The sequence below is a fragment of the Methanomicrobiales archaeon genome (genome assembly GCA_030019205.1).
Classification (GTDB): domain Archaea; phylum Halobacteriota; class Methanomicrobia; order Methanomicrobiales; family JACTUA01; genus JASEFH01.
In genome coordinates this window covers 1-57,671 of sequence record JASEFH010000012.1, presented here as the reverse complement: position 1 = coordinate 57,671, position 57,671 = coordinate 1, and the positions used below count along the sequence as shown (strand labels likewise).

Here is a 57,671-nt window from a genome sequence, read left to right as displayed (position 1 = left end):
CTTGATCATCACGTTCTCCTCGTCGACCGTGATCTTCCCATCCACATCCTCTGCGACCGTCTTGACCGCATCCACGACGATGCTGTTGAGTTTCTCCTTTACGGCCTCGATCGCCTTGCCGGTCATGGCGGTGCTGGCAAGCTTGAGGAGCGTCTCCCGGTCGTCCGGCTCAACGGCGATTGCCAGGTCCTGGAGAACCTCCATCGCCCTGTCCATCCCCATGCGGTATCCCTGGGCGATGATCGTGGGGTGAATTCCCTGGTAGAGCATCCTCTCCGCCTCTTCCATCAGGACACCCACCAGGATGCACGCGGTCGTGGTGCCGTCACCGACCTCGTCGTCCTGGGTCTCCGCGACCTCGACGACCATCTTGGCCCCCGGGTGCTGGACAGAGAGCTCATGCAGGATGGTCGCTCCGTCGTTCGTGACCACGACATCCCCGGTGGAACTGACAAGCATCTTGTCCATGCCCCGCGGACCGAGCGTCGAGCGGACGGCAGCCGAGATGGCCCGCGCTGCCATGATATTGGACCGCTGCGCCTCGTGCCCGCGAGTGCGCTCCACGTTCTCCTTCAAAATAATTACGGGTTGACCAGCAAGCATACAGAATTCCTCCTGGTATCTTACAAATGGAATTATACTTCTATATAAACAAATCTATTGGTGATCGGGATCGGAACCCTAGTCCAACCGGGATATCCTGAACAGCGTGAAGACAGGCACTCCTTCAATCTCGCGGATGCCGCGCTTGTCGAACAGCACCCAGATGGCGACGGGGATGGCGCCATGCCTGCGGAGATACCCCACGACCTCTGCGAGGGTCTTCCCCGAGGTGATCACGTCATCGACGACGATGCACCGCTCGCCGGTGACGGATGCGAAGTTGCCGCTGATCGAGCCGACTGGATTCTCGCTTGCGCTGTGTTTGGCAGGATAGTACACGCCGAGACGGGCATCCGCATGCAGCGCGATGACCGTCGCCAGCGGCACGCCGGACAGGGCGATCCCCACGATCACATCCGCCTCCGACCCTTCCCCCTCTGCCCCGCGGCGTTCCGCATCGGTTGCGGCATTCGCGTACCGCTCCATCAGCATGCAGGCGGCCATGCTCAGCAGGGAGGCATCGGACGCCACGGCGGTCCAGTCGATGTGGACGTCCTTGGGCACCTCGCCCCCTTTCTGCTGCGTGAGCAGCCAGGTCACCGTCTCCATGGAGAGCGAGAGCTCATCGGCGATCTGGCTCGGGCTGTGACCTTCCAGATGGAGAAGCCGCGATTTCTCGATCAGCTCGTCGAGCGTTGACATGAACTGAGGTATCCAGCATGCTATTTAACCTTTCTTTTCAGAACCGAGCCGCATATCGGGCATACTCCCTCTTCCCGGAAGTAGCGCCCGCACCCCGTGCAGCGGAACCTCCATCGCAGGTGCCGGGCTGCCCGCTGCTGGATCGGGCGCACGGCGACACCCAGGGTGCGGGCGACGTTCTGCACGGCGAAGTCGTCCGTGCAGAGCACGCCGCCGGTCTCGAGGGCGAGGGCCAGGATATCGCGATCGGGCGGGGAGAGGACTCCCGCATCCCCGCTGCGGACGGCGGCATCCGCAACGGCTGCCAGGGCAGCGGGGGAGGGATCCCGCACCTGGAGCCCCTCGGCGAGCATCCGCTCGAGGCGAAGCCTCGAACCGATATCCCGGATCTCCCCGACAACGGAGGGCGCGGTGACGCGTGCCTCGCCGGAAGGGGGCAGATCCCGGAAGAAGGCCGACGCGTCCAGCACCACGGTCATGCGCTGAACGCCACCCCCTCCTCGCGGCGGATCTCGATCGGAAGCCCGAACTGCTCCAGCAGCCAGACCATGGTCTCGGCGTGCCGGGACAGATCCGATGCCGTGTATGCGCCCCCAAACTCCGCGAGATAGATGAGCAGCTGATCGGACAGGTGCAGGTCCACCGATCCTCCCCCCTCCCTGCTCCCGAGCAGGCTCCGGGCTGCCATCCTTCCCACCTCCTCTGCCGGGAGGCCGCGCCTCCCGAGGGCGCAGGCGCCGTGCCAGCCGGACCAGACCGTGCAGGAGCTGCCCGTACTCGGGCCGCTCCCCCTCTCCAGCCGGATCTCGATCCCTTCCCCCAGAACCGGGCGGAGAACCTGCTCCGCAGCCCGGGCCTGGCGTTCCGTCACATGGTCCGGCAGGTTCGAAGAGCAGGAGACGATCCCCCTTGACGGGGGGACGGATCGCGGTTCCATGCGGAGGGGAGATAGGATCGAAGGCGCCACGGAGACACGCACTTCTCCCCCGCCTCGCGGATAGTACCCCCGCCTCCGGACGGCGACCTCGATCCTCGCCCCGAAGGTGCGCAGCGCACGGCAGAAGACATGCTCGAAATAATCCACCGTCGGGCTTCGATCCACCTCCGTCCCGCCGGTCAGGGTGATGCACCCCCCGACCTTCAGGGCAGGGGGGACGTATGCCTGGAGCACCAGCGGGATCGCCCCTGCCGTGCCGATATCGACGACGATATCCCGCGGCTCCAGCCTCCCCGGAGAGAACGTGATCTCCCGGCTGCCCGGAGAGACGCCCCTGCATTCTGCGGAGCAGATCCGGGCGACGGCCCGAACCGCCGCGATGTGCTGCGGGGCCAGGCCGGGTCGGGGGCGGTTCTCCCGGATCCGGGTGATCCGCACGGGAGTGGCGGTCACTGCCGAGAGGGCGACGGCAGAGCGCAGGAGCTGCCCGCCTCCCTCCAGATACGATCCGTCGATCGTCAGCATCCCCGAATTCCGGCGGCGATGCAGGAGGCTGCGCTGAAGAGGCTGCTGCCGCACTCGATGGTGTCGCTCGCCGCCACCGACTCGATCCCCACGCTCTTCAGGCGCCCGTAGGCGCCGCCGGCGAAGACACCGTGCACGCAGACGGCGTGAACCGCCCGGGCGCCCTTCTCCAGCAGCTTCGTCGCGGCGGTTGCCAGCGTTCCCCCGGTGGAGATGATATCGTCCACGATGACCACGGTGCGGGAGGCGACATCGATGGTGACCGGCTGCATGCGCACCTCGTCGCCGGAGATGCGGACCTTCTGCAGGTAGTCGGAGTCCCAGCCGCCGACCGCCGCCACATCGGCGGCGAAGGCGGCGGCACCCCTGTCCGGGGCGAGAATGAGGGGGTTGTCTGTGTCCATGCCCCGGATGTAAGCGCCGATGTCGGGGGCCAGGGAGAGGTTTCTGGCCGTCGTGCCGAAGTAGGCGAGTATCGCCTCCTTGTGGAGGTTGACCGTGAACACCCGCCGCACGCCGGGGGAGAGCGCCCGCGCGATGGCCCGTGCGCTCACCGGCTCGCCGCGCTGGAACCGCCGGTCCTGGCGGGCGTAGCCCATGTAGGGGATCACCAGGTCGATCTCCGACCCCTCGCAGGCGTCGATGAGCAGGAGAAGCTGCACCAGGGCGTCGCTGTCCGCCACGCTGCCCACCACGACGGTCTCGTCGCCGAGCTCCCCCACCTGGAGGTACTGCTCCCCGTCCGGGAACCGCGAGAACCGGGCATCCACTATCTCCACCCGCAGCTGCTCCGCAATCCTGCCCGCAAGGACCTGAGAGGCCTCTATTCCGACCACCTTCATGCGATCACCAGTATGCTGAAAGTACTTAAACCCGCAAGAATAAATATATAAGTACCTTGGGGGAAAAGAGGTTAATTCTACAATGGAACTGACAAATATCCAGATTAATCATGACAACGACCTGTTCGGGGGGCTCGAACTCGACACCTCCTCCGAGATCGAGGTGCCTCCCAAGCTGATCGACCAGGTGATCGGCCAGGAGCACGCGGTGGAGGTGATCAAGAAGGCGGCGACCCAGAGACGGCATGTGATGATGATCGGGAGCCCGGGAACCGGCAAGTCCATGCTGGCCAAGGCGATGGCCGAGCTGCTGCCCAAGGAGGAGCTGCAGGACATCCTGGTCTATCCCAACTACGAGGACAACAACAACCCGATCATCCGCACGGTCGCCGCGGGGAGGGGCAAGCAGATCGTGGCGGCGCACAAGGCAGAGGCGCGCCGCCGCCTGCAGATGCGCAACACGCTCCTCATGCTCCTCCTGATGGGCATTATCGGTTACGCGTTCATCACGTACCAGTGGCTGATGGGCATCATCGCCGCTGCATTCGTGTTCATGGCCCTGCGCTACACGACGCCGAGGGAGGAGCAGATGGTCCCGAAGCTGCTGGTCTCCAACGACGCCACCGTATCGGCGCCGTTCATCGACGCCACGGGATCGCATGCGGGGGCGCTCCTCGGCGACGTGCGGCACGATCCCTTCCAGAGCGGGGGTCTGGAGACCCCGTCGCACGACCGCGTGGAGGCCGGGGCGATCCACCGCGCTCACGGGGGGGTGCTCTTCATCGACGAGATCAACACCCTGACACCGCACTCCCAGCAGAACCTCCTGACGGCGCTGCAGGAAGGGGAGTTTCCCATCACGGGCCAGTCCGAGCGGTCCAGCGGGGCCATGGTGCGGACCGAGGCGGTGCCCTGCAGGTTCGTCATGGTCGCCGCCGGCAACATCGACGCGATGCAGGGGATGCACCCGGCGCTCCGCTCCCGTATCCGGGGGTACGGCTACGAGGTCTACATGAAGGAGACCATGGAGGACACGCCGGAGAACCGCCGCAAGTTCATCCGCTTCATCGCGCAGGAGGTGAAGAAGGACGGGCGGATCCCGCACTTCGACAGGAGCGCCATCGAGGAGATGCTGCGGGAGGCGCACCGCCGCTCCAACCGCAAGGGGCACCTCACCCTCAAGCTGCGGGACATGGGCGGGCTCATCCGCGTCGCGGGCGATCTGGCCCGCCAGCAGGGCGCCCAGGTGACGACCGCCGCCCACGTGATCGCGGCCAAGGCGATGGCCCGCTCCATCGAGGAGCAGATCTCCGACGATTACATCAAGCGGAGCCGCGACTACGAGCTCACGGTGATCGACGGCACCCGGGTCGGGCGCGTGAACGGTCTCGCCGTCATGGGAACGGACAGCGGCTCCGTGCTCCCGATCATGGCGGAGGTGACACCGATCCAGGGCGCCAGCGGCAGCGTGATCGCCACGGGCATGCTGAAGGAGATCGCCCAGGAGTCCATCAAGAACGTGAGCGCAATCATCAAGAAGTTCACCGGGAAGGACATCAAGAACATGGACATCCACATCCAGTTTATCGGGACGTACGGAGGGATCGAGGGCGATTCCGCTTCCATCAGCGTCGCGACGGCGGTCATCAGCGCGATCGAGTCGATCCCCGTCCGCCAGGACCTGGCGATGACAGGGTCCCTCTCGGTCCGCGGGGACGTGCTTCCGGTGGGCGGTGTCACCTACAAGATCGAGGCGGCGGCGAAGGCGGGCATCAAGAAGGTGCTGATCCCGAGCGCCAACGTGGACGATGTGCTGATCGAGGACCGCTACCGGGAGATGGTCGAGATCGTGCCGGTGTCCAGCATCCAGGATGTCCTCACGCACGCCCTCGTGCCCGAGAACACGGAGGGGTTCCTCTCCAAACTCCGCAAGCTGGCGGCCCAGCCGACGTCGCGGATCCTGGAGAGCCCCATCACACGCCCGACGGTTTAATGTCCATGCAGGGCTTCCGCTACCACGACATCCGCCACGTGAAGGGGGAGACGACACAGATCGATGTCGACAACGGCGTGATCGAGTCCGCCGGCACCTCCTTTTTCGATAGGGCCGTTCTCCGCGTCCTGGGGCCCCGGGGCTGGGGCGCGGTGACGATCGACAACTTCTCCGGGCTCTCGGCGTCCGAACTCGACCGGATCCTCGCGGATGCCGGCGACCTGGCTGCAATCACAGAAGAGGCAGTCGATCTCGCCGAGGTTTCACGGACACCCATTCCGGTCCCTGCCGGCGGAGAGGACCCGGCGGACGTGGATCTCGCGGAGAAGACCGCACTCCTCCTCTCCATCGAGCGGGCGGCGCGGCTTCCGGGCATCGTGAACACACGCGGCAACTACATCGAGCGGAGGGAGGAGGTCGCCTACCGCGACAGCGCCGGCAACGAGGGGTCCTACACGCTGACGCGGAACGGCTTCTCCATCCTTGCCGTGGCCGGGGCGCGCGGGATCGTCCAGATGGCCCGCGATCGGCGGCACACGATCGGCGGGTTCAGCCTGCGGCACCAGGAGGAGATCGGGCGGAAGACCGCGGAGATCGCCGTCGCGCTCCTGGACGCGAAGCCCGCCCGCGGGGGGCGCATGCGGGCCGTCCTGGATCCGGAGCTGGCCGGCGTATTCGCCCACGAGGCGGTCGGGCATGCCAGCGAGGGCGATCTCGTGCGGGAGGGCAACTCCGTCCTCCGGGGGCGGATCGGCGAACGGATCGGGAGTGCCGGCCTGACCATCGTGGACGATCCCGGCCTCCCCGAGTTCGGGTTCGAGCCGTTCGATGCGGAGGGCGTCTCGGTGCGGCGGACAGAGATGATCCGGGACGGCGTGCTCTCCTCCTACCTCCACAGCCGCGAGACGCTCGCGGCGGTGGGGAACGGGATCCCCGGCCACGCCCGGGCGGAGGCGGGGGACATCCCCCTGGTGCGGATGTCGAACACCTTCATCGAGAACGGCGACCTTTCCCTGGACGAGCTCCTGGAGCGGTGCGGGCAGGGGGTGCTGCTGAAGGGCTCCCGGGGCGGGCAGGTGGATCCCGGCAGGGGCGTCTTCCAGTTCAACGCGGAGTACGGCTACCTGATCGAGAACGGCGAGATCTCCCGCATGGTGCGGGATGTCTCCCTCTCGGGCGAGATCCTCTCAACGCTGCACAGCATCGCCGGCATCGGCAACGATCGCGCGATGCATCCGGGTTACTGCGGCAAGGGCGGACAGACCGTACCGGTGAGCGACGGCAGCCCGCACATACTTCTCGCGGATGCGGTGGTGGGTGGCAGTGGACTGGATTGACGAGATCCTCGATGAGGGGCGGCGGCACGCCGACGAGGTGGAGGTCTACTACACGGAAGGGGAATCCGTGACCGCAGAACTGAAGCGGGACGTCCTCGGGGTGGCCACGAAGTCCAGGGATCGGGGTCTCGGGATCCGCACCATTCGGGATGGGCGGATCGGGGCCTCCAGCACAAACGACCTCCGCCGCTGGCGGGAGTGCCTGGACGCCGCCCTGGCGGCCGGGCGGCTGGCGAGCCCCCAGGAGTGGCACGGGCTCCCAGGCCCGCTGCGGATCGAGCGCGAGGCGCCCACCTTCGACCCCTCCCTGATTCCGGATCCGATGGTCGCGAAGGGGCTGGTGGACGGGATGCTCCGGGGAGCGTCCCTTCATCCGGTGGAGGTGACGGGGGGTTCTGCAGGAATATCCCGCACCACGGTCACGCTCGCCAACAGCCGGGGGATCCGCTACCGGAACACCTGGACGCACCTGCGGATCTCCCTGGAGACCATCCGGGAGCAGTCCACGGGATCCGAGTTCGACAACTCCGCCTTCATGGACGTGGACGCGGAGAAGGTCGGCGAGAGGGCGGCATTCCTGGCAGCGGCGTCCGTCGGCGGGGTGGAGGTGGAGAGCGGCGACTACGATCTGATCCTCTCGCCGGTCGCCGCCGCCCAGCTGATCGGCATGGTTCTCGTACCGGCGCTGTCGGGCCGGAACGTGCACGCCGGGCGGTCCCGGCTGGCAGGCAGGATCGGGGAGCGCGTCCTGGACGAGGGGATCTCCGTCTGCGACGACCCGTTCGCCCGCGGTCTCGGGAGCACCTCCTGGGACGCCGAGGGAGTGCCGGCGCGAAGGCTGGAGTTCATCGCGGACGGCGTCCTGCAGGGGTTCGCCTACGACCTGAAGACCGCCTACCGCTACGGGAAGCAGAGCACGGCGAGCGCGGTCCGCGGAGGGTATGGCGGAGCGCCCTCCATCGGCGTGCACAACCTGATCGTGGACGGCGAACGGTCGGATATCGGCGACGACCGGGCGATCTACGTCCACGACGTGGTCGGCGCCCACACGGCGAACACCCTCTCGGGCGACTTCTCCGTCGAGCTCTCCAACCCCTTCTGGATGGAGGGCGGCGAGTACGGAGAGCCGATCAAAAAGGCGATGTTCGCCGGCAATGTCTTCGAGATGCTCTCCTCGATCGGGGGGCTGGGGAGGGAATCCCGCGTGGTCGGCCCCATGATCCTGCCCGCCATGCGGCTGCACAAGCAGCGGATCATTGGCTGACAGAGGCACTGGTCGGGCCGCACGTGCCCCAATCGGGCTTCTCCTGTCAGGGATCCCGGGGCTGGCCCGGTGTTGCCCTGCCAGGTCCGATCAGATCCGGATCTCGACATCCGCCCTGTAGTTCCTGACGTCCGGAGGGGCTGCGATGAACTCCTCCAGCTCCGAACTCGCGGTCTGGAAGATCCCCCGGCGAGAGGCATTGAGCGCCTCCTCGTCCTCCCAGAGCGTGATGATCACGGCGGCGTCGGGATCGTCCAGAGCAAATAAGTCCAGACTCCCGCGGTACCCCTTCAAAGCACGGGCGTCATCTGCAATCTTCCTGTCCAGCAGATCGAAGGCCTCTTCCCGCCTGCCCTTCTTGAACCTCCATGCAGACATCCTTGCGACAACCATTTCGATCGGAGGCAGGGGGAGGGATGAGAGTTAATAAAGTTTCCGCAGATCGGCTTGAAAATCTCGCGATCCCCCCAGGGGTTCGGTGCGAGCAGGCGCGAATCCGGCACGAGCATCGGGATCGCTCCTCCTCCGGGGTCGGTCGAAGAGAATCTGCATCCAGGAGCGATATCGGTCAGCAGGGCAGGGATACAGTGTCCCCGTTCGCCGTATTGCGATAGGCGGCATGAGAAGGGGGGGGATCGTTTGCTGCTGCTGTCCAACCTGAGTCCATGTTCAGGGAAGTGTCCGGGAAGCCCAGACCGAGATCGAACCGGCCCTCCGGACCCGAGATCGGATAACCCCAGATTACCGGGAAAAGGGGCCGTCTCACCGCAGGATACCTGAAAATTTAACCTTCTGCAGTGGCAGCAGGGCGATGTGCGTTTTGATAAAGTATATCTCGATCCCCTCCGATAATCGAATTGGATCGTGCCCGCACCCCTGATGAGAGGTTCGGGAATGGCTGCTCCAGCGATCCGGGGGCAGGACGTATGGCAATAATCGAAGGTATTTTAACGCTTCTTGTCGCGATCGCCATCGCAGTCGTGCTGTACTGGCTCTTCAAACGCGGAGTCGCGCTGATCGTCAACGCGATCGTCGGGATCGTGATCCTGTTCCTGATCAATCTCCTCGACCTGATGCGCATCTTCGGACAGCCGGATATCCCCATCAACTGGCTCACGGTGCTCATCAGCGCGATAGGCGGGCTTGTGGGAGTGCTGATCATCGTGCTCCTGCACATCGTCGGAATATCGCTCGCGGTGTAGTTGCGCAGCGGAACCGGCACGATAGGGTTAAATAACAGCGGAGCCCCCAACCTATTGGGGTGATCGAATGTGCAGTGTCGGCGGACCCATGGACGTTGAGTACAACGAGCGCGTGAAGGGCAGGGATTACCGCTGCAGGGAGTGCGGCGAGCGGTTCAAAGGGGTCGGAAGAAGGCCCGTATGCCCCAGCTGTCAGTCGGACAACGTCGAAGCGGAATGAAGCATCCGCTAGCGGATGATCTCCTCCTCGTCGAAGGAGAATCCTCTTTTCTTCTGATTGGACGGGCGGGGAGCGGGTTTCCCCTCTACATCGAGAGCTGCGAGCGCGAATACTGCGAAGCCGTGCATCCGGACGATCTGGTCGTGGTCTCCGCACCCGAGGGGGGGGCCATCGAGCCGGCGGCGATGCTCTTAACACTCATACGCCGCTACCATCTCCCCCTCGTCATCCTCCCGAAAGAGCATCCCGGGTCCTCCCGGCTGAAACTCGTCGTGGCGGTCGGACCCGAGATCCAGCTCTCCTGCGGCATCCGGCGGGGCACGCACCCCGAGCAGCACCTTCTCTGCTCATCGGATGAGCTCTCGGGCATCCGTCTGGGGGGGGAGGAGGGAGCAGTCGTGCTGGAGAACACGCCTCCCCATATCCGGATCCGCCGCCTGGACGGCGGCGGGCTCCGCACCGCATGAGGATCTGCCGCGGAGCGCCCCCGCTGACGGGAGAGGCCGCAGGTCCCGCGGACAGATTATATTCGATAGATTTTATAATAAACTCTCTATTGCAATTTTTTTATGGAAGGGGAACAGGGTGAACGGGATTTTCCCCATCGTCTTGACCTTAAATAAAATAAAAACAAATATATGGATACTTTTCTCCAGATATTGGTATGCTGTGAGAGGAGGGTTGGATGAAAATTGAGGTTTTAAAGAGCATAAAACAGTCTGAGGAAGAGTATAACACGCTCATTCAGGAAGCGAAGGCCGAAAGGGAGCAGAAACTTTCCGCTGCCAGACTGGAGGCCGAGCATCTGATCGCCAAAGCGCATGCCGAAGCCGAGGAGTACCGGAAGAGGCGGCTCTCCGATGCTCGAGAAGAAGCGGCGAGGAGACGGGCGGAAGCGATCAAGGAGGGGGACGCGCGGGCCGGGTCCCTTCGCAGCAAAGGCATGAAAAACCTCGACAGGGCGGTCGCACTGCTGACGGCGCGTTTCGAGGAGCAGTTCCATGCTAAAGCCTAGGAAGATGAGCCGGCTGCTCATCGTCGCCTCGAAGGAGCAGATGGCTCCCATCATCCGCGAGGTCTACTCCCACCGCATCTTCCACATCAAGGATCACGTGGAGGAGAAGGGCGGAGAGTTCGCGGAGCTCTCCATCGGGAAGCCCCTTCCGGGCGCGAGCGAGGCGTCGGAACGGCTGGTGAAGATCCGCTCCATCGAGAGCATCGTCGGTGTGAACCCGGAGGATCTGCAGCCGAAAAGACGCCACTCCGTGCAGGAGCTCCGGGCGGCAATCGACCGCGATCTCGCACGGATCGCCGACGAGGTCGAGGGGCTTCTCCAGGAGCGCTCGGGGCTCGAGGCGGAGCTGCGGGATCGCGAGCAGCAGATGAAGGAGCTCGAACCTTTTGCAGCCGTACCGATTCCCCTCGAACTCTACCGCGGCTATGCGACGCTCGCCGTCTTCACCGGCAGGGTTCCCCGGGACGTGAACATCGACGTCCCCCACGAGAAGTACTTCTCGGCGCGGAAAGAGGGCAACTTCATCGCGCTGTTCGTACCGAAGGAGCACCAGAGTGCTGCAGAGCAGGCGCTCCTGGCCGCCGGCTTCGCGCCGCTGCCCGTCCCGAAGGGCGAGGGCATGCCGGAGCGCCTCCTGGACGCTCACCGGCAGGAGATCTCCCGGATCACCGCCGGGATCGCTCGGGTCGAGGAGCGCCTCCAGCGGATCAGGACGGAGCAGATGGAGTTCCTGGCAGCATCGGAGGAGATCCTCACAGCGGATGTGGAGCAGGCGTCCGCCCCGCTGCGGTTCGCCACGACAGACCAGGCGTTCATCGCGGAGGGATGGGTTCCCACCGAGGAGGTCCCGCGCCTGAAGTCCGGCATATCCCTGGCGACGGACGGGAGGGTCTACATATCCGATCATCCTGTCGGAATGCACGATCCCGCACCGGTGGAGTATGACAATTCCCGGTTTGCGCAGCCGGCGCAGGCTCTGATCGATCTCTACTCCCGCCCGCGCTACAACGAACTCGACCCGACGCTGCTCGTCGCCATCATCTTCCCGATCTTCTTCGGGCTGATCCTGGGTGACGTCGGCTACGGGGCGATCCTGCTTGTGGTTGCGCTCGCGCTGCGCAGGTTCCTGACATCCCCGGAGGGCAGGCGATTGATCACCGTACTCCTGTACGCCAGTATCACCAGCATCATCTTCGGGGTACTCTTCTCCGAGTTCTTCGGCTTCGCGATACCAGGGCTGGAACCGATACTTCCCTCGAGGCATCTCTCGATCGGCGCCGAGGCGCATGGCGCGGGCCCGGATCTGACGGGTCTTCTCATGCTGGTGATATGGATAGGCATTCTCCAGATCACGCTCGGACGGTCCCTGAACACGTACATCCAGTATCACCACCACGGGACTCGGGGTCTCACCGGACAGGTCGGGTGGATCGCCGTGATGTGGGGCATTCTCGTCATTCTCTGGTCGCTGTTCCCCCTGCCGATGATGCCGGACCTGACCGCGTCTCCGCCCGTGGTCATGGGCCTTTCCCTTCCCGGCATCGTCGGCGCCGTGCTTCTCGTGCTGGGTGTCGTCGGGATCGCGATGGAATCCGCGCTCGAGATCGTAGAGCTGCCCACGATCATCAGCCATACGCTCTCCTATGCACGTCTGGCTGCCGTCGGGCTGTCTTCGGTTGCGATCGCGATGGTCGTGAACCTCATCGCGATCGGGATGATCATCGAGCCGCAGCTCGAAAATCTCTCAGCTGCAGGAATCGTGTTCATCATTCTCGGGGTTGTCGTCCTCGTCATCGGGCACCTGGGGAATACCGCCCTCGGGCTCATCGGAGGGGGACTGCAGTCCCTCAGATTGCAGTATGTCGAATTCTTCACCAAGTTCTACCGCGGTGGAGGCATCAAATACAACCCGTTTGGATTACTAAGACGATTTACGGAGGATTGAAACATGGCAGTAGAAGGCATGACAGTTGAAATGATTGAGGCATCGCAGGCAGGAATGGTTGCGCTCGGAGCAGGGCTCGCCGTAGGGCTCACGGGACTCGCCACCGCCATTGCAGAGTACAGCATCGGTTCCGCAGCTGTCGGGGCAACCGCCGAGAACAAGGACCTGTTCGGTCTCGTGCTCATCCTGACCGTCATTCCAGAGACCATCGTCATCTTCGGGCTCGTGGTTGCACTGCTGATGCTGTTCTGAGACGGAGCGAGCGATGGGACTAGAAGCTGTCGTCAGCGACATCCGACAGAAAGGCAGGCAGGAAGCTGAGGCGATTCGAAGCAGGACCCAGCGGGATGTCAGCGATATCCTTCAGGCAGCCCAGGCGCAGGTGGAGGCAATCAAACTCGAGACCGAACGCGAGGTCAGGGAGCAGACGGCCCGCATCGTCGATCTGGAGGTCTCTTCCGCCAATCTCGTGGTCAAACGCCAGATCCTGAACACGCAGAAGGAGCTGCTGGACCAGGTGTACCGGCAGGCGCTCAGCGCTGTCGGAAACCTCCCCGAATCCTTCCACCGCGAAGCGCTGAAGAAGCTGCTCGCGCAGGTCGTGCGGGAGATCCCGCAGGGTGTGGTCCGCGTGAACAGCCGGGATCGCTCCACGGCACAGCAGCTGCTGGCCGGGGATCCGGCTCTCGCCGGCTACCGCCTGGGAGATCCCGTGGATATCGAAGGGGGCATCATCGTGGAGAGCGCAGGCGGGGATATCAAGGTGGATCTCAGCTATCGAACGTTCCTCGACCGGATCTGGGAATCCGGGTTGAAGGAAGCCTCGGACATCCTGTTCGGCTAGAGGGGGGATCATGGCCGCACTCTTAGGTTCGGCTCCGTACATCTACGTAACCACCCGGTTGCGCGTGCGGAAGACGAAACTGATCCCCCGCGAGGAGTATCTCCGCATGCTCCAGATGAGTCTCCCCGAGATCACCCGCGTGATCCAGGAGACGGAGTACAAGCGGGAGATTGACGAACTCAGCTGGGCGTTCTCCGGCCTGGATCTCGTAGAGGAGGCGCTCTCCTGGAACCTGGCCAAGGAGTACCAGAAGGTGCTGGAGATCCTGCCGGCATCCCTGCGCCAGATGACGGAGAGTTATCTGCGGCGCTGGGATATCCAGAACGTCCTCACCATCCTGCGGGGAAAGGATCAGGGGCTGCCCGTGGGCAAGATCAAAGAGGTGCTGATTCCGGCCGGGGAACTGGACCGCCCGTTCCTGGACCGCCTGCTGACGCTCGACGCCTCCGAGGTCGTCGTCGATGCTCTCAAGGGGTGGAGGCTGTACCCCGTGCTCGCACGGGAGTACCCGCGGGCGGTCGAGTCCGGATCCTACGCGCGCCTGGAGAACGAACTCTACAAGCAGTTCTACCAGGATATGCTGGTCGATGCCCGGAGCGGGATCAAGGGAGGCGGCAAGTTCCTGGACTATATCCGGCTCGAGATCGACATCCGCAACATCCAGAACCTCTTCCGCCTCCGCGTTCAGCAGGAGAAAGGGGATATCCGCGAGATCATGGTGCCGGGAGGGTCCTTTTCCATCGAGGAGCTGCAGCAGCTCAACCAGATCGAGGCGCCCGATGAGTTTATGGATGCCCTGAGGAAACGGGTAAGCAGCAGATCTCTCTTGAGTGTCCTGGAAGAATACCTGAAGAGCGGCGCTACTCCCACCGGCAGCCTGCACGAGGTCGAGCTGGCCCTGACGCGCGTGCAGCTGCACCAGATGGAGCTGATGTCCAAACTGCATCCGTTCTCCATATGGCCGATCCTGGCGTACCTCGAGCTGAAACGCTACGAGATCGTCAACCTGCGTGCGCTGGCCCGCGGAAAAGAGGCAGGGCTCTCCAGCGACAGAATCCGGAGCTACCTGGTGATCTGAATGGAGATGGCAGTCATTGGCAGCAGCGAGTTCATCGTGGGGTTCCGGCTCGCCGGGATCCGCAAGATCTACGCTGCAGACGACGAGGAGAGACTGAAAGAACATATCGCCAGGGTTCTGGAGGACGATGAGGTCGGCATCCTCGTAATGGACAGCAGAGATATGGACAGGATCCCCCCGCGGCTCCGGACGACGCTCGAGAACTCGGTGAAACCTACCGTGATCGCGATCGGAGGCGAGGAGAGCGGCATGTCCATGCGAGAACGAATAAAGAGATCAGTGGGTGTTGATCTGTGGAAGTAGTGAGTCTGGTAAAACCCAAAAAAACCGAAGGCGGTGTTCTCAAGCGGATCTCGGGACCCGTGGTCACCGCCGTGAACCTAGATGCCCACATGTACGACCTGGTGAAGGTCGGCAACGAGGAGCTGATGGGCGAGGTCATCAAGATTCAGGGCGAGAACGTCATCATCCAGGTGTACGAGGATACCGCGGGGATCAAACCCGGCGAGCCCGTCTCCAACACCGGCCTTCCGCTGGCGGTGGAGCTCGGACCGGGGCTGCTGACCAGCATCTACGACGGGATCCAGCGGCCTCTCTCGGTGCTCGTGGACAAGATGGGCAACTTCATCGAGCGGGGGGTCTCCGCCCCGGGCCTGGACCGCTCGAGGAAGTGGGAGTTCAAGCCGACGGTGAAAGCCGGCGACCGGGTCGAGCCGGGGAGCGTCATCGGGGAGGTGCAGGAGACGCACAACATCGTCCACCGCATCATGGTGCCGCCCAACGTCAGGGGCGGCACCGTCGCGTCCATCCGGGCGGGATCCTTCACGGTGGAGGAGGTCGTCTGCACCCTGGACAGCGGCGCCGCTCTCACCATGATGCAGAAGTGGCCGGTCCGCGTGCCGCGCCCGGTGAAGGAGAAGCTGAACCCCGACATCCCGCTCATCACGGGCCAGCGGATCCTGGACGGACTGTTTCCCATCGCCAAAGGTGGAACGGCAGCCATCCCGGGCCCGTTCGGCAGCGGGAAGACGGTGACGCAGCAGCAGCTCGCCAAGTGGAGCGACGCGGAGATCGTGGTCTACATCGGCTGCGGCGAGCGGGGGAACGAGATGACCGAGGTGCTGACCGAGTTCCCGCACCTGCAGGACCCGAAGAGCGGTCGCCCCCTGATGGAGCGGACGACGCTGATCGCGAACACCTCCAACATGCCGGTGGCGGCCCGCGAGGCCTCTGTGTATACGGGGATCACGATCGCGGAGTACTTCCGCGACATGGGCTACGATGTCTCGCTGATGGCGGACTCCACCTCCCGCTGGGCAGAGGCGATGCGGGAGATCTCGTCCCGGCTGGAGGAGATGCCGGGCGAGGAGGGGTATCCGGCCTACCTGGCGGCACGCCTCTCGGAGTTCTACGAGCGTGCCGGGCGGGTGCGGGCGCTCAACGGCGCCCACGGATCCGTCTCGGTCATCGGGGCCGTATCGCCGCCGGGCGGGGACTTCTCGGAGCCGGTCACCCAGAACACCCTGCGCATCGTGAAGGTCTTCTGGGCGCTCGATGCCAAGCTCTCCCAGCGCCGTCACTTTCCGGCGATCAACTGGCTGAACTCCTATTCGCTCTACCTCGACTCGCTCCACGACTGGTATGACCAGCACGTCTCGCCGGAGTGGAACGGCATCCGCGCATGGGCGATGGAGGTGCTGCAGAAGGAGGCGGAACTCCAGGAGATCGTGCAGCTCGTCGGTTCGGACGCGCTCCCCGAGGAGCAGCAGATAACAATCGAGGTGGCGCGGCTGATCCGCGAGGTCTTCCTGCAGCAGAACGCCTACGATGCCGTGGACACGTTCTGCGACATGGGAAAGCAGTACGACATGATGAAGGCGATCCGGGCCTACGCCGATCTCGCGTACGCGGCGCAGGCGGCTGGCGTGCTGCCGCAGCAGATCCTGACGGTGCCGAGCAAGAGCGAGCTGCCGCAGATCAAGTTCATCAAGGACTACAAGCCGGTGCTCGCCCGCCTGATGCAGCAGATGGAGCAGGAGTTCCTGGCGCTGCGGGGAGGATGAGAGCATGAAGGAGTACAGAACCATAACGCAGATTGCCGGCCCGCTCCTCTTCGTGGAGAAGACCGAACCCATCGGATACGGCGAAATGGTGAACATCGTCCTCTCCGACGGGACCGTGAAGAGAGGGCAGGTGCTGGACACCAGCGACGAGATCGTGGTGGTGCAGGTCTTCGAGTCCACTGCGGGGATCGGGAGGGACAGCGGCATCCGCTTCACCGGCGAGACGATCAAGATGCCGGTCGGGCGGGAGATGCTCGGGCGCATCCTCTCCGGCGGCGGCAAGCCCATCGACGGCGGCCCGGAGATCGTCCCCGAAAAGAGGCTCGATATCACGGGCGCCGCCATCAACCCGTATGCGAGGGCGTCGCCGGCGGAGTTCATCCAGACGGGCATCTCCACGATCGACGGCATGAACACGCTCGTCCGCGGGCAGAAGCTGCCCATCTTCAGCGGCGCGGGGCTCCCCCACAACGACATCGCCCTGCAGATTGCACGGCAGTCGAAGGTGCTGGGGTCGAAGGAGCCCTTCGCCGTGGTCTTCGCGGCGATGGGGATCACCAAGGAGGAGGCCAACCACTTCATGGCCGACTTCGAGCGCACGGGCGCGCTGGAGCGTGCGGTGGTCTTCCTGAACCTGGCCGACGACCCGGCGGTCGAGCGGATCATCACGCCCCGTCTCGCCCTGACGACAGCCGAGTACCTCGCGTTCACGCTCGGGATGCACGTGCTCGTCATCCTGACCGACATGACCAACTATTGCGAGGCGCTGCGGCAGATCGGTGCGGCCCGCGAGGAGGTGCCCGGGCGCCGCGGCTATCCGGGCTACATGTACACGGACCTCGCCAGCATCTACGAGCGGGCCGGGATCATCCACGGCGTGAAGGGCTCGATCACGCAGTTCCCGATCCTCACCATGCCGGGCGACGACATCACCCATCCCATCCCGGACCTGACGGGCTACATCACCGAAGGTCAGATCGTGATCTCCCGCGAGCTCCACCGCAAGGGCATCTATCCGCCCATCAACGTGCTGCCCTCGCTCTCGCGGCTGATGAATCTGGGGATCGGCGTCGGGCACACCCGCGAGGACCACAAGAAGGTCTCCGACCAGATCTACGCGGCCTATGCGGAGGGCAACGACCTGCGGGGGCTGGTCGCCATCGTCGGCAAGGACGCCCTCTCCGAGCGCGACCGCATGTTCCTGGAGTTCGCCGACCTCTTCGAGGACCGCTTCGTCCGCCAGGGCCCGAACGAGGACCGATCGATCACCGAGACGCTGGACCTCGGCTGGGACCTGCTCTCCACGCTGCCGGTGGACCAGCTGGTGCGGATCGACCGCCCGCTCATCGAGAAGTACCACCCCACGTTCCGGAAGAAGACCGAGGCTGCAGCACCGGCGGCGGCGACGAGGTAAGTCGGCATGGCGCTCCGTGATGTCAAGCCCACGCGGTCTGAACTGATCAACCTGAAGAAGAGGATCGCGCTCTCCCAGAGAGGCTACAACATCCTCAAGAAGAAGCGCGACGGGCTGATCCTCGAGTTCTTCAAGGTGCTCGAGGAGGCGAAGAGGAGCCGGGGGGACCTGCAGGCCGCCTACAACCGCGCCAGCGAGATGATCGCGCTCGCCAACACCGTGGAAGGCACGATCGGGATCAAGTCCGCCGCCTTCTCTGTAAAAGAGGTCCCGGAGATCGATCTCCGCTCCAAGAACATCATGGGCGTCGTCGTGCCCGAGATCTCCGCCTCCAAGGTGCGGAAAGGCATCCTGGACCGGGGATACGGGTTGATCGGGACGTCCTCGGTGCTCGACGAGGCTGCCACCGCCTACGAGGAGCTGGTGGAGGCGGTCATCAGGAGCGCGGAAGTCGAGACCACCATGAAGCGGCTCCTGGACGATATCGAGAGCACCAAACGGCGCGTGAATGCGCTGGAGTTCAAGGTGATCCCGGAGCTCTCCGCCGCCCGGGACTTCATCAAGATGCGCCTCGACGAGATGGAGCGGGAGGAACTCTTCCGTTTGAAAAAGATTAAGGCGAGAACCTCCGAATAGGTGGTTGGATGACCACCATCGGAACTCTCTCGGATGTGGACGGGCGGGGGAAGACCGTTCTCCTCCGCCTCGATCTCAACTCCCCCATCGATCCTGCCACCAGCCAGATTCTGGACGATAAAAGGTTCCGCGAGCACCTGCCCACCATCCAGCACCTCGAAGGCAGCCGGCTCGTCATCCTGGCCCACCAGAGCCGCCCCGGAAAGAAGGACTTCACCACGCTCGAGGCGCACGCGGAGAAGCTCGAGAAGCTCCTCCACCGCCCCGTCGCCTACGTCGACGACATCATCGGGCGGCAGGCCCGCGAGGCCGTCCGGGGTATGCGGAGCGGGGACGTGCTCATGCTGGAGAACGTGCGGTTCAATGCCGAGGAGAACCTGACGGTAAAGCCCGAAGAAGCGGCCAAGACGCACCTGGTGCGGAGGCTCTCCGCCATGGCGGACATCTTCGTGAACGATGCCTTCGGCACGGCGCACCGCTCGCAGCCCACGATGGTGGGGCTGCCGCTCGCCATGCGGTCGGTCGCCGGTCTCCTGATGGAGAAGGAGGTGCTCACGCTCTCCCGCGTCTTCTCGGGGGCTCCCCGCCCGGTCTGCTTCGTCCTGGGGGGGACCAAGGTGGACGACTCCGTGGCGGTCGCGGAGCACGTCCTGAAGTCGGGCATCGCCGACCAGATCCTGGTCATCGGGGTGGTCGGGAACGTCTTCCTGCTGGCGAAGGGCGCAAACATCGGGAAGCCCTCCACCCAGCTGATCGAGCAGCTGAAGTACATGGGGGAGGTGGAGAAGGCGCGGCAGCTCCTCGAACAGTATGCCGGCCAGATCGTGGTTCCGGAGTACGTCGCCGTGCGGGACGGCAGCGGCAGCCGCGTGGAGTACCCTATCGGGCAAGTTCCGGAGGACGCTCCGGTGCTGGACATCGGGACGGATGCCATCCTCGCCATGGGGGACTGCCTCCGCCGTTCGGGAACGGTCGTCTTCAACGGGCCCGCAGGAGTGTTCGAAGAGGCGGCGTTCGCCATCGGCACCCACGAGCTCCTGAAGGTGGCGGGAAAAGCGGCCTTCTCGGTCGTCGGGGGCGGGCATACCGCCGCGGTCATCGAGCGGATGGGGATCGAGCGGGAGTTCACCCATATCTCTACAGGCGGAGGAGCCTGCATCGAGTTCCTGACGGGCAGGAAACTGCCGGCCGTGGGTGCTCTGGAGCGCTCGAAGCAGCTCTTTCTCTGAACCTGTACTGCGATCGGGGCCGATGGCCAGGTCGTAGATCTTTTAGCAGCAGACACTCGAGATCCATCACATTCGCGCGGAGGGATCAGGAGGAGGGGGATCTCCCGCTTCCATACGATAGCGCTCACCACGGAGTGCCGACGGGAAACCTTCCCGGGATGGATTTCCGCATAACTTGCTCCCCCTGTGCAACCTGACTTTCCGCAAATCAGGCATACAGGGGGGAAAGGCCATTTTTTGCCGTTTTGCGATATCGATGTCAGAACATCCTCCCCTGCACGGTGAATTTTCCTGACTCCAGGGTTATGCCGTACGCGCATGATTCTTTCGGGATCTCATAATACCATTGGCCCTTTCTTAAAATGGGTCGTCTCAATGTCTTTCATGTGCCTGTCGGGGCGGAAGTCGGGGGTACAAGCCCTATCGCAACTATGGGAGGGGGTGCACAATCCCACCGGGATTCCAGAATGCGGAGATCAATCCCGAACGGGATGCAATGGAGGCGGGTCCTATCGCACCTTTCGGGGAGGAGCAGCGCACCTTCCCCCCGTACCCCTCCCCGCCCGCAGGATACCGCAGGGAGAACGACGAACGCAATCCCGTTGCCGTGCACCTCCCGGTGCGACAGCCCCTGCTCGGGAAAGAGTGGATCCCCGCTCCCGTGAAAGGGATCCTGTACAGATCCTGCCCGAGGGGCGCTCTCATCCCCTCTCAGCCCGCACCCCGGGATTGGCGGCATGACGCGCGGGGTTGGGGGTCTACCTGATCCGCCCGAACTCCTGGCTCACTTCAGCGGCGGATCGGTACTCCCTGTCCACGAAACGATCGAGGGCCTCGATCGCCGCATCGGTCGCACCCCGCTGGCGTGCATAGTCCATGATCTCCCGCTTGCTCCGGGGATAGTCGATCCCGCCGAGATGCCTCTGCAGTGCCGACGCGCTCGGGCTCGCAAAGGTCCTGTCCGACATGGCGGACTTCTTCGCCGGATCCCTGCTCTCTCCATGCCTTCTTTTTGCCATTGTGTCCACCGCTCGATGCCTGCACCCGGCGCGGGAGGAGGCGCCCCCCATTCCGCGGAGACTGCATATAGGTTTCGGAGGACCGGACGGAACGCCACCTCGGGGGAAACCCGCAGGGGCTGCCGGCGGACGGGCGGTGCGGGTCGGCTGCCGGCGAGCTCATTTATCCCCTCCCCCGCCATGCACGCTCATGGCAGCATTCTTCGTCCCCGGGATATCGCCGCTGGAGGCGATCCTGCGAGCGGCCCCGATCTGCCTGGTCCTGCTCTTCCTGTTCCGCGCGATCGGGCGGCACGAGTTCGCGGATCTCTCGCCCTTCCAGCTGATCCTTCCGCTGGTCATCTCCGAGAGCGTCTCGGACGCCCTCTCTGCAGGAGACACCTCGCTGGCGACGGCACTGATCTCCGCCCCGCTCTTCGAGCCGCCCCGCACCGGGTGCATCGTCCGGAGGCGCCCGCCAGGATTGCTTCGGCCACAACTTTGACAAAGGGGCGAAAGTATTATCATGCCTGAGATCCATGGGGGGAGATGCCTCAGAGTGACGAAGAACCGCAACAAGTTCTGCATGTTGCAGTGAGTAACCAGGTCGCACCGGTGAAAAGACCTGGAAACGATTGAGACACTGCAACCATGGACCGAACAGAACAACGACGGTTTTTACTGCTCTGGGGCCCCTTTTCGTGAAGGTTGCCTTAATTGTCTTCCCTATGGAAGATGCCGGGCGGATTCTCCGGCACCGAAGACGGATCCGGATCGCCATTTCCGTGTATGGTCGGGTATCCGGCGCCGGATGGATTATCCGCGATGCGGTTGGAAACGCCGATGGTCAGGCCCTCCCTGATCGGATGCCGGCCCCGCGTCGACATCGGCGATCCCGCCGCATGCCCCCGGGGATGCCGGGAATGCGCTCGAGCGTTCCGCCCGTTCCGCGTGCGGTGCGCCGGGGCGGCTCATGGCGAAAGTTTTATCGTGTATTAAAACTATATTAAAGCGCCCTCAAATTGAGCGATTTCAGGTTCGATCATGCCCGCCGATCTCTCGAATCTCATTGCATCGCTGAAGAGGAGTGCACTGGAACGGTGCCGCGAGAGGGTGATCGCCGCTTCCGAAGGGGTTGAAAAACGAGCGCCGCCCCCCGAATACCCTGGTTATTCCAATCCTCCCCCCAGAGTGGGATCCACTCTCAAGCGCCACTACGGATTGGCGTGAGGCATCGAACGGAGACGGATCATGGCAGCCGAACGGTCTCTACTACAGAAGATCCGGGAGAAGGAGCTCGAGATCAGCGTCCAGGTGGATGCCGCCCGCGAGGAGTCGGAACGCAGGATCGCCGAGGCGCGGAGCGAAGCTGCCGCAATCATCCAGCAGGCCGAGCAGGAGGGGGAACGGGAAGCCAGGGCGTACTACCAGAGAGAGCTCGAGAAGATCCGTGAGCAGATCGAGCGGATGAGGACGGAAGGACTGCGGGAAGCGGAGTCCATCCGCACGAAGGGAGAAGGGAGGTTGCAGAAGGCGGTCGAGAGAATCGTGCATGCCGTTGCTCCGGAGTAGGTTGCCATGCTGCAGAAGATGAAGAAGATCCAGGTGTTCGGCAACAAAAAGGATCTCCAGAGCGTGGTCGATGTACTCTACCAGACGGGCACGGTCCACCTGGAGGACGTCTCCCGGCGCATCCTCCCCGGAAGCACGCTCTTGCGGAGAATGGAGGTCGAGCGGGGAGGCGAACTCTCGAGCGCGATGGTGAAACTGAACGGTATCCACGCCGCTCTTCCGAAGGCGGAAGTGGATCCACGCGTATACGATTCCCTGTATCAATCGTTCCAGAAGGGGAGCCCGGATCAGGTGCTCCGGCGCGCGAACGAGATCATCGATGAACTGGGTCCGAAGACGAAAGACCTGATCTCCCGAAAGAGCGATCTCGAGTTCACCCTCTCGTCGCTCGCCCGCTACGAGCAGATCATCCGCAAGATCCAGCCGCTCGAGGACCAGCTGCCGATCCTGGAGGGGTTCGAGGTCACGGTCATCCTGATCCAGAGCGAGTTCCGGGACATCCTGGAGATCGTGCGGAATGCGATGGTGGAACTCACCCGGAACCAGTTCGAGCTCATATCCGCGGATATCGATGAGAAGACCATCGCCGCCGTCACCGTCTTCAACAAAAAATACTCCGAGCATGTGCACTCGTTCCTCTTCTCCCAGAACGTGAACGAGGTCCGTCTCCCGCAGGAGTACCTGGGGCGGCCCTTCCACGAGATCCTGGCGATGATCGAGGAGAAGAAGAAGTCGTCCCTCGAGCAGATACGGAGAATCGATAGCGACCTGGCGAACCTGGGCGATGCCTGGTACCCGGAGATCTCCGTGCTGAAGAGGATCCTGGACGATCGGGTGAACGAGTCCAGCGTGTACGGGAAGTTCGGGCAGACCGACTTCACGTTCCTGATCGAAGGCTGGATCCCGGTGAAGGCCCTGAAGCGGACAAAGAGCGCCCTGCATGAGATGTTCGGGGAGAGAGTGGTGGTCCACGAACTCATGCTCACTCCCGAACAGGAGGACGAAGCCCCCACGTTCTACGACAACCCCCGCATCGTGAAACCCTTCGAGTTCCTCATGGGGCTCGTCAGCCCGCCACGGTACAGGGAGATCGATCCGACTCCGATCCTGGCCCTTTTCTTCCCCTTCTTCTTCGGGCTGATGGTGGGCGACGTCGCGTACGGGCTGATCATTCTCGGGATCGCTCTCCTGGTGAAGTGGAAGTACAGGGGAGAGGCCTGGATCCAGAACCTGGGCAGCATCCTGATCATCTCTTCCATCTCCGCGATCTTCTTCGGATTCCTCTACGGCGAGTTCTTCGGGAACCTGGGGGAGGAGATGGGCTGGCTGCATCCGATCGAGATCATGGGCGTCACCTTAAACCGCATCGAGGCGATGGTTCCGCTGCTCGTATTCTCCATCGCGATCGGCGTCTTCCATGTATTCCTCGGCCTGACTCTCGGGATCATCAATGCCTACCGCAAACGCGTCGGGTGCACCAAGCACATCTGCGAAAAACTCGGCATGATGGTCGTCATCCTCGGCCTGCTGATCGTGATCGCAGGCGCCGCCGGGATCCTTTCGGAAAATCTGCTGTATCCCGGCATCGGACTCATGATCGTGGCGGCGGTGCTCATCCTCTATGGGGGCGGCTTCTTCGGTATCTTCGAGATCATCAGCACCGTCGGGAACATTCTCTCCTACGCCAGGATCATGGCGATCGGCATGACCTCCGTCATCCTGGCCCTGGTCGCCAACGAGCTCGGCGGGATGATGGAGGTTGCGGCCGTCGGGGTGCTGGTGGCAGCCCTCCTGCACATACTCAACATCGCCCTGGCGATGTTCAGCCCGTTCCTGCACTCCCTCCGGCTGCACCTGGTCGAGTTCGATACCAAGTTCTATGAAGGCGGGGGCAAACTCTACAAACCTTTCCGAAGAGAGGAGCAACCGGGATAGGCGGGAGATAGCATGTAGCAGCCGTATAAGGGTACAGGGTGCAATCGTTCGATTTTCTGGTCCCGTGGTGTGGGAGCCATGGCGACCGCATTCCAGCGCCGTCAGGGGATCTTCCGCATAGCCTCCCGATAACAAATATATATGCCTGTGCAGATGGAGACCATGGCATAAACCAAACTGGAGATGAGAAAGATGGTGGATTTTGGTATTCCTCTGGGGGCCGGACTGGCCTTCGGACTGGGAGCACTGGGAACGGGAATCGCGCAATCGAAGATCGGCGCAGCCGGGGCAGGAGCGGTGGCGGAGAAACCGGAGACGTTCGGCTCCATGATCATTCTGGTGGCCATTCCCGAGACCCTGGCCATTCTGGGATTTGTGGTGGCGTCGATGATCATGGTCATGCTGGAGTGAGGGGGTCGTCGTACGGCACGAGGGGGGCTCGGGGGAGCCGGCGTCCATCCCCCCGCCGGATGGCCGGGACGCTCCGGACGGCATGCGGGGAGGGGGTTCCCGGGGGGCTAGCGCGATGCAGTATGCAGAGCTGATCCGATCCGTGGAACTGGGCGCTGCCGAGAGGATCGAGGAGATCCGCAGGCGGGCCGACAGAGAGATCGAGAGTATCCGGCGGGACGCGGAAGAGAAGGGAGCGGCGATCCGGCAGGAGCACCGGGAGCAGGCCGTCCGCGCCGTGGCCTCGGAGAGGGAGAGGCAGATCTCGGGCACGAGAAAGGACATACGGATGGAGATCCTGAAGGCCAAAGCCGATCTCCTGGACCGGGCCTTTCGGGGTGCGGAAGCCGCCCTGGCGTCGGTGCGGGAGAGGGGGACCTACCCCGCGATCTTCAGAAACCTGCTGCTCGAAGCGGTGCGGGAGATGGACGAGGAGACGTTCCAGATCCACGTGAACGGCAGAGATGCGGACCTCTGCCGCTCGATCCTGCAGGATCTGAACATGAACTGCGAGATCCTGCCCGATCTGCACTCCGCAGGAGGGTTGATCGCCCGTTCGCGCGACGGGAGGCTGGTCGTCGAGAACACCCTCGAGTCCCGGCTGGCCCGGGCACGGGAAGCACTGCGATCCGAGATCTTCCCCCTGCTGTACGGTGATTGAGGTGGAGTTCGAGTACGCCAATGCCCGCATCCGGAGCATGAAGGGGGACCTGCTGGGAGCCGACGAGATGGAGAGTCTGATCGTCAAACCCGATCTCGACGCCGTAATCGCCGAACTGAGTGGAACCCCCTACGGGAAGGATGTGGAGACGGCAAGCGCGCAGTACAGCGGCATCGTGGCCGTTGAAGTGGCCCTGCGGCGGAACTTCACCCGGAACTTCCAGAAGATTCTGGCGTTCCTGCGGGGAGACGAGGCAGAGGTCTACATTCGAACCCTTCTCGCCCGCTGGGATATCCAGAACATCAAGACGATCCTCCGCGGGAAGAACATCCATGCCGATCCGATCGAGATTGCCGAGTGCCTTGTCCCTGCAGGGGATCTGGACGAGACCGTCCTCACCGAGCTGATCAGCCAGCCGGATGTCCGGGCTGTGATCGACCTGATGGCGACGTGGGGGATCGAGTATGCCACGCCGCTCACACGCAGGTTCAGTGAGTTCATCGAACAGCGGGATCTCTCCATCCTCGAGTATGCGCTCGACATGTTCTACTACAAGAACGCCCTGCAGACCGTAAAAGAAGGTTCCTACAATGACCGCATCCTCGAGGAGATGATACGGACCGAGATCGATGTGACCAACATCAAGACGATCCTGAAGATGCTGCGGGACAGGATGGATGTGGAGGATGCGGGGAAGTACCTCATCCCGGGGGGCATCGCCCTCGATGCCGGAAGGATGCACTCCATGCTCACCGCCGGTACGATCGAGGGTGCCGTCAAGCACCTCGAGCCGACGCCGTACGCCTTCCTCGCCCGGGCACCGGAGGACGCCCTGCGGGGCGACAGAATATCGCCCCTCGAGAAGTGGCTCGATAACTACCTGATGCAGAAGGGGATCGCCAGGTTCCTGGGCTGCCCGCTCTCCATCGCTATGGCGATCGGCTATCTCTGGGCGAAGTACCGCGAAGTGACCAACCTCCGGATCATCGCACGCTGCAAGACGGAGGACGTCTCCGAAAAAGAGCTCCGGGGGGAACTGCTCCATGTATAAACTCGTCGTCGTCACGGATCCGGAGACCGCCTCGGGGTTCCGTCTGGCCGGCGTGGACGTGCTCGAAGCGTCCGGTGCGGAGGAGGCGCGGGAGATCATACCTCCCCTCCTCTACCGGGACGATACCGGTATCGTCGCCGTCAGCGAGGACCTGATGGGTTCGCTGGACGAGAAGGTGATGGAGAGGATCGAGAAGACCTACAGGCCGATCATCATCCCGATTCCTGCCGGTGCGCGATCGATGGAGAGATCCGGCTACATCGAGCGGCTGCTGCGGAGGGCGATCGGCTACAACATCGTATGGAGGCGATGAATGTGAGTATTCAGGGGAGCGTACGGCGCATCTCCGGCCCGGTCGTCATCGCGAGCGGGATGAGAGGCTCGAAGATGTACGACGTGGTGAAAGTCGGGGAGGACGAGCTGAACGGGGAGATCATCCGCCTGGAAGGCGACGACGCGATCATCCAGGTGTACGAGGATACCTCGGGGCTGAAGATTCGGGAGCGGGTTGTCAATACGGGAACGCCCCTCTCGGCGGAGCTGGGGCCCGGCCTGATCTCCTCCATCTTCGACGGCATCCAGAGGCCCCTCCCGCTCCTCGCCGAGAGGAGCGGCTCGTTCATCACCCGGGGGATATCCGTCCCCGGGCTCGATCGGCGAAAGAAGTGGCTATTCAGGGCAGCCGTGCGGCCCGGCGAGAGCGTAACCGCCGGCGATGTCCTGGGCGCGGTACAAGAGTACCACATCGAGCACCGCATCCTGGTGCCGCCCGGCACCGCCGGCACCGTGCGGCATGTGGAGGAGGGCGAGCACACTGTGCTCGATCCCGTCTGCACCCTGGACGACGGGACGGAGATCCCCATGCTCCAGAGGTGGCCGGTGCGGAGGGGGAGGCCGTACCGGAAGAAACTCGACACCAGCCTCCTCCTGGTCACCGGGCAGAGGGTCTTCGATACCGTGTTTCCCGTGACCAAGGGGGGGACGGCGATGATCCCGGGAGGGTTCGGGACGGGCAAGACCGTATCGGAGCAGACCCTCGCCAAGTGGTCCGACACCCAGATCGTCGTATACATCGGCTGCGGTGAGCGGGGCAACGAGATGACCGACGTTCTCTCCGAGTTCCCCGAGCTCGTGGATCCGAGAACGAACCTGCCTCTCATCCAGAGGACCATCCTCATCGCCAACACCTCCAACATGCCCGTCGCAGCGCGGGAGGCCTCGATCTACACCGGCATCACCATGGCGGAGTACTACCGCGACATGGGCTACGACGTCGCGCTGATGGCGGACTCCACCTCCCGCTGGGGAGAAGCGCTGCGGGAGGTCTCCGGGCGGCTGGAGGAGATGCCGGGCGAGGAGGGGTATCCGGCCTACCTGGCCGCGCGGCTGGCGGCGTTCTACGAGCGGGCGGGCCGCGTGGAGTGTCTGGGCTCCGGCGGGCGCGTGGGCTCCGTCACCATCGTGGGAGCCGTATCGCCGCCGGGCGGCGACTTCTCGGAGCCCATCACGCAGAACACGCTGCGCATCACGGGCACGTTCTGGGCCCTCGACACCAGTCTCGCCTACCGCCGCCACTTCCCCTCGGTGAACTGGATCAAGAGCTACTCCCTCTACCTGGACGCGGTGCAGGAGTGGTTCACCGCCCAGGGCCTGACGGACTGGAAGGAGCTGCGCGACCGCACCATGTACCTCCTCCAGAAGGAGGTGGAGCTGCAGGAGATCGTCCAGCTGGTCGGCCCCGACGCGCTCCCGGAGAGCGAGAAGGCGATCCTGGAGGTGACGAGGATGATCCGCGAGGACTTCCTCCAGCAGAGCGCCTACCACGAGATCGACTCGTTCTGCCCGCTGGAGAAGCAGTACTGGATGCTGAAGGTAATCCTGGCGTTCTACGACCGGGTGAACGAGGCGATGAGCCGGGGTGTCCCCCTGACGAAACTCCTGAAGCTGCCGCTGCGGCCGGAGATCGGGAGGATGAAGGAGCAGCCCGACATCCGTGCGCTGCAGGCCATGATAGGGGAGATCGATCGCAGCATCACGCAGCTGGAGGTGGAGGCATGACAGCCGGCTCCCTCATCCGCAAAGAGCACCGCACCGTCAGCTACGTCTCGGGCCCCCTGGTCTTTGCCGAGTACGCCCGCGGGGTGTCGTTCGGGGAGATCGCGCGGGTGACGCTGCCGAACGGGGAGGAGCGGACCGGTCAGGTGCTGGACGTCTCGGGCAGCCTGGCGGTGATCCAGGTCTTCGAAGGGACCAGCGGGATCGACAGCCAGGATACCCGCATCCGCTTCACCGGGGAGCCCCCGAAGATCGGCGTCTCCCTGGATATGCTCGGGCGGATCCTGGACGGGACGGGCAAGCCCCGGGACGGCGGGCCGGAGGTGATCGAGGAGGCGCGGCTCGACATCAACGGGATGCCGATCAACCCCTTCTCGCGCGACAAGCCCGCCGACTTCATCCAGACCGGCATGTCCGCCATCGACGGGCTGAACACCCTGGTGCGGGGGCAGAAACTTCCCATCTTCTCCGGGTCCGGTCTGCCCGCGAACAAGCTCGCTGCCCAGATCGCCCGTCAGGCGAAGGTGCGGGGCGAGGGCGAGAACTTCGCCGTCGTATTCGTTGCCATGGGGATCACCTTCAAGGAGGCGTCCTTCTTCATGCGGGACTTCGAGCGGACGGGAGCGCTGGAGCGGGTGGTCTTCTTCATGAACCTGGCGGACGATCCCACTATCGAGCGGATCGCCACCCCCCGCTGCGCGCTCACGGTGGCCGAGTACCTGGCCTACTCGCAGGATCTCCATGTGCTCGTCATCCTGACCGACATGACCAACTACTGCGAGGCGCTGCGGGAGGTCTCCACGGCGCGGGAGGAGGTGCCCGGGCGCCGCGGCTATCCGGGCTACATGTACACGGACCTCGCCACCCTCTACGAGCGGGCCGGGAGGATCAAGGGCCGGAAGGGCTCCATCACCCAGATCCCGATCCTCACCATGCCCGACGACGACATCACCCATCCCGTTCCCGACCTGACGGGCTACATCACGGAAGGCCAGATCGTGCTGTCGCGGGACCTCTACCGGCGGGGCGCGGACCCGCCGATCGACGTGCTCCCCTGCCTCTCCCGCCTGATGAACCTCGGGATCGGTCCGGGGAAGACCCGCGAGGACCATCGCAACGTGGCGGATCAGCTCTACGCCTCCTACGCCTACGGGCGGGACCTGCGCAGGCTGGTCGCCATCGTCGGCGAGGAGGCCCTGACGGAGCTGGACAAGAAGTACCTCAAGTTCGCCGACGCCTTCGAGAAGAACTTCGTCACGCAGGGGGAGGAGGAGAGGAGCATCGAACGGACGCTCGGCATCGCCTGGGACCTGCTCTCCATGCTCCCCGAGGATGAGCTGAAGAGGATCAAGGTCGAGTACATCCAGAAGTACCACCCGATGCACAGGAAGGGGTAGCCATGGAGCAGGTAAACCCGACCAGGATGGAGCTGATCCGCAAGCGCGCCCAGATCCGCCTGGCCGAGCAGGGCCGCGACCTGCTGCGGGAGAAGATGGACGCGCTCATCCAGGAGTTCTTCCGCATCATGGAGTCTGTCTCCCGCTCGCGGGACGAGCTGGAGGCGATCTCGGACCGGGCCCGGCACTCCCTCCTGATCGCGCAGGCGGTGGACGATCCGGTGGCGCTCCGCTCCGCATCGTTCGCCACGCGGCGGGGAGTCGCCCTGGATATACGGGGGAAGAACATCATGGGGGTCCCCGTTCCGCTGATCGAGAAGAAGCGCATCTCCAAGAGCGCATTCGAGCGGGGCTACAGCGTCATCGGCGTCTCGGGACGGATCGACGAGGTCGCCGAGAAGTACGAGGCCGAGGTCGACCTGATCATCGGGCTGGCAGAGACCGAGACCTCCCTCCGCCGGGTGGGGGGCGAGATCCAGATGACCCGAAGAAGGGTCAATGCCCTGGAGCAGGTCCTCATCCCGGAGCTGAAGAAGCAGGCCAAGTACATCGAGATCACCATCGAGGAGCGGGAGCGCGAGGATCTCTTCCGCCTCAAGAAGGTGAAGAAGATGATCGAGAAGAGGAAGGGGGGCAGGGCGGAGCCGGGCTGAAAAGAGTGCCCCCTCCGCTTCCCGGGTGCAGCGCGGACGCTCTCCCGCACCCGCAGGGGCCCGCGCACATGCGATTTTTTTAATACGTTTGAGCGAACAGAGTGTGATGGTGAGACAGCAATGCAGGGTCCGAACTTTCCCTCTTCCCACGACACCCGTGCAGCATCCAGAGACGTCATCCGCAGGAGAGGTCTGCAGGCGCTGAACCGACTGAGAAAAGCCGGATCGTCCCCTACCCGGAGAATGCAGTTTCTATCCGCCGATAGAGACCCCGGAGATCACCGCAGATAGGGCCGCCCCGCCATCGGGAGTCCGAGGCAGGGTCAGAGAGTACGGAGCAGTATCTCTCTGACCTCCTCGAGGGCGGCATGCTCCCCGATCTGCCGATTCCGAAGATTTTTTCCGGTCTCGGCCAGGCTCCTGACGTCTCTCTCCGTCAGGCGGGCGAACGCGTACTTCTCCCAGGTGCTCCGTTCGATGGAGACCCAGGCCTCGCCCAGGACGTACTTCAGTGCATCCACATCCGAAGCGGAGAGAAATCGCCACGCAGACCCAAGATTCTGCCGCATCTTCTCGACGGCCACCTCGACCGCCTTCTCCTTCTGGATCTGGAACTTCCGCCTCCCGATCTCGTCGCTCGTGACTTCCGGCATCATCCGACCTCCCTCATGTCTGACGGAGGATGGCGTCCATAACCATAAATATCCACCGAAGCTGCCCGTCCCCCGAACGGGCGTGTTTCCGCCCCCGTGCTGCAGCACGAACCGGGGCGGACGCGAAGGGGTGCGAAGCCGCTTCCCCGGGACCCGCTCCGGGCGGTGACGCACAGCATCCGCGACCCTCTCAGGGACGAACGGCCAGGATGGAGGCGGCGCGCATCGCCGCCGATCTCCCGTCGATCGCGTTCCTCCGCAGCTCGGCCCCGATCCGGATCAGTGTCTCCAGCTCGCCCCGCGAGAGACTGGCAAAGGAACACCGTTCCCAGTCCTTTCTGTCCATGTAGACCCAGGTCTCCCCGAGGATCTGCTTCAGGGCCCGAACCTCCTCGAGGGAGTACACCTGCCAGTTCACGTCCGCACTCTTCTTGATTCGCTCGATCGCGCTCTCCGCCTGTTTCTCCTTCATCACCTGAAAGTACCTCTGCCCCCTCTCGGTCGCAGAGACATCCGCCATCCGATCACCCCCTTCCGCCGTCCGGGACCCCGCGGGTTCCCCTGCGGCGGCGGTCCATGTTCTCCTTCCGGTACCCCGGAACCCCCGTGCCTCCCCGCCCGGTTGCCGCTCCGCACAGTCAGGAGGCGGGCTGCGCCCGAACCACCAGGAGCGGACGGTCGGTATGGATGGCAATCCCGAACGTCGTGCTGCCGAGGAGGATCTCTTTCAACAGCCCTTTGCCATGGGAGCTCATGAGGATCAGCGACACGTCCTCTTCGGCTGCCAGCCGGTTGATCTCGTCAGTCGGCCTCCCCAGGCGGATATGGCCGCTCGAGGGTATTCCGGACGCCTCCAGCTCGGCCTGGAGATCCTTCAGATTCTTCGATGCCTCCTGCACGTAACCGGCGATCTCCTCGCGGGTCTCGCCCCGCGTCACCACGTGGACGAGCACCGCCTCCCGGATCCCCTCCAGCCCCTTGAGGCTCTCGAGCGCGGCGCGCGCCGGTTCCGAGAAGTCCGTGGGACAGAGCACCCTCGTGAAGATCCCCGAACAGTACTTCTCCAGGACTCTGCCCTCCAGGTGTTCGGCCACGCTGTCCCGGATGATGAGCAGGGGAGTCTTCCCGTGCCGCAGGACGCCTGCGGAGACGCTGCCCAGCAGAAGGCCGGAGATGAGGTTGCGGCCCCGGCACCCCATGACGATTACGGAAGCCTGTTCTTCCCGTGCGACCTCCAGGATCTCGGAGGCAACGGTGCCTCCGGTGATGACCCACACGATGTCCTTCACGCGCTTGCCGGCTCGCTCCAGGTACCCCTTCTCCTCGCGGAGCTGTATCTTCGCATTCTCGATCTCCGGCTCGTGCGTCCACCCCCGCCGCGTGTAGTGCGTTCCGTCGATGACATGCAGAAGGATGAGATCGGTTGCCCATGGAATAGCAGTCAGGCATACCAGAGTCTTTTTCGCGCATTGAGAAAAATCGGTCGGGACCAGGATCTTCTGGAACATTCCCCCATCCCGAATCTACATTATCTTTCATGATAATTAATGTTTCGCGCAGCGGATATCCCCGCGGAGTCCCCGGCGCGGCGCTCCCGGAACCCCGGCGCCCCTCCCGCCATCCATCGCGAAAACTATATCAGTGGTTGCACGATCCTCTTTTCATAAGCTATCATGCCAGAGAGTTCCTGCTATCCGTCTCCATCCCATCCTGGAAGAGGGTTACGGATTCCTCTCCAGCGGCGGATCCGGGGAAGGGGAGGATGCGCTGAGATACTTTTAAGGTTTTTGCTCATATGAGTAATATTAACCTGAACCGGACGTGAAGCCGTGAGCAGCAAGGATATCAACATCAGAATCGGGGAGCTCGAGACGGGGATCGGGCACATCCGGGATCTTCAGGTCCGCATCGGCAGAGTCCTCGACGAGAAGTGGGCCGAACCCGCCGGTCCCACGCCGTTTCCATCCCTGACCGCCCTGCGCAACTGGGACAGAACCCTTCTGAACCGCTACAGGCCGTTTTACCTTCCCTTCTGCGATCTCTGCTGTCTGTGCACCTACGGGAAATGCGATCTCACGGGGTCGAAACGGGGTGCCTGCGGGATCTCCATGGCAGCGCAACAGTCCCGCATCGTCCTGCTCGCCGCCTGCATCGGTGCGGCCACCCATATCAGCCACGCCCGCGAACTCGTCGCCCACCTGATCCAGGAGTTCGGGCGGGAGCGGAAGCTCGACGCGGGCTCGAGCGTGGAGGTGGAGGCCCCCGTCATCCGCCTGGTCTGCGGGATCCGCCCCCGCACCCTCGCCGACCTGGAACCGGTGCTCGACTACGCCGAGCAGCAGGTGACGGCCCTCCTCTCGGCCACCCACACGGGCCAGGAGGGCGATCCCATCGATCTGGAGTCGAAGGTGCTCCATGCCGGCATGGTCGACCAGGTGGGGATGGAGGTCGCGGATATCGCGCAGATCTCCGCGTACAATTTCCCCAAGGCAGAACCGGCGACGGCCCTCGTCGACCTGGGGATGGCCGCCGTGGATACGGCAAAACCGGTCATCCTTGTCATCGGCCACAACGTCCCCCCGGCGGCAGGTATTCTGGATTACCTGCAGGATCGGGGGCTCGCGGGCGGTGTCGAGGTGACCGGCATCTGCTGCTCGGCGATCGATGCGTCGCGCTACTCCCCCGAGGCCAAGATCGTCGGGCCCATCTCCTGGCAGATGCGCTACGTCCGCAGCGGCATTCCCGATGTGGTCGTGGTCGACGAGCAGTGCATCCGCACCGATATCCTGGAGGCGGCGAAGGCGCACGGCATGCCGCTCATCGCCACGAGCGAGAAGGTCTGCCTGGGGCTCCCCGACCGCACGGCGGATGCGGCCGATGCAATCGTGGCCGATCTCACCGGAGGGCGTTCGCCGGGGGCTTTCATCCTGGATCCGGAGAAGGTGGGCGAGGTCGCGGTGAAGACCGCTCTCGCCGTCGCACCCGCGCGGCGTGCCGCGCGGAACGCGCCGTACCGGGTGGATCCACGCGAAGAAGCCGGGCGGTGCGGGGGGTGCGGGTTCTGCCAGCGCGCCTGTCCCAACGACCTGAACGTCCCGAAGGCGATGCAGGCGTGCGCCGCCGGCGATACCGGGATGCTCGCCGCCCTCTACGACGCCTGCCTCGGCTGCACCCGCTGCGAGCACGCCTGCCCGCAGGGAATCCCCGTCCACTCCTGCATCCTGGCCGCGGCAGGAGAGTCGATCAGGAACGAGCGGTTCAGCATGCGGACCGGGCGCGGCGCCATCGGGGATATCGAGATCCGCCAGGTCGGGGGGCCGATCGTCCTCGGCGAGATCCCGGGCGTCGTCGCCTTCGTCGGCTGCGCCAACTACCCGGACGGAGGGAGGGAACTCGCGGAGATGGCGGGGGAGTTCGCCACCAGGAAGTACATCGTCTGCACCTCGGGCTGTGCGGCGATGACCATCGGCATGTACCGCAACGAGGAGGGAAAGACCCTGTACGAGACCTACCCCGGCGACTTCCAGGCGGGCGGCATCGTGAACGTGGGCTCCTGCGTATCGAACGCCCATATCGCCGGTGCCGCGATCAAGATCGCCAGCATCTTCGCGCGGAGAAACCTGCGGGCCAACTACGAGGAGATCGCCGACTACGTGCACAACCGCGTCGGGGCCGTCGGGATCGCCTGGGGGGCGATGTCGCAGAAGGCCGCCTCGATCGCGGCCGGATTCTGGAGGCTCGGCATACCCGTCATCGTAGGGCCGCACGGCACCAAGTACCGGCGGATGCTCCTCGGGCGTGCGGACCGCGAAGAGGACTGGTACGTGCTCGACGCCCGCTCGGGCGAGGAGGTCTATACCGGTCCCGTTCCGGAGCATCTCTTCATCGCCGCGGAGACACCGGAGGAGGCGATGATCCTGGCAGCCAAACTCTGCATGCGGCCGAACGACACCGCCCGCGGCAGGGCGCTCAAGCTCACCCATTATATCGACCTCCACCGCCGCCACCGCGGCGGCATTCCGGATGACCTCCCCCTCTTCGTCCGCACGGCGAGCGATATCCCCATCACCATGAAGGAGGAGCTGCTGCAGGTGCTGCGCGAAAAAGACTGGAAAGAGATCAGAATCCCGGATCCGACGCTGCTGAGACGGCCGGCACGGGGGCGGCAGGATTGACGGACACGGACAGCTGGCAGACTGCGGAGGTGGGGGGGCCCCGCAGGGCTGCCGTCATCAGGAAAGCGGTGGCGGCGGCCGCGGTGATACGGCGGGCAGAGCGGCCGATTCTCATCCTGGGCCACCGGGCGGGCGAGAGAGAGTGCAACGGCGGGCGGATGATCGACTGCCTGATCGGTCTCGCGCGGGCGAGCGGCTGTACGGTGGTTGCCAGCGGCAACGCGAGCTCCGCACTGCGGGAGAGGGGCTATCCCCCCCATGCGGCGATGCCGGCCGTGGAGCTCGGGAGCCGCCTGACGGACCCGGCCTGGACGGGCATCGACGGGAAGGGGGCCTACGATCTGGCGATCCTCGCCGGCCTCCCCTACCCGATGGCCTGGACGCTCCTCTCCGCCCTGAAGCACTTCTCGCCCGTAAAGACCCTCTGCCTGGACCCCGGCTACCAGCCGCAGGCGACATGGTCGCTCCCGAACATCTCCCTTGCCGACTGGGCGGCGTTCATGCACGCACTCAACGCGAGCCTCGCTTCAACGGAGGGGGGAGGATAGCATGGTTCAGGATTTTCCGGTCGAGGTCGGACTCGTCCACGAGGGGGAGCGGATCCGCAAAGAGGAGATGCAGGTGGAGTTCGGCGGGCCCCGCGTGGCGGAGAAGTTCGAGCTGGTGCGGGTCCGCCCGCGGGAGGCGATCACGCCCGGGGAGATCCGGATCCTGGGCCCGGATCTGGCCGAGCTTCCGCAGGGTTCGAGCCATCCCCTCGGCATCCTGGTCGAGATCGCGGGCTCCCAGCTGGAAGAGAACCTGGAAGGGGTGATCGAGCGGCGCATTCACGAGTACAGCAACTACATCCAGGGTCTGATGCACCTCAACCAGCGCTACGACATCTGGATCCGCCTCTCGAAGAAGTCCTTCGCCAGGGGGCTGAACTCGCTGCGATTCATCGGCCAGGTGATGCAGGAGCTCTTCAAAAACGAGCTGCCCATCATCGAAGGGCTCCAGATCACCTTCATCACCGATCCCGAAAAGGTGCACGAGCAGTACGGTGAGGCGCTCGCCGTCTACGAGGCGCGGGACGCCCGGGCCCGGGGGCTGACCGACGAGGACGTCGACGTCTTCTACGGGTGCGCCCTCTGCCAGTCGTTCGCCCCGACGCACGTCTGCGTCGTCACACCGGAGCGCTACGCCAACTGCGGCGCGATCAGCTGGTTCGACGGGCGGGCGGCGTCCCGCATCGATCCCAAGGGCCCCATCTTCCCCATCGAGAAGGGGGAGTGCCTCGATCCGCTGCTGGGAGAGTATCAGGGGGTCAACGAGAGCGCCAGGCAGCGGTCGATGGGGGAGGTGTCCCGCATCTACCTCTACTCCGGGTTCGGGTATCCGCACACCTCCTGCGGCTGCTTCGAGGGGATCGCCTTCTACATCCCGGAGGTGGAGGGCTACGGGATCGTGCACCGGGGGTTCGGGGGGGCGACGGTGAACGGGCTCCCCTTCTCGGCGATGGCGGACTCCGCCGCCGGCGGGCGGCAGGTGGACGGGTTCCACGGGATCTCCATCGAGTACCTGCGGTCCCGCAAGTTTCTCCAGGCGGACGGGGGGTGGGAGCGGATCGCCTGGATGCCGAAGGAGATCAAGGATCGGGTGCGGGAGTACATCCCGGAGGGGGTCGCTGCCGCGATCGCGACCGAGGAGGACGCGAAGACCCTGGACGAACTCCAGGCGTTCCTGAAGGGGCACGACCACCCGCTCATCCGCCGTATGGCCCTGACAGCGGAAGCCGCACCTTCTCCTCCGGTCCTCACTGCCGGGGAGATCCCGATCGTCTCCGGGGGAGTGCGCATCCTGTTGAAAAATGCCCGCATCTACGCGGAAAAGGTGATCATCCAGCCGGTGGAGGCGCAGCCGTCCGGGCGGAGGGATGGGCGTGGGTGAGAAGCGCGATGCAGAGCAGAGCCGCACTCTCCAGTCCTGGCTCCGCTCCCTCCTCGGCGGCGTGGAGAGGATCGAACTCGAGAGGGTGGAGCTGGAGATCGGGGACATGGAGATCTTCATCCCGACGGGCGGAGACGGGGGCCCGGAGGTGCGGCTGCCGGCACCACCCGTGCTGACCCGCCCGACCGCCCTGATACCGGAGGCGTTCAGCCCGCACCAGGAGGTCTACCCCGGGCGGATCCGCGAGGTGACCCTGGGCGCGACGCGGAAGGACGGGGGAAGCCGGGGCAGCACCGTCGTGATCGGGGGCGCTGCCGCCCCGGCCTTCTCCTCGCCGCAGGCCCTGCCGCCGCACCCCCCGGCCATCGCCATGGACGTCTTCGACATGAAGATCCCCCTCCCGAAGGCCCTCAAGGCCCCCGTCCTGGACGTGCTCGAGGATCCCGCGGCGTGGGCGCGGATGAACGTGGACAGGTTCGGGGCGGAAGCCGTGACCGTTCACCTGATGAGCACCGATCCCCTGATTGCCGACCGCTCCCCCCGCGAGGCGGCGCGCACGGTCGAAGAGGTGCTCCAGGCGGTCAAGGTTCCGCTGATCGTAGGCGGATGCGGGGATCCCCGCAAGGACGCCGCGGTCTTCACCGAGGTCGCCGAGATGGCAAGCGGAGAACGCCTGCTGCTGAACTCGGTCACCCTGGAGATGGCGGATCACCAGCTCCTGGAAGGGGTGGCGCGGGCCGCCCGCGAGAACGGGCACGTCCTGCTCGCGTTCACGGGGCTCGAGCTGAACAGCGCGAAGGAGCTCAACCGCCGCCTCTACCCCTACCTGGACCCCGAGAACATCGTCATGGACCTCACCACGGTGGCGCTCGGATACGGGCTGGAGTACTCCTTCACGATCCACGAACGGGCGCGGATCGCGGCGCTGATGGGGGATGCCGAACTCCAGCACCCCACCATCTCCGCCTCCACGAACGCCTGGGCGGCCCGCGAGGCCTGGATGGAGATCGACGGACGCTACGGCTCCCGCGACGTGCGGGGGCCGCTCTGGGAGACGCTGAACGCCCTCATCCTGCTGCTGGCCGGTGTCGATCTGTTCCTGATGATGCACCCGTCGGCAGTGCAGACGCTGCGGACCGTCTCCTCGCGCCTGATGCATCCCGGGGAGGGCGAACCGCCCCGGGACTGGGTGACGGTGCAGATCTGACCGGAGGAACCATGACAACGGGAAAACGCAGACGGAGCATCAAGGAGATCAGCCCGATCGATGTCTACAATCTCCTCCCGAGAACCAACTGCCGGGAGTGCGGGGAGGCGAACTGCATGGCGTTTGCCACGCGGCTCGTCAACGGCGAGTACGTCCTCGAGGACTGCACCCCGCTCCTCCGCCCGGAGTACGCGCACCTCCACGCCGACCTCTCGGACCTCCTGGCCCCGCCGGTAAAGGCGGTCACCTTCGGGACGGGCGACCGCGCCGTCACCGTGGGCGGGAAGCACGTCCTCCACCGCCACGACTTCACCTACCACAACCCGACCGCCATCGCGCTCGACGTCGCCGACAGTATGCCGGAGGAGGAGCTCGAGCGGCGGGTGAACGAGATCTGCGGGTTCTCCTACACCTACATCGGGCGGACGCTCCAGCTCGACGCGATCGCGATCCGCTCGACCACGGGGGACCCCGACGCCTTCGCCCGCACCGTGGAGCGGGTCGCGGCGACAGGCTATCCCCTCATCCTCTGCACGCTCGATCCCGGGGTGATGCAGGGCGGGCTCTCCCGCGTCCCGGAGGGTCGTCCGCTCCTGTATGCGGCGACCGCCGCGAACTGGGAGGCGATGGCGGACCTCGCGCTGCAGTACGGGTGCCCCCTCGTCGTCTCGGCTCCCGGCGACATCCCGCTGCTCCGCTCCCTCGTGCACACGCTCCTGGACTGCGGCGTCGCGGATCTGGTGCTGGATCCCGGAACCTCCGTCGACGCGGGTCTTGCCAGCACCATCATGACCTCCTCCGCCATCCGCCGGGCGGCGTGCCTCGCCCACGACGACTACCTGGGGTTCCCCCTGCTCGGGACCCCCATCGCCGCCTGGGCCGGAGACGAGCTCTCGCCCGACGCGATCCGCTGGAAAGAGGCCTGCACTGCCGAGATGCTGATCACCCGCTATGCCGACCTGCTGATCCTGCACAGCCTGGAGGGCTGGGTGCTGCTGCCCCAGCTCCTCTGGCGGTTCAACCTCTACACCGATCCCCGCAAACCGGTCTCGGTGGAGCCCGGGGTGCGGACCTTCGGCAATCCGGACAGAAATTCCCCCCTGCTCATCACCACCAACTACGCCCTCACTTTCTTCACCGTGGAGTCCGACATCAAGGCAGCGCACCTGGACTGCCACCTCATCGTGGCGGACACGGGCGGCATCAGCGTGGAGAGCGCCGTCGCCGGGCGCTACCTGACCGCCGAGAAGGTGGCCGAGACGCTCCGGGAGTACCGCGCCGAGGACCTGGTCGGGCACCGCTGGCTGATCCTCCCCGGGCTCGCCGCGCGGCTGAGCGGGGAGACGGAAGAGGCGAGCGGATGGCGGGTCCTCGTCGGCCCGAAGGACTCCTCGGGTCTCGCCGCGTTCCTCCGCGAACACTGGCCCCCGCGGGGCGATTAGGGGTGCGATCTCTGCGGAGGCGGACCCGATGAGCGGACTCGTCCCCCGATCCCGCGATGCGGTCAGGCGGAAGGCGAGGGTCTACGTCCACCCGCTCAACCGCACCGCGGAGGTCCCGCCCGGAACCAGCCTGCTCGAGGCGATCCGCAGGGCGGGCGTCCAGATCGAGAGCATCTGCGGGGGGAAAGGAGAATGCGGGAAGTGCCGCGTCATCCTGGAGGGGGGCGGCTGGACGGAGCGGGGCGGAGCGCGGCGGAAACACCTCTCCCCCCGCGAAGTGGAGGCGGGATACCGCCTGGCGTGCGAGGTGATGGTCGGCGGGGATATGGAGGTTACCGTGCCGATCGAGAGCCGGATCGAGGCTCCGCAGATCCTGATTCCGGAGGGGATCGAGACCGATCACCTCGACCCTCCCGTCGAGCGGCACCCGCTGCAGGTGAGAGACGGGGACCCCTTCGCCCCCGGGGGACGCTCCATCCGCCTCGTCGGCTACACGGGTGCGCGCCCCCGCGCGCCGGAGGAGGTGCTGGCGCGGATCCCGGCGCCGCCGGCCCTGGCGATCCTGACGCGTACGCCCGGGTACCCCGAGATCCTGGATATCGTCCCCGAAGACGGATCCGATCCCCCCTGCGGCATCGCCCTCGATCTCGGCACCACGACCGTCGTCGGAACCCTCGTCGATCTCGCGACGGGGGTCCTGCTGGCACGGCAGGCGACGCTGAACCGCCAGATCACCTACGGGGAGGAGGTGATCACCCGCATCGGGTTCTCGGGGCGGGCGGACGGGGTGCGGCTGCTGCAGCAGGCGGCCCGGGAGAGCATCAACCAGGTGATCCGCGATGCTGCGGCGGCAGCGGGAATCGCCCCCGCGGAGATCCTGGAGGTGACGGTCGGCGGCAACACGGTGATGAACCACCTGCTGGTCGGGCGGGATCCCCGCTACCTGGAGATGGTCGACGCGGACGTGCCGCGCCACCCGTTCGTCTTCAGGACGGCATCCCTGGGCATCGAGGCGCACCCCCGCGCCTACTGCTACTGCCTCCCGAACGTGAGCCGGTTCGTCGGCGGCGATGCCGTCGGGGACGTGCTGGCCTCCGGGATGCACGGGCGCCCGGAGGTCTCCCTCCTTATCGACCTGGGGACGAACGGCGAGATCGTGGTCGGCAACCGGGAGTGGCTCGCCGCCGTCTCCTGCGCCTCCGGCCCGGCCTTCGAGGGCGCGGGGATCGGCGCCGGTATGCGGGCGATGCGGGGGGCGATCGAGCACGTGGCGATCGATCCCGTCAGCGGCGAAGCGACGGTGGAGACGGTCGGGTCGGCACCCCCGCGGGGGATCTGCGGCTCGGGGCTGATCGATGCCGCGGCCGGCATGTTCCAGGCCGGCATCCTGGACTTCAAGGGAAAGTTCGTGGGATCGCACCCCCGCGTCCGCAGGGGGCACGAGGGTGCCGAATACTGCCTGGTCCCGGCGGAGGAGACCGCCACGGGCCAGGATATCGCGATCACCCAGCAGGACATGGACTACTTCATGGACTCGAAGGCGGCGCTCTGCGGAGCCGTCGCCGTCCTGCTCAAGAGGTACCGCCTGACGCCCGAGGATATCCGCCACGTATACCTCGCCGGCGCCTTCGGGGCGTTCGCCGACATGCGGAGCCTCACCGCCTTCGGGATCCTCCCGCCGTTCCCGAACGCGACGGTGCAGGGGATCGGGAACGGCTCCCTCTCGGGGGCCTACCTCGCCCTGCTCTCCCTGCGGAAGCGCCGGGAGGCGCAGGCGATCGCGGATGCGATGGTCTATATCGATCTCCTGGTCGATCCCGACTTCGTCGAAGAGTACACCGCCGCGCTCTCCATCCCCGGCAGGAGCGAACTCTTTCCCGCGGGGCGGGATCGGGGAGGGCATGCATAGGAGGAGAGCCGTGAGTGCGGGAAGGAGGGGGACTCCATGAAGATAGCCGTATCCGGCAAGGGGGGCGTGGGAAAGACGTTCGTTGCCGGCACGGCGGCCTGGCTGTTCGCCCGGCAGGGGCAGCGCGTCCTCGCAATCGACGCGGACAGTTCGCCGAACCTGGGGATCTTCCTGGGGCTGTCCCCCGAGGAGGCGGGATCCATTCTGCCCCTATCGGAGAACCAGGAGCTGATCGCCCTGAAGACGGGGACGGGTTACCCCGGGGTGTACAGCCTCACGTTCAGCGTCGAGGACATCGTCGAGCGCTACGCGGTGCGCACACCCTCGGGCGTGGACCTGCTCGTCATGGGCACGGTCGCCTCCATGGGATCGGGCTGCACGTGTGCGGCGAACGCCGTGCTGCGTGCCCTTCTCCGCCACGTTGCCGTCCAGCGGGACGAGGCAGTGATCCTGGACATGGAGGGCGGTGTGGAGCATCTTGGCAGGGGGACGGCGGACCGCGTGGACGTGATGCTCGTGGTCACGGACGCGAACGTGCGATCGCTGCATGCAGCCCGGAAGATCGCCCGGCTCTCCGCCGGGGCCGGGATCCGCAGGACCGCGATCCTCGCGAACATGATCGAGGACGCGGACCAGGCCCGCGCCGTGCGGGAGTACGCGAGCGTCAACGGGCTGGAGTGCATCGGGCAGGTGCCCTTCGACCGCACGGTGCGGGAGGCCGGCATCCGGGGAACGACCATCTTCCCGGATGCGGACAGCCCGGCGATCCGGGCGCTGGAGCGTATCCTTGACCGCCTGAAGGGCATGCCGGAGGCGTGATCCATGCAGATGGTGGTGACGATGGGGCGGGGGGGGACGGGGAAGACCTCCTTTGTCGCCCTCATGGCCAAACACTTCATCGCGACGGGGGAGACGCCCCTCCTCCTCATCGATGCCGATCCGGACCAGAATCTCGGCGAGATGGTGGGGATCGATCTCGAGGCCGGGGGAGTGCGGACGATTGCGGACCTGACAACGGAGACGTTCCTGGAACGGGGCGGGACCACGGCCGGCCGCGCCCCGACGGAGCGGATCGAGACGCGGATCTGGGAGGAGGGGCTGTACGAAGGGGAGTTCTGCGATTTGATGGCGGTCGGGACCCGGTGGGTCGAGGGGTGCTACTGTCTGCCGGACGCCGCCCTGAAGGGCGCGCTCTCCACGATCGCGAAGAACTACCGCTACGTGCTCATCGACTCGCCGGCCGGCCTCGAGCACCTGAACCGCAAGATCTCGACGGTCGTGGACGTCATCTTCGACCTCGTGAGCCCCTCCAGCCGCTCCTTCGGGCACGTGCGGCGGGCGCAGCGGATCGTGCGGGAGGTGGGGATCGAGGCGCGCCGCTTCTACCTGGTGGGGGCATTCCTCTTTCCGGAGTCCGAAGAGGATCGCCTGCGCCGGGAATTCCCGCATGCCTATCTCGGAAAGATCCCCTACGACCCGCTGCTCTCGGAGTACGTGCTCTCGGGGCGATCGCTCCTCGAGGTTCCGGACGAGTCGCCGGCATACCGCGCCGTGGCGGAGATTCTCGCAAAGGCCGGCTATTGAAGGCTCATCCGCACCGCGGACGGCATTTCGCTTCCTTCCCTCAGGCCAGGATCGGCGTCCCGCAGCACGAAACGGAACCTGTAGTGCCGTGCACGATCCAGAGAGCGGCTGCAACCCCTGGTGCGGGAGACTCTCTGCATACCTGAACGCTCGAGGTAGGGGCAACGGGGAATGGTCGTACCATAGAGCCGGGCTGCGCCCATCGGATTTAAATGCAGCGTCCACTCCCGGATTTCCCATGTCCAGGCCTATCGCACCGGCGGGGGAGGGGGTGCGCCCCCCTCTCCCCCGTCCTCCTCCCGCTGCTGCGATAGCCTCGAAGGGAGGCTCACAGGAGGGATCCGCGCGGTCTGTTCCCTGCCCCGCCTCGCCATTGCGATGCCCTCCAGGGGAGGTGTATCCGTTCGAATATTATACCGTGCCCCCGCCCCCTCGATGCCCCCCGGAGGCTGACCGGTATGGATTCCCGATACCCTTCCGCAGTACTCGAGCCCGGACCTTGCATGCGCCTGTGGCGGCAACCTCGATGAGTTGCACCTGTTCCATGCCCGATCGCTCTGGAACCTCCAGGCCCGCTCAACCCGGAGGGGATCGGGGTGTCCACGGCCCCGTACCCCGCCATGTGCGTAGGCCTTCGCTCCCGGATTCGCGAGGGGGATTCGATTTTTTTCGATAATGTGCATCCTCCCTGCGAAAGGCTAATTACTCTCCTCCCCACCTTTTGAACCATGCCGTGGCGGGAGCACGTCGGGATGATCGCCAACGATATCGGCAGCATCTTCGAGCTCGTCGGGCTGGCCGCGTTCGCGCCCTTCGCCGTGCTCACGATCTACCAGGAGTGGGAGATGATTCTCCCCATGGCGTCGGCGCCGTTTTCCTTCGTGCTCCTCGGCTATCTCCTGCGGCGCATACCCCGGGGGAATCACGCGCCCCACCTCTCCATCGCCCTGGCGACCGCGGCGCTCGCCTGGTTCGCCATTGCCCTCGTCGGGTCCCTGCCGTTCATCCTGGGGCTCCAGATGACCTTCACCGACAGCGTCTTCGAGGCGATGTCCGGCTGGACCACCACCGGTTTCACCATGATGACCTCCCTCGACACCGCCCCCCGCACGCTGATCTTCTGGCGCTCCTTCATGCAGTGGATGGGAGGCATCGGCGTGATCGCGTTCACCGTCACGATGCAGACCGCCTCCGGGCTCGCCAGGTCCCGGCTCTTCCGCTCGGAGGGGCGGCCCGAGGCGTTCATGCCGAGCGCCGTCTCCACGGGGAGGCGGCTCTGGGGCATCTACGCGGTGCTCACCCTCCTCTTCATCGGGCTCGTCATGCTGGCGGGATTGCCCCTCTGGGATGCCACGAACCTGGTCATGAGCACCCTCTCGACCGGCGGGTTCACCGTCCACGACGCGGGGATCCGGTTCTATGACAACGCAGCCCTGGAAGGCGTGCTCGTGCTGGTGATGATCGCCGGGGCGCTCCCCTTCAAGATCTACTACCTCTTCTCCGTCAAGAGGCAGTTCGGGATCTTCCGGGATGCCGTGGTGCTGCTCTTCCTCTCCCTGGCGCTCACCGCCTCGGCCATCGTATCCCTCGATCTCTACCTGACGGACGGATACACGCTTTTCCGTGCGGTGCGGGAAGGGATCTTCATCGCCGTCTCCGGCATCACCTGCACAGGCCTCCAGAACTCCGATCTCAACCTCTGGGCGGCAGCCCCCCTCATCCTGGTCATCATGCTGATGTTCATCGGCGGTGCGGCTGGCAGCACGGCCGGCGGGATCAAGGTGAATCGGCTGGTCCTCGCCTACGAAGCCCTCGTCTGGTGGTTCAAGCGGTTCTTCGTGGGAAGAAGGGTGATCGTCCCCTTCCGGTACGAAGGGCGGATCCTCCCAAAAGATGTATCGGAACTCGAGATCTCGAAGAATATGCTGATCGTGGTGCTCTGGGCTCTGACGCTCGTCCTCTCCCTCATGCTCGTGCTCCACCTCTACGCGACGCCGTACACGCCCTACGAGGTGCTCTTCGAGCACGCCTCCGCGATGAGCAACGTGGGCCTCTCCGTCGGGTTCATGACGCCGGCCAGCCCCGCGGCGAACAAGTGGATCTTCATCCTGCTGATGTGGATCGGGAGGCTCGAGATCCTGCCGGTCATCGTGCTGATCGTGGGCCTGCTCCGGGGTTTCGAGACGACCGTGGCGCGGTAACCGGGGGATGCCGCGCGCCCCCTGGCGCCCGCTGCGGGGATCGGCGGCGGTATCGTCATTACCGGGCAGGATGCTTCAGCTGGCGGCCGAGCAGGCTCAGCGTCTCCTTCTCCGCCTCCTTCTTGGTGAAGACCGTGAGGGTATCCCCGGCGCGGATGCGGGTGTCCCCGGTGGGGATGATCAGCCCGTTCCCCGCGCGGTTGATGGCGATGACGACGAAGTTCTTCGCCTTCAGCTCCCGCAGCTCGCGGTCGATGAACGGGGCGCCCTGTTCGGCGACGAACTCGAAGATCCGTCCGCCGGGCAGGGCAGCGAGCTGCTGCATGCCGGGGCTCTCCACCCAGTAGTAGAGGCGCATCGCGACCAGTTCGTCGGGATTCTCGCTGATCCGCACTCCGACCTCCTTGAAGAAGTCGGAGTGCTCGATCTGGTTCACGATGGAGATCACGTTCGGCACCTTGTAGCGCCGCGCCAGCAGACAGGTCATGAGGTTGACCGAGTCGTCGCTCGTCGTGGCGACAAGCGCGTCAGCCCGCTCGATTCCGGCCTCCTCCAGGATCTCCGTGTCCGTGGCGTCGCCGACGACGGCCAGCACGTCGTAGTGCTCCAGGATCTCGGCGGCGCGCTCCTCGTTCTTGTCGATGACAACCACGTCGTTCCGGTTGTCGGCGGCGATCCCGACGAGCGTCCTCCCGATTCCCCCCAGCCCCACGATGATGATGTACACGGCTACGCGGTACCACGCTCCCCTAGAAATACCTTATGCAGCCGGGCGCCGTTCCTTCCCCCTGCCGGCCTCGCAGGAGAGCAGGCGGCATGCCTGTCAGCCCCGTTTGCACCTCTTTCATCCCCCATCAGGAACTCTTATGGCAATTCAGGCACCATGATTACGAGACGAAAACGCTGTCCGGGACCGATTCATCACGTCGAGATGCCATATGAACGACCAGCCCCGCTCCCCGCATGCCCGCATGTCGCCGGTGATGGAGCAGTACAGCCGGATCAAGGCGAAGCACCCGGATGCCATCCTCCTCTTCCATATCGGAGACTTTTACGAGACGTTCGGTGCCGACGCGGAGCTTGTATCGCGGGAGCTGGACATCGTCCTCACCTCCCGCCACCGGGGGCGGGACGGGGAGCGGATCCCCCTCGCCGGGGTGCCCTACCACGCCGCGGAGGGCTACATCGCGCGGCTGCTCGAGAAGGGGCACCGCGTGGCGATCTGCGACCAGCTCGAGGATCCCAGGACTGCGCGGGGGCTGGTGAAGCGGGACGTCGTGCGGGTGATCACGCCGGGGACGGTGATCGATGCCGGGCTCCTGGGCGTCTCTCCGGCGGCCCGCTACCTGATGTCCCTCCTGCCCGACGAACGGAGCCGTCAGATCGGCATGGCGTTCCTGGACATATCCACCGGCGAGTTCTTCGCCACCGTCTGCCCCCTCTCGGACGGGCTGACCGAATGCCTGTCCGAGATCGCCAAGTACCGCCCCACGGAGTGCATCCTCCCGGAAGGGGGCGGGAACCTGCTGGTGAAGCCCCTGGAAGAGCGGAAAATCCCGGTCACTCCCTATCGGGATGCCGAGTTCTCGCTCGAGAAGGCGACGGAGACCCTGCTCTCGCAGTTCCAGGTCTCCACCCTGGACGGCTACGGCTGCCGCCCGTTCCCATCCGCCGTCCGGGCTGCGGGCGCCTGCGTGCAGTTTGCACGGGAGACGCAGCGCTGCTCCCTGCAGCACATCAGCGGGATGTCGATCCGAATCCCGGGGCAGTGTCTGGGGCTGGACGCGATCACGCTCCGCAACCTGGAGATCCTGGAGAGCATCCGGGGCGGCGACGCCGGCGCCACGCTCCTGTCCCTGCTGGACTGCACCGAGACGCCCATGGGCAGCCGGCTGCTCCGCACCTGCCTGACGGCTCCGCTGATCTCGGTCGACGCCATCAACGCCCGGCTGGACGCGGTGGAGTGCCTGGCGAACGCCCCTCTGGTGCAGGCGGAGCTGCGCACGCTCCTCCACCGCTGCGCGGACATCGAGCGGATCGCCGGGCGGATCGCCTACGGCAACGCCGGTCCCCGCGACCTGATCCGCCTGCGGGACACCCTGCGGGTCCTGCCGGACCTCCAGGCGCTCGGATCCCGGATCGTGCAGGGCGGGGGGTCGGCCCGCCTCCGCGACCTGGTGGAGGGGCTGAAGTGTCTTCCGGATACGGTCGGCCTGCTGTCCCGCTCGCTCCGGGACGATCCCCCCGCCGCGACCGCCGGCGGCGGGATGATCCGGGAGGGCTACGATCCCCGGCTCGACGAGCTCCGGGCGATGGCGGTCTCGGGGAAGGACTGGATCCTGGACCTCCAGCAGCGGGAGCGGCAGGAGACCGGGATCCGCTCTCTCAAGATCGGCTATAACAGCGTATTCGGCTACTACATCGAGGTCACCCGCCCCAACCTCCACCTGGTGCCCCCGCACTACGAACGGAAGCAGACGACCGCCGGCGGAGAACGGTTCACCACCCCGGAGCTCAAGGAGAAGGAGGCGATGATCGCCACGGCGGAGGAGCGTCTCCTCTCCCGGGAACTCGAACTCTACGCCTCCCTGCTCGAGTCCCTCCGGCAGACCATCCCGGATCTGCGGGGGGACGCCCGCATCCTGGCGGAGCTGGACGTCTACGCCGCGCTCGCCGAGGTCGCCCGCCGGAACGGCTATGTCCGCCCCATCCTGGACGAGAGCACCCGGATCGAGATCCGGGACGGGCGGCACCCGGTGGTGGACGCCCGCATGGGGGGAGGCTACGTGCCCAACGACACGCACCTCGACGGGGACGGCGACCAGATCCTGATCATCACCGGCGCGAACATGGCGGGGAAGTCCACCTACATGCGGGGTGTGGCGCAGATCGTGATCCTGGCGCAGATGGGCAGCTTCGTTCCGGCGGAGTACGCCCGCATCGGGCTCGTGGACCGCATATTCACCCGGGTGGGGGCGTTCGACGATCTGGCGAGCGGACAGTCGACGTTCATGGTGGAGATGCTGGAGCTCGCCAATATCCTCAACAATCTCACGCCGCGGAGTCTGGTGATCCTGGACGAGATCGGGCGGGGCACGAGCACCCTCGACGGCTGCTCCATCGCACGGGCGGTGCTCGAGTTCCTCCACGGCCGGGCGTCCGGCCCGAGGACGCTCTTCGCCACGCACTTCCACGAGCTGGTGGGCATCGAGACGGAGTACCCCCGGGTGAAGAACTGCCACTTCGCGGTGAAGGACACGGGCGCAGAGGTGGTGTTCCTGCGCAAACTCATCCCCGGCGCCACGGACAAGAGCTACGGCATCCACGTGGCCCAGCTCGCCGGCATTCCGCGGAAGGTGATCGATCGCGCCCGCGCCATCCTGAAGGAGTCCATGGAACGGGAGACGGGCCCGAAGGTGCGGCGCTACACCCAGATGCTCCTCATCGATCCGCCGGCAGGGGGAGTACGGGAGAGCGCCCTTGTCAGGGCCCTGCAGGAGCTGGACCCGGACTCGATGACGCCGCGGGAGGCGCTCCTCGCGCTGTATGACCTGAAGGAGAAGGCCGGGGGGCGGGAGCGATGAACACCCGCCCCTCCCCGCCGACCATCCGCGTCCTGGACGAGAGCACGGTGAACCAGATCGCCGCCGGCGAGGTGGTGGAGCGGCCGGCCTCGGTCGTGAAGGAGCTGATCGAGAACGCCATCGACGCGGATGCACGCCGCATCCGCGTCGAGATAACCTCGGCCCGCGGCGCCATCACCCGCATCCAGGTGACGGACGACGGAATCGGGATGTCGGCGGCGGATGCGGCGCTGGCGTTCACGCCGCATGCCACCAGCAAGATCCGGAGCATCGCCGACCTGGAGCGGTGCCGCACCCTGGGGTTCCGCGGGGAGGCCCTGGCGAGCATTGCGGCCGTCGCCGAGGTGACGCTGGTGACGAAACCGCGGGGCTCTGCCGCGGCGGGCGGCACCCGGGTGACGGTGCGCGGAGGGAGCCTCGAGGGGATCGGCGAGACGGGTGCGCCCGAGGGGACGGCGGTGGCCGTGAGCGATCTCTTCTTCAACACCCCGGCGCGGAGGAAGTTCTTAAAAAGCCTCGCCGTCGAGCTGGCGCATATCGTCAGCGTCGTGGAAGGAGAGGCGCTCGCCCACCGCGGGATCGGGTTTCGCCTGCTGCACAACGGGAAGGAGCGCCTCTCCACGCAGGGGACAGGGGACCTGGCGGATGCAGTGCTGGACCTCTTCGGCGTCGAGGCGGCCCGGGCGCTGATCCCCATCCGCGAGGAGACCGCGCACTTCCGCCTGGAGGGTTCGATTACCCAGGCGGCGATCTCCTGGAAGACCCGGGACCGGATGTTCGTCAGCATCAACCGCCGGTCCGTCCATCACCCGTCCCTGCTCCGGGCGATCCGGGAGGGATATGGAGGACTGCTGCCCGGGGACCGCTATCCCCTGGTCTTCCTGGACCTCTCGATGCCGCCGCACCTCGTGGACGTGAACATCCACCCCACGAAGCGGGAGGTGCGGGTGAGTGGGGAGCAGGAGATCCTTCCCGAGATCGCGCGGATCGTCGGCGGGGCGCTGCGGGACCGCACCCGCATACCGGAGCAGGAGGAGCGCGCCCTCCTGCCGGCAGCGGAGTCCCCCTACCCGCACCGCCCGGACCCGCCCGGCGGGGTCCGCGAGCCCACCCACGCCGGGCTCCTCGCGGCGGAGCGGCAGCTCCGCCGTACCGAACCGCCGCACGCCCCGCGGGAGGAGGTAAACCGCCTGCCGGACCTGGAGGTGATCGGGCAGCTCGGGGCGACGTACATCGTCGCGCGGACGCCGGACGACGACCTGATCCTGGTCGACCAGCACGCCGCCCACGAGCGGATCCTCTACGACCAGCTCATGGAAGCCCGGGAGGAGGGGGCGCGGTCGCAGGAGCTGCTGGTTCCCGCCGTCCTGCACCTCTCCCCCCGCGAGACGGCGATCCTCGAGGAGGTCCTCCCGGCGCTGGAGGGGGAGGGGTTCCGGATCGAGCCCTTCGGGAGGGGGGCCTACGCGGTGCGGGCGGTCCCGGTCGTCCTGGGGCGGCGGGAGGACCCGTCGGCCGTTCATGCCGTCGTCACCGATCTTCTCTCGGAGGGGGTGCGCCGCGGCCCGGACAGCCGCGAGGCGATCGGGCGGGTGATCGCCTGCCGGGGGGCCCTGAAGGGCGGAACGGTCTGCACTCCCGCTCAGTGCGAGCGGCTGTTGCGGCAGCTCCGGTATACCCGGAACCCTTACACCTGCCCCCACGGGCGGCCGACGATCGTCTCCATCCCGCGGGCCCGGCTGGACGCGATGTTCAGGCGCACCTGATCGCCACCTCCCGCCGCGGCAGGGGCGACGTTTCCCCTTTCCGAATGCTTGCCGCTCCGGGATCGTGAACGCTCTCCCCGACGACCCGCGGGAGGGCGAATGCGTTCTCACCGCCAGCGGGGACGCTCGGGTGCGGGAGAAGCCGGACAGCCCGGTCCGAGCTCGCCGGGGTTCGGGGGATTCGGGATCGAGGGCAGCACCAATCGCCTCCGTAGCCACCGTTCTCGGCGGGGAACCCGTTCGCCTCAAACTGGGCAAACGGGTTCGGCACAGGAGGGCGGGGGAACTCTTCTGCAGAAGGGCTCGCCAGCGTGTGAAGGTCCACCCGGTCAAAAATCCCGGTCATTCGTCGCGACGTGGTCGGCATGGTGCTTGCGTGCCGACGCAGCAGGAAGTGCATCGGAGAACAACAATCCCTGCTGCTGCGAGATCTGGAGGGGTTCATCCAGGACATCCGAGGTATCCAGCATCCGAAGGTTGTGCTGCTCCCGTACTTCCCGGGTCACGGTATAGGGGATGCTCAACGTGTTCGAGATCCCCGGGCGCTCCTTGACATATGCAATCGCTTCCCGTGGTGAAAGGGACTTGGCGGTGCAGATCCGGGTGGAAAGGCTTTGTGAAAGAACTCGTCGATGACCGTGGAATCGAGCAGCCCGTACCATCTCCGCCCTGCACCTTTCCGGGAAGGATTTCGCACGACAGAGAGAACTGCGTGGTATGGACGTAGAGGAGGATATCGGTATCAGGGAATGCCGACCCGTCCTCCCTATCGGGGATCTCCATCAGGACGACTCTTCCCGATCCCTTTCTGCCAGATTTTGAACCTACTCTTCCGGGGCGTGGAGTTTTGTCTTTTTTTTGGTTTCTCTCTTCACCCGGACTATCACTCTCTCTTCCTCCTGCCCGCAGGGGCTGATCGAGCTGGATCGCCGCATCGCCGATCAATCTTCGACCTCCACGGCACCGGACCGCCCCATGGAGCACTGATGCCATTCGTGGGATAGTTGGTTCTTCGCTCCCGTGCGCGGGTATCCACGATCTCTCTGGCCCATGCACGGGTTCCTCATCAGGATCGCCCCCCCGGCTTCGGCGATGCACGGGAACGATGCGCCAGATGACCCGTATCCGCATGCAGTGCCGGATCCCCCGGGAATCCCTGGCCGCATCCGCGGAAACGCCCGAGGGTTTCCCGTTGGTTCGAGCTCAAACTCCGCAACCGTTGTCAGAGACGAAGAATGGTCGGGCGACAGTGCCGGCGACGGAACGGACCCGCTGGTCGGCCAGGGCACTGAGTTTGGTGCCTTTTGCCTTCTTATGGACATCAAAATCCGATATTTCCCCTTTTCCTCGGGAATCGCCCTGGTATCGGCGATGCAGGGGGAATTCGGGCTGCCGGAGCGTGCAGCCGGAATGGAGAAGGTCACGATCGCCGGATACGTTCCCTTCTCACAGATTTTCAGGTGTGGATCACGGATTCCGCACCGTACAACCGAGTACATGGCTCCGTACGCACCCGGTGGCTGGCAGGGAGAAGGTGTTGCTGGGGGGAATGGGATCGGCCCGGGAGCGTCGGATGTGCAGAGAAGAAGGTGATAGCGGATCGCTCAAAGATGCTTCCGGACGGCGGAATGGTGAATTCGGATACGATGATCCGTATCCGGGATCTCCGGAGCACAGTTCCAGTACCCGTGAACACCCGATACTGCGAAGAGGCACGGGATGGACTCTCCCGTGCCGTGAGGGGGCATCTCGATGTGCGGATCCCCGTCCCTCGCCGGCTGCATCGTCTTCGCTGCCTCTGCCGGATACCCCGATGTCCCGATAACGCAGTCCCGCGCGACCCCGATCGTCATCCCAATCGTCGACGCGATTCTGATCGCCGCCACCCGTTCCTGGCGGGGATTTATGGGGCAGCCTCTTCCATCCGTCCGGGCATCCGACCCCATCCTGCGGATGATCAGCGCGGCACAAGACCTAAATAACTGCAATGAGTATTGCGGGAACAGAGGGTACGATGGCGCAGTCATGGGAGGAGGCAAAGGAGATCGCGGAGAAGGAAGGGCTGGAGCTCGTCTACCGCGACTACGACACGGGCGAGTACGGGGCTGCAAAGAAGAACGATCTGCCCGGCCACTTCAAGGTCGGGGCATGGATCCCGCACCGCGTGTTCAGCATGCCGACATCGGCAGGCATCGACGAGATCCGGAAGAAGGAGGCGGAGTTCCTGCAGGAGCATCCGGACTGGGTGCAGAAGAGGTAGCGCCCCGGGAGAGCGGGAATGCCGATCGGGAGGGGGATGCGGCCCCTGCCGCACGCTGCCCGTCTGTCTTCGCACCGCTCAGGCATCGTGCGCCCCGGCGGGATCCGGGTGGTAAGAACTCCGCGCTCCGTTCAGTGCGCGGATCCCGTTTCCTGTCTTCTGCGCTCCCGGAACTCCTGGCGGAGGACCGCATTCGCCCGAGCCAGTTCGGCGGTGCACTCCTCCACGCGCCCCTTCAGCTCCTCCCGCGCCCGCTGGAGCGCCTCTTTGACCCCTTTGCGCTCGGTCACGTCCCGCCCGACAACGACCATGCTCTTCCGCCGTCCGTCCGGGTGGAAGACGGGCACCTTCACCACCTGGAACATCCGCACCGATCCGTCGGGCAGGGGGATCCTCTCGCTGGTGCGGAAGAGAGATCCCGCCTTCCAGGCGGCCTCGTCCGTCTGCGAGGAGACGGCGAACGTATCGCGGTGGAACGGGACGAGGTCCGCCAGCTCGCGATCGCTCCGCCCCCGGTAGTCTTTGCCTTCCAGCTGGAAGAGGCGCAGACAGGAGTCGTTGGCCTCCAGCCAGCGCCCCTCTCCGTCCTTGAAGACGATGAACTCTGCCATCGTATTGATCAGCGTGCGCAGCCGCTCTTCGATCTCCCGCACCTCGTCGCCGCTCGACGGCGGACGTGGCGGGGATTCGATCCCGGGCGGCTGCGACTCCGCCGCCGCAGGACCGTTCCGGTCCTCTTTCGGGCTGCCGTGCATCCATCTCGACTTCCTGTCTGTCGAATCCAGGCGGTGCCCCTGCGGAATGGACACCGGGAGACAGACCTCCGTAGCGTTGGAACCGGGCGGGGCAGCAGAATCTGCTGATCGTCCCGCGTACAGCGGCCGCTTCGCGCTCTCCCCTGCGCCACCCGATATCTCTGTAGATCGCGGTTCTATTGAGGGATAATAAAAATATGCAAGGCAACACTGCACACAAACGCCCGGTACCCCGTGCAGAAGGGGCTGTTGCCGCATCCCTTACCGCGGATAGGCCGCACGGTGCCTCCGGACGAATGCCTCCGCCTCTTCGTCCGCGATGGCAAACATCTGCTGTGTCTCAAACGCAATCACGTTGAGAACCGCGATTGTGCTGTCGATGCGGCGCTTGTGATCGCCGCGGACATGCCTGCGGACCTCCCGGAGGTTCTCCCGAGCCGCATCGACATTCACGAGGGTGTAGAGCGCGCACTCGCGGGTCCCGATCTCAACGCTCGAGCGGCGGGGCGCCTTCCCGTCTCTCTCAGCTGCCATGGGAGTATCCTCAGCGGGTCGGAATTTAACCGTACCGGAAGAGACCCCCCAGCCATCCCGCCCACGCCCGTCTAGGGCGCCGCATCCTTCCCGCCGGCATCGGGGAACCGAAGGTAGAACGTCGCCCCCTCCCCCTCGCGGGACTCCGCCCAGATCCGCCCGCCATGCCGATCCACGATCCGCTTCACGATGGCGAGCCCCACGCCGGACCCCTCGTACTCTCTCCTGCTGTGGAGCTGCTGGAAGACACCGAAGATCTTGTCGGCGTACACCATGTCGAATCCGATGCCGTTATCCCGCACGAAGTATACAGCACACCCGCTCTCATCGCGGAATGATCCCACCTCGATCCTCGCCGGCTGCCGACTCGCCGTGAACTTGAGCGCATTGGAGAGAAGGTTCTGGAAGACCTGGCGGATCATTGCCGGATCGGCGTACAGCGGCGGCAGTTCCCCGATCACGATCTCCACTTCGCGATCTTCCCGCTCCGCCCGGAGGTTGTCCAGCGCCTGGTCCACCACCTCGCGGAGCGGGAAGACCTGCCTCGTCAGCTCCTGCCGCCCCATGCGGGAGAGGTCGAGGAGGGCGTTGATCAGGAGGGCCATCTGCTCCACGTTCTCCCGCACCTTCCTCATGTACTCCCGCGTCCTCGCGGAGGGCAGGGACGGGTGCTCCTGGAGAAGGATGGAGGTGTAGCCGTCGATTGCGCGGAGAGGAGCCCGCAGGTCGTGGGACACCGAGTAGCTGAAGGACTCCAGATCCTGATTGGCTGCCGCGAGTTCCGCCGTGCGGGCAGCCACGCGCTGCTCCAGCTCCTCGTTCAACCGCCGTATCATGTCTTCCGCCCGCTTCGTATCGGTGATATCCTCGCATACGACGAGCACCAGATGGCTCCCGTTCGGCCCGCGCACAGCCCGCGCCGTCTCTTTTACCCACAGAACCGTCCCGTCCCTGCGCACTTTGCGGAACTCCCAGCTTGCCACCTGTCCGAAGTTCTCCAGGCGGGCAGCCAGCTGCCGCCGCACCGCCTCCCGGTCGTCCGGGTGGAAGACGTCCAGGACCGATCTCCCCTCCAGCTCTTCAACCGTGTACCCCAGTTGTTCGGCTCCAAAGCGGTTCACCGAGACCACGACACCCTCCGCATCCACGATGAAGTACATCGAGGGGTTGTCTTCGTAGAGAGCCCGGAAGCGCTCTTCACTCTGGCGGAGATCTCTCTCGGCCCGTTTTCGCTTGGTGATGTCACGGAGGGAGACCAGATCGGCGTGCCGGCCTCGGAACAGAATCCGCGTGCTGAGGCTCTCCACGCATTTCACCTGCCCGTCGAACGAATGGATATGGTACTCCGAGCGAATCCCGCCCTGACCCTCCTGGATGCGGGAGAGGTTCTGCATCGCCAGCTTCTGGCTCTCCGGATCGAGCACCTCGAAGATGGAATGCCCAACGGCCGCACCAGCGGAGTGGAGCCCGATCAGCCCGGCAGCCGCCCGGTTCGCAAAGAGCACTCTTCCGTCCCAGTCGAGAATCAGCGTGGCGTCGAGCACGCTGTCCCAGAGGCTGCGGAAGAGCTCCTCGCTCGCCCGCAGGTTCTCCTCGCTCTCCTGCAGCTGCCGGATCGTGCCCTTGAGGGTGCCGACCATGGCGTCGATGCTCCCCTCCAGCTCCTCGAACTCCTGTCCCCGGGTGGGATTGATGCGGTGGTCCAGATCTCCCCGGGCAATCAGGTTCACGTCCTGCACAATCTCCCCGATGGGGCGCGTCAGGCGGCGGGAGAGAGTATGGGCAAATACGCCCCCGATGAGCACGGCAACCAGCCCGACCAGGAGGTGGATCGCGATCAGGCGGTTCAGCCCCTGCCAGATCATCGCATCGTTGTAGGTGAGCTCCGCAACGATGCTCTTATCGGCCCCGTAGTCGGGATCCTTCATGTCCACGAGCAGCCATCGGGTGGTCGTTCCGGCATCCGGGTCGGTAAACGTGAGGTTTCTGCGCTCCTCCCAGAGGACGCGGTCGAGGATCTCCGACTCCTCACCCTCCGCCCAGTGGCTGGCATTGTAGACCTCCCGCTTCTGCTTCTGCCACAGGCAGACATCCTGGAGGTAGGAGTTGAAGGACCGCACTTCGTCGATGATATCCGAGTACCGGAGCTCCATGCGCTCCCCGCCGAACCGTTCCGAGGTCAGGCCCAGCTCTATGATATAGCGGTGGTCTGCCGTCGGCATGTAGGCATACTTGGTGAGGGTCCCATTGTACCACTCCATCACCACCCGGTCGGGATAGAACCCCGGCCTGTACCAGATACCCTTCAGGTATTCGTAGAAGTCGGGATAGATCACGGAGAAATCGAGCCCGAGGTCTTTCTGCTCGGTGGAATATACAATCACGCCGCTGGAGTTGATGAAGTAGATCTCCATCCCGCCAATCTTCTGCTTGAGGGCCTGAAGATCGACGCGGGACGGATCCCCTCCGGAGCGGTCGTACTCCTCCATGACGACAACAAACGCCTCCTCCATCTGATCGTTGTAGGCACTGTCGTAGATCTTGAGGGCGGTATCGATCTGCCGGAAAGACGTGTTGATATGCTTCTCTGTGATATTTTGAAGCCTTTCCGCATCCTCATGGTAATCCCTGGACATATTGATGTAATTGATGCAGATCCCGCCCGCAACTACGATGAGTATCACGGAAAAGAGTGCTATCATCAGATAGTAGGAGAACGGAGGGTTTCTAGGAAGCGCAGGCATCGTCTGCCCCGGAGCAGAGCCGGATCCGGGAGTGTCTCACCCTTCGGGGTGCCAACCCCTCCCATGCTCCACCACTTCCCACCGCATGCCGTCCCCTTCGCCGGTTCGGGAGGGTGAGACTTCCTTCGGGAAGCATTCTCGCACACTCGCAAGCCGGCCCCGCAACGGCCCTTCAAGAATCCGTCGTTGCAGAAGCATCGGGCCACAGGAGACCCAGAGTGATGGTATGTTCAGACAGGGTGAGACCCGGGGATACTATTTATTAATTTCGGGGTCCGAAGGCGCATCTGGTTGGACTTGAGCGCGG

At 65.0% G+C, this 57,671-nt stretch carries 53 protein-coding genes (1 of these 53 running past the window's edge); 38 read left to right on the top strand and 15 right to left on the bottom strand.

The features are described 5' to 3' along the window. From thsA to QMC96_08035, 5 genes are all read right to left on the bottom strand, one after another. Positions 1–603: the beginning of a thermosome subunit alpha gene (gene thsA / locus QMC96_08055; protein MDI6876708.1), read on the bottom strand. 1,002 nt of this gene lie to the left of the window's left edge; 603 of the gene's 1,605 nt are visible here — the first part of the coding sequence; it begins with the start codon at positions 601–603; its stop codon lies beyond the left edge, outside the window. Between the two features lie 78 nt (positions 604–681). Further along, positions 682–1,305, bottom strand: a complete 624-nt coding sequence (locus tag QMC96_08050) for an orotate phosphoribosyltransferase-like protein (GenBank protein MDI6876707.1) — start codon at positions 1,303–1,305, stop codon at positions 682–684. Between the two features lie 20 nt (positions 1,306–1,325). Beyond that, positions 1,326–1,784, bottom strand: a complete 459-nt coding sequence (locus QMC96_08045; protein ID MDI6876706.1) for a nucleotide-binding protein — start codon at positions 1,782–1,784, stop codon at positions 1,326–1,328. Further along, the gene (rtcA, locus tag QMC96_08040; GenBank protein ID MDI6876705.1) at positions 1,781–2,767 is read right to left on the bottom strand and encodes an RNA 3'-terminal phosphate cyclase; all 987 of its coding nucleotides are present in this window, start codon (positions 2,765–2,767) and stop codon (positions 1,781–1,783) included. Before rtcA ends, QMC96_08045 begins: the two co-directional genes overlap by 4 nt. After that, positions 2,761–3,609, bottom strand: coding sequence for a ribose-phosphate diphosphokinase (locus tag QMC96_08035; protein MDI6876704.1), 849 nt, complete (start codon positions 3,607–3,609; stop codon positions 2,761–2,763). The genes rtcA and QMC96_08035 overlap by 7 nt, the downstream gene beginning before the upstream one ends. A gap of 82 nt (positions 3,610–3,691) precedes the next feature. Between QMC96_08035 and lonB the strand changes: the two genes are divergently transcribed. Genes lonB through QMC96_08020 form a run of 3 tightly spaced genes read left to right on the top strand, consistent with a single transcriptional unit; the run spans position 3,692 to position 8,203 of the window. Then, on the top strand, positions 3,692–5,602 hold the full coding sequence (gene lonB / locus QMC96_08030) for an ATP-dependent protease LonB (GenBank protein MDI6876703.1): 1,911 nt from the start codon (positions 3,692–3,694) through the stop codon (positions 5,600–5,602). A gap of 5 nt (positions 5,603–5,607) precedes the next feature. Beyond that, positions 5,608–6,939 carry a TldD/PmbA family protein gene (locus QMC96_08025; GenBank protein ID MDI6876702.1) on the top strand — a complete coding sequence of 444 codons (1,332 nt, stop codon included), beginning with the start codon at positions 5,608–5,610 and terminating at the stop codon, positions 6,937–6,939. Continuing rightward, positions 6,908–8,203 carry a TldD/PmbA family protein gene (locus tag QMC96_08020; protein MDI6876701.1) on the top strand — a complete coding sequence of 432 codons (1,296 nt, stop codon included), beginning with the start codon at positions 6,908–6,910 and terminating at the stop codon, positions 8,201–8,203. Before QMC96_08025 ends, QMC96_08020 begins: the two co-directional genes overlap by 32 nt. 90 nt (positions 8,204–8,293) lie before the next feature. On the opposite strand, the gene QMC96_08015 is transcribed toward QMC96_08020, so the two are convergent. Then, complete coding sequence (locus QMC96_08015; GenBank protein MDI6876700.1) at positions 8,294–8,596, bottom strand: hypothetical protein; 303 nt, start codon at positions 8,594–8,596, stop codon at positions 8,294–8,296. 533 nt (positions 8,597–9,129) lie between these two features. Here QMC96_08015 and QMC96_08010 point away from each other — a divergent pair. From QMC96_08010 to QMC96_07950, 13 genes are all read left to right on the top strand, one after another. Next, positions 9,130–9,405 (top strand): pro-sigmaK processing inhibitor BofA family protein, encoded by a 276-nt coding sequence (locus tag QMC96_08010; protein ID MDI6876699.1) that lies wholly within the window; start codon positions 9,130–9,132, stop codon positions 9,403–9,405. Positions 9,406–9,472: 67 nt separating this feature from the next. Further along, complete coding sequence (locus tag QMC96_08005; GenBank protein MDI6876698.1) at positions 9,473–9,625, top strand: hypothetical protein; 153 nt, start codon at positions 9,473–9,475, stop codon at positions 9,623–9,625. Further along, positions 9,622–10,092, top strand: a complete 471-nt coding sequence (locus QMC96_08000) for an alpha/beta hydrolase (protein MDI6876697.1) — start codon at positions 9,622–9,624, stop codon at positions 10,090–10,092. The genes QMC96_08005 and QMC96_08000 overlap by 4 nt, the downstream gene beginning before the upstream one ends. Before the next feature lie 218 nt (positions 10,093–10,310). After that, on the top strand, positions 10,311–10,640 hold the full coding sequence (locus QMC96_07995; GenBank protein ID MDI6876696.1) for a V-type ATPase subunit subunit G family protein: 330 nt from the start codon (positions 10,311–10,313) through the stop codon (positions 10,638–10,640). Next, on the top strand, positions 10,627–12,585 hold the full coding sequence (locus QMC96_07990; GenBank protein ID MDI6876695.1) for a V-type ATP synthase subunit I: 1,959 nt from the start codon (positions 10,627–10,629) through the stop codon (positions 12,583–12,585). The genes QMC96_07995 and QMC96_07990 overlap by 14 nt, the downstream gene beginning before the upstream one ends. 3 nt (positions 12,586–12,588) lie before the next feature. Then, positions 12,589–12,837: an ATPase gene (locus QMC96_07985; protein MDI6876694.1), complete on the top strand. Its 249-nt coding sequence runs from the start codon at positions 12,589–12,591 to the stop codon at positions 12,835–12,837. Positions 12,838–12,850: 13 nt separating this feature from the next. Next, complete coding sequence (locus QMC96_07980) at positions 12,851–13,429, top strand: V-type ATP synthase subunit E family protein (protein ID MDI6876693.1); 579 nt, start codon at positions 12,851–12,853, stop codon at positions 13,427–13,429. A 10-nt stretch (positions 13,430–13,439) separates the two neighbouring features. Continuing rightward, on the top strand, positions 13,440–14,507 hold the full coding sequence (locus QMC96_07975) for a V-type ATP synthase subunit C (GenBank protein MDI6876692.1): 1,068 nt from the start codon (positions 13,440–13,442) through the stop codon (positions 14,505–14,507). After that, positions 14,508–14,810, top strand: a complete 303-nt coding sequence (locus tag QMC96_07970) for a V-type ATP synthase subunit F (GenBank protein MDI6876691.1) — start codon at positions 14,508–14,510, stop codon at positions 14,808–14,810. Beyond that, positions 14,801–16,570, top strand: coding sequence for an ATP synthase subunit A (locus tag QMC96_07965; GenBank protein MDI6876690.1), 1,770 nt, complete (start codon positions 14,801–14,803; stop codon positions 16,568–16,570). The genes QMC96_07970 and QMC96_07965 overlap by 10 nt, the downstream gene beginning before the upstream one ends. A 4-nt stretch (positions 16,571–16,574) precedes the next feature. Beyond that, on the top strand, positions 16,575–17,984 hold the full coding sequence (locus QMC96_07960) for a V-type ATP synthase subunit B (protein MDI6876689.1): 1,410 nt from the start codon (positions 16,575–16,577) through the stop codon (positions 17,982–17,984). A 6-nt stretch (positions 17,985–17,990) separates the two neighbouring features. Next, a complete protein-coding gene (locus QMC96_07955; GenBank protein MDI6876688.1) occupies positions 17,991–18,620 on the top strand; it encodes a V-type ATP synthase subunit D in 630 nt (209 codons plus the stop codon). Between the two features lie 8 nt (positions 18,621–18,628). Beyond that, a complete protein-coding gene (locus QMC96_07950; GenBank protein MDI6876687.1) occupies positions 18,629–19,849 on the top strand; it encodes a phosphoglycerate kinase in 1,221 nt (406 codons plus the stop codon). Positions 19,850–20,607: 758 nt separating this feature from the next. On the opposite strand, the gene QMC96_07945 is transcribed toward QMC96_07950, so the two are convergent. Further along, the gene (locus QMC96_07945; protein MDI6876686.1) at positions 20,608–20,868 is read right to left on the bottom strand and encodes a DUF2795 domain-containing protein; all 261 of its coding nucleotides are present in this window, start codon (positions 20,866–20,868) and stop codon (positions 20,608–20,610) included. A gap of 190 nt (positions 20,869–21,058) precedes the next feature. Here QMC96_07945 and QMC96_07940 point away from each other — a divergent pair, with 190 nt between their 5' ends. The 10 genes from QMC96_07940 to QMC96_07895 all read left to right on the top strand — a co-directional run bounded on the left by QMC96_07940 (position 21,059) and on the right by QMC96_07895 (position 30,621). Continuing rightward, the gene (locus QMC96_07940; GenBank protein ID MDI6876685.1) at positions 21,059–21,352 is read left to right on the top strand and encodes a hypothetical protein; all 294 of its coding nucleotides are present in this window, start codon (positions 21,059–21,061) and stop codon (positions 21,350–21,352) included. 746 nt (positions 21,353–22,098) lie between these two features. Beyond that, positions 22,099–22,419, top strand: a complete 321-nt coding sequence (locus tag QMC96_07935) for a V-type ATPase subunit subunit G family protein (GenBank protein ID MDI6876684.1) — start codon at positions 22,099–22,101, stop codon at positions 22,417–22,419. A 6-nt stretch (positions 22,420–22,425) separates the two neighbouring features. Then, complete coding sequence (locus tag QMC96_07930; GenBank protein ID MDI6876683.1) at positions 22,426–24,354, top strand: V-type ATP synthase subunit I; 1,929 nt, start codon at positions 22,426–22,428, stop codon at positions 24,352–24,354. A gap of 183 nt (positions 24,355–24,537) precedes the next feature. Further along, the gene (locus tag QMC96_07925; protein ID MDI6876682.1) at positions 24,538–24,765 is read left to right on the top strand and encodes an ATPase; all 228 of its coding nucleotides are present in this window, start codon (positions 24,538–24,540) and stop codon (positions 24,763–24,765) included. Positions 24,766–24,880: 115 nt separating this feature from the next. Then, the gene (locus tag QMC96_07920) at positions 24,881–25,465 is read left to right on the top strand and encodes a V-type ATP synthase subunit E family protein (GenBank protein MDI6876681.1); all 585 of its coding nucleotides are present in this window, start codon (positions 24,881–24,883) and stop codon (positions 25,463–25,465) included. Between the two features lies 1 nt (position 25,466). Continuing rightward, positions 25,467–26,516: a V-type ATPase subunit gene (locus tag QMC96_07915; GenBank protein MDI6876680.1), complete on the top strand. Its 1,050-nt coding sequence runs from the start codon at positions 25,467–25,469 to the stop codon at positions 26,514–26,516. Next, the gene (locus tag QMC96_07910) at positions 26,509–26,829 is read left to right on the top strand and encodes a V-type ATP synthase subunit F (protein ID MDI6876679.1); all 321 of its coding nucleotides are present in this window, start codon (positions 26,509–26,511) and stop codon (positions 26,827–26,829) included. Before QMC96_07915 ends, QMC96_07910 begins: the two co-directional genes overlap by 8 nt. Next, entirely contained in the window at positions 26,826–28,574 is a 1,749-nt protein-coding gene (locus QMC96_07905) for a V-type ATP synthase subunit A (protein MDI6876678.1), read from the top strand. The genes QMC96_07910 and QMC96_07905 overlap by 4 nt, the downstream gene beginning before the upstream one ends. Beyond that, a complete protein-coding gene (locus QMC96_07900; protein MDI6876677.1) occupies positions 28,571–29,968 on the top strand; it encodes a V-type ATP synthase subunit B in 1,398 nt (465 codons plus the stop codon). Before QMC96_07905 ends, QMC96_07900 begins: the two co-directional genes overlap by 4 nt. Positions 29,969–29,970: 2 nt before the next feature. Beyond that, complete coding sequence (locus QMC96_07895) at positions 29,971–30,621, top strand: V-type ATP synthase subunit D (GenBank protein ID MDI6876676.1); 651 nt, start codon at positions 29,971–29,973, stop codon at positions 30,619–30,621. A gap of 323 nt (positions 30,622–30,944) precedes the next feature. On the opposite strand, the gene QMC96_07890 is transcribed toward QMC96_07895, so the two are convergent. The 3 genes from QMC96_07890 to QMC96_07880 form a co-directional block, all read right to left on the bottom strand. Continuing rightward, entirely contained in the window at positions 30,945–31,277 is a 333-nt protein-coding gene (locus QMC96_07890) for a hypothetical protein (GenBank protein ID MDI6876675.1), read from the bottom strand. Positions 31,278–31,464: 187 nt separating this feature from the next. Further along, on the bottom strand, positions 31,465–31,794 hold the full coding sequence (locus QMC96_07885; protein MDI6876674.1) for a hypothetical protein: 330 nt from the start codon (positions 31,792–31,794) through the stop codon (positions 31,465–31,467). A 118-nt stretch (positions 31,795–31,912) separates the two neighbouring features. Further along, complete coding sequence (locus QMC96_07880) at positions 31,913–32,782, bottom strand: universal stress protein (GenBank protein MDI6876673.1); 870 nt, start codon at positions 32,780–32,782, stop codon at positions 31,913–31,915. Between the two features lie 321 nt (positions 32,783–33,103). Here QMC96_07880 and cdhA point away from each other — a divergent pair, with 321 nt between their 5' ends. The 9 genes from cdhA to QMC96_07835 all read left to right on the top strand — a co-directional run bounded on the left by cdhA (position 33,104) and on the right by QMC96_07835 (position 45,721). After that, positions 33,104–35,449 carry a CO dehydrogenase/acetyl-CoA synthase complex subunit alpha gene (gene cdhA / locus QMC96_07875; GenBank protein MDI6876672.1) on the top strand — a complete coding sequence of 782 codons (2,346 nt, stop codon included), beginning with the start codon at positions 33,104–33,106 and terminating at the stop codon, positions 35,447–35,449. Further along, positions 35,446–35,997 (top strand): CO dehydrogenase/acetyl-CoA synthase complex subunit epsilon, encoded by a 552-nt coding sequence (gene cdhB, locus QMC96_07870; GenBank protein MDI6876671.1) that lies wholly within the window; start codon positions 35,446–35,448, stop codon positions 35,995–35,997. The genes cdhA and cdhB overlap by 4 nt, the downstream gene beginning before the upstream one ends. A 1-nt stretch (position 35,998) precedes the next feature. Further along, positions 35,999–37,378, top strand: coding sequence for a CO dehydrogenase/CO-methylating acetyl-CoA synthase complex subunit beta (cdhC, locus tag QMC96_07865; GenBank protein MDI6876670.1), 1,380 nt, complete (start codon positions 35,999–36,001; stop codon positions 37,376–37,378). Next, positions 37,371–38,585 (top strand): CO dehydrogenase/acetyl-CoA synthase subunit delta, encoded by a 1,215-nt coding sequence (cdhD, locus tag QMC96_07860; protein MDI6876669.1) that lies wholly within the window; start codon positions 37,371–37,373, stop codon positions 38,583–38,585. Before cdhC ends, cdhD begins: the two co-directional genes overlap by 8 nt. An 11-nt stretch (positions 38,586–38,596) precedes the next feature. After that, the gene (gene acsC / locus QMC96_07855) at positions 38,597–40,027 is read left to right on the top strand and encodes an acetyl-CoA decarbonylase/synthase complex subunit gamma (GenBank protein ID MDI6876668.1); all 1,431 of its coding nucleotides are present in this window, start codon (positions 38,597–38,599) and stop codon (positions 40,025–40,027) included. 28 nt (positions 40,028–40,055) lie between these two features. Further along, positions 40,056–41,936, top strand: a complete 1,881-nt coding sequence (locus tag QMC96_07850) for an ASKHA domain-containing protein (GenBank protein ID MDI6876667.1) — start codon at positions 40,056–40,058, stop codon at positions 41,934–41,936. A gap of 36 nt (positions 41,937–41,972) precedes the next feature. Then, on the top strand, positions 41,973–42,755 hold the full coding sequence (locus tag QMC96_07845) for a P-loop NTPase (GenBank protein ID MDI6876666.1): 783 nt from the start codon (positions 41,973–41,975) through the stop codon (positions 42,753–42,755). 3 nt (positions 42,756–42,758) lie between these two features. Then, positions 42,759–43,520 carry an AAA family ATPase gene (locus QMC96_07840; protein MDI6876665.1) on the top strand — a complete coding sequence of 254 codons (762 nt, stop codon included), beginning with the start codon at positions 42,759–42,761 and terminating at the stop codon, positions 43,518–43,520. A 728-nt stretch (positions 43,521–44,248) separates the two neighbouring features. Continuing rightward, positions 44,249–45,721 (top strand): TrkH family potassium uptake protein, encoded by a 1,473-nt coding sequence (locus QMC96_07835; GenBank protein ID MDI6876664.1) that lies wholly within the window; start codon positions 44,249–44,251, stop codon positions 45,719–45,721. Between the two features lie 58 nt (positions 45,722–45,779). Here QMC96_07835 and QMC96_07830 read toward each other — a convergent pair whose 3' ends face one another. Continuing rightward, positions 45,780–46,448, bottom strand: a complete 669-nt coding sequence (locus QMC96_07830) for a TrkA family potassium uptake protein (protein MDI6876663.1) — start codon at positions 46,446–46,448, stop codon at positions 45,780–45,782. 211 nt (positions 46,449–46,659) lie between these two features. On the opposite strand from QMC96_07830, the gene mutS reads away from it, so the two are divergent. Both mutS and mutL read left to right on the top strand, forming a co-directional pair. Then, positions 46,660–49,305: a DNA mismatch repair protein MutS gene (gene mutS, locus QMC96_07825; protein ID MDI6876662.1), complete on the top strand. Its 2,646-nt coding sequence runs from the start codon at positions 46,660–46,662 to the stop codon at positions 49,303–49,305. Then, positions 49,302–51,071: a DNA mismatch repair endonuclease MutL gene (gene mutL / locus QMC96_07820; GenBank protein MDI6876661.1), complete on the top strand. Its 1,770-nt coding sequence runs from the start codon at positions 49,302–49,304 to the stop codon at positions 51,069–51,071. The genes mutS and mutL overlap by 4 nt, the downstream gene beginning before the upstream one ends. A gap of 329 nt (positions 51,072–51,400) precedes the next feature. On the opposite strand, the gene QMC96_07815 is transcribed toward mutL, so the two are convergent. Continuing rightward, positions 51,401–51,733: a PIN domain-containing protein gene (locus QMC96_07815; GenBank protein ID MDI6876660.1), complete on the bottom strand. Its 333-nt coding sequence runs from the start codon at positions 51,731–51,733 to the stop codon at positions 51,401–51,403. A gap of 1,352 nt (positions 51,734–53,085) precedes the next feature. Between QMC96_07815 and QMC96_07810 the strand changes: the two genes are divergently transcribed. Further along, positions 53,086–53,331: a hypothetical protein gene (locus QMC96_07810; protein ID MDI6876659.1), complete on the top strand. Its 246-nt coding sequence runs from the start codon at positions 53,086–53,088 to the stop codon at positions 53,329–53,331. A gap of 131 nt (positions 53,332–53,462) precedes the next feature. Here the strand turns inward: QMC96_07810 and QMC96_07805 are convergent, their stop codons facing one another. From QMC96_07805 to QMC96_07795, 3 genes are all read right to left on the bottom strand, one after another. Beyond that, on the bottom strand, positions 53,463–54,140 hold the full coding sequence (locus QMC96_07805) for a PAS domain-containing protein (protein ID MDI6876658.1): 678 nt from the start codon (positions 54,138–54,140) through the stop codon (positions 53,463–53,465). A 207-nt stretch (positions 54,141–54,347) separates the two neighbouring features. Beyond that, positions 54,348–54,620 carry a hypothetical protein gene (locus QMC96_07800; protein MDI6876657.1) on the bottom strand — a complete coding sequence of 91 codons (273 nt, stop codon included), beginning with the start codon at positions 54,618–54,620 and terminating at the stop codon, positions 54,348–54,350. A 71-nt stretch (positions 54,621–54,691) separates the two neighbouring features. Beyond that, a complete protein-coding gene (locus QMC96_07795; protein MDI6876656.1) occupies positions 54,692–57,304 on the bottom strand; it encodes a PAS domain S-box protein in 2,613 nt (870 codons plus the stop codon). Positions 57,305–57,671: the final 367 nt, after the last annotated feature.

Coding starts and splice junctions, on each gene's coding strand:
- QMC96_08050 (MDI6876707.1), bottom strand. CDS start 1,305: ATGTCAACGCTCGACGAGCTGATCGAGAAATCGCGGCTTCTCCATCTG.
- QMC96_08045 (MDI6876706.1), bottom strand. CDS start 1,784: ATGACCGTGGTGCTGGACGCGTCGGCCTTCTTCCGGGATCTGCCCCCT.
- rtcA (MDI6876705.1), bottom strand. CDS start 2,767: ATGCTGACGATCGACGGATCGTATCTGGAGGGAGGCGGGCAGCTCCTG.
- QMC96_08035 (MDI6876704.1), bottom strand. CDS start 3,609: ATGAAGGTGGTCGGAATAGAGGCCTCTCAGGTCCTTGCGGGCAGGATT.
- lonB (MDI6876703.1), top strand. CDS start 3,692: ATGGAACTGACAAATATCCAGATTAATCATGACAACGACCTGTTCGGG.
- QMC96_08025 (MDI6876702.1), top strand. CDS start 5,608: ATGCAGGGCTTCCGCTACCACGACATCCGCCACGTGAAGGGGGAGACG.
- QMC96_08020 (MDI6876701.1), top strand. CDS start 6,908: ATGCGGTGGTGGGTGGCAGTGGACTGGATTGACGAGATCCTCGATGAG.
- QMC96_08015 (MDI6876700.1), bottom strand. CDS start 8,596: ATGGTTGTCGCAAGGATGTCTGCATGGAGGTTCAAGAAGGGCAGGCGG.
- QMC96_08010 (MDI6876699.1), top strand. CDS start 9,130: ATGGCAATAATCGAAGGTATTTTAACGCTTCTTGTCGCGATCGCCATC.
- QMC96_08005 (MDI6876698.1), top strand. CDS start 9,473: ATGTGCAGTGTCGGCGGACCCATGGACGTTGAGTACAACGAGCGCGTG.
- QMC96_08000 (MDI6876697.1), top strand. CDS start 9,622: ATGAAGCATCCGCTAGCGGATGATCTCCTCCTCGTCGAAGGAGAATCC.
- QMC96_07995 (MDI6876696.1), top strand. CDS start 10,311: ATGAAAATTGAGGTTTTAAAGAGCATAAAACAGTCTGAGGAAGAGTAT.
- QMC96_07990 (MDI6876695.1), top strand. CDS start 10,627: ATGCTAAAGCCTAGGAAGATGAGCCGGCTGCTCATCGTCGCCTCGAAG.
- QMC96_07985 (MDI6876694.1), top strand. CDS start 12,589: ATGGCAGTAGAAGGCATGACAGTTGAAATGATTGAGGCATCGCAGGCA.
- QMC96_07980 (MDI6876693.1), top strand. CDS start 12,851: ATGGGACTAGAAGCTGTCGTCAGCGACATCCGACAGAAAGGCAGGCAG.
- QMC96_07975 (MDI6876692.1), top strand. CDS start 13,440: ATGGCCGCACTCTTAGGTTCGGCTCCGTACATCTACGTAACCACCCGG.
- QMC96_07970 (MDI6876691.1), top strand. CDS start 14,508: ATGGAGATGGCAGTCATTGGCAGCAGCGAGTTCATCGTGGGGTTCCGG.
- QMC96_07960 (MDI6876689.1), top strand. CDS start 16,575: ATGAAGGAGTACAGAACCATAACGCAGATTGCCGGCCCGCTCCTCTTC.
- QMC96_07955 (MDI6876688.1), top strand. CDS start 17,991: ATGGCGCTCCGTGATGTCAAGCCCACGCGGTCTGAACTGATCAACCTG.
- QMC96_07950 (MDI6876687.1), top strand. CDS start 18,629: ATGACCACCATCGGAACTCTCTCGGATGTGGACGGGCGGGGGAAGACC.
- QMC96_07945 (MDI6876686.1), bottom strand. CDS start 20,868: ATGGCAAAAAGAAGGCATGGAGAGAGCAGGGATCCGGCGAAGAAGTCC.
- QMC96_07940 (MDI6876685.1), top strand. CDS start 21,059: ATGGCAGCATTCTTCGTCCCCGGGATATCGCCGCTGGAGGCGATCCTG.
- QMC96_07935 (MDI6876684.1), top strand. CDS start 22,099: ATGGCAGCCGAACGGTCTCTACTACAGAAGATCCGGGAGAAGGAGCTC.
- QMC96_07930 (MDI6876683.1), top strand. CDS start 22,426: ATGCTGCAGAAGATGAAGAAGATCCAGGTGTTCGGCAACAAAAAGGAT.
- QMC96_07925 (MDI6876682.1), top strand. CDS start 24,538: ATGAGAAAGATGGTGGATTTTGGTATTCCTCTGGGGGCCGGACTGGCC.
- QMC96_07920 (MDI6876681.1), top strand. CDS start 24,881: ATGCAGTATGCAGAGCTGATCCGATCCGTGGAACTGGGCGCTGCCGAG.
- QMC96_07910 (MDI6876679.1), top strand. CDS start 26,509: ATGTATAAACTCGTCGTCGTCACGGATCCGGAGACCGCCTCGGGGTTC.
- QMC96_07905 (MDI6876678.1), top strand. CDS start 26,826: ATGAATGTGAGTATTCAGGGGAGCGTACGGCGCATCTCCGGCCCGGTC.
- QMC96_07900 (MDI6876677.1), top strand. CDS start 28,571: ATGACAGCCGGCTCCCTCATCCGCAAAGAGCACCGCACCGTCAGCTAC.
- QMC96_07895 (MDI6876676.1), top strand. CDS start 29,971: ATGGAGCAGGTAAACCCGACCAGGATGGAGCTGATCCGCAAGCGCGCC.
- QMC96_07890 (MDI6876675.1), bottom strand. CDS start 31,277: ATGATGCCGGAAGTCACGAGCGACGAGATCGGGAGGCGGAAGTTCCAG.
- QMC96_07885 (MDI6876674.1), bottom strand. CDS start 31,794: ATGGCGGATGTCTCTGCGACCGAGAGGGGGCAGAGGTACTTTCAGGTG.
- QMC96_07880 (MDI6876673.1), bottom strand. CDS start 32,782: ATGTTCCAGAAGATCCTGGTCCCGACCGATTTTTCTCAATGCGCGAAA.
- cdhC (MDI6876670.1), top strand. CDS start 35,999: ATGGTTCAGGATTTTCCGGTCGAGGTCGGACTCGTCCACGAGGGGGAG.
- acsC (MDI6876668.1), top strand. CDS start 38,597: ATGACAACGGGAAAACGCAGACGGAGCATCAAGGAGATCAGCCCGATC.
- QMC96_07850 (MDI6876667.1), top strand. CDS start 40,056: ATGAGCGGACTCGTCCCCCGATCCCGCGATGCGGTCAGGCGGAAGGCG.
- QMC96_07845 (MDI6876666.1), top strand. CDS start 41,973: ATGAAGATAGCCGTATCCGGCAAGGGGGGCGTGGGAAAGACGTTCGTT.
- QMC96_07840 (MDI6876665.1), top strand. CDS start 42,759: ATGCAGATGGTGGTGACGATGGGGCGGGGGGGGACGGGGAAGACCTCC.
- QMC96_07835 (MDI6876664.1), top strand. CDS start 44,249: ATGCCGTGGCGGGAGCACGTCGGGATGATCGCCAACGATATCGGCAGC.
- mutS (MDI6876662.1), top strand. CDS start 46,660: ATGAACGACCAGCCCCGCTCCCCGCATGCCCGCATGTCGCCGGTGATG.
- mutL (MDI6876661.1), top strand. CDS start 49,302: ATGAACACCCGCCCCTCCCCGCCGACCATCCGCGTCCTGGACGAGAGC.
- QMC96_07815 (MDI6876660.1), bottom strand. CDS start 51,733: ATGGTACGGGCTGCTCGATTCCACGGTCATCGACGAGTTCTTTCACAA.
- QMC96_07810 (MDI6876659.1), top strand. CDS start 53,086: ATGGCGCAGTCATGGGAGGAGGCAAAGGAGATCGCGGAGAAGGAAGGG.
- QMC96_07800 (MDI6876657.1), bottom strand. CDS start 54,620: ATGGCAGCTGAGAGAGACGGGAAGGCGCCCCGCCGCTCGAGCGTTGAG.